This is a genomic window from Amycolatopsis sp. NPDC114503 (assembly GCF_055633655.1).
In genome coordinates, this window is record NZ_JBVKDT010000012.1 from 102263 (window position 1) to 158682 (window position 56420).

At 69.5% G+C, this 56420-nt stretch carries 50 protein-coding genes (2 of these 50 running past the window's edge); 16 read left to right on the forward strand and 34 right to left on the reverse strand.

The annotated features are described in order from the left end of the window. Nucleotides 1-713: the 5' portion of a S1 family peptidase gene (locus ACZ7OI_RS38455; RefSeq protein ID WP_470269037.1), read on the reverse strand. Its footprint begins 412 nt before the window's first position; 713 of the gene's 1125 nt are visible here — the first part of the coding sequence; it begins with the start codon at nucleotides 711-713; its stop codon lies beyond the left edge, outside the window. Nucleotides 714-1025: 312 nt separating this feature from the next. On the opposite strand from ACZ7OI_RS38455, the gene ACZ7OI_RS38460 reads away from it, so the two are divergent. Beyond that, complete coding sequence (locus ACZ7OI_RS38460) at nucleotides 1026-1697, forward strand: TMEM175 family protein (protein WP_470269038.1); 672 nt, start codon at nucleotides 1026-1028, stop codon at nucleotides 1695-1697. Between the two features lie 64 nt (nucleotides 1698-1761). Here the strand turns inward: ACZ7OI_RS38460 and ACZ7OI_RS38465 are convergent, their stop codons facing one another. From ACZ7OI_RS38465 to ACZ7OI_RS38495, 7 genes are all read right to left on the reverse strand, one after another. Continuing rightward, a complete protein-coding gene (locus tag ACZ7OI_RS38465; protein WP_470269039.1) occupies nucleotides 1762-3738 on the reverse strand; it encodes a glycoside hydrolase family 31 protein in 1977 nt (658 codons plus the stop codon). A 191-nt stretch (nucleotides 3739-3929) separates the two neighbouring features. Continuing rightward, a complete protein-coding gene (locus ACZ7OI_RS38470; protein WP_470269040.1) occupies nucleotides 3930-4706 on the reverse strand; it encodes a DeoR/GlpR family DNA-binding transcription regulator in 777 nt (258 codons plus the stop codon). Between the two features lie 81 nt (nucleotides 4707-4787). Continuing rightward, the gene (locus ACZ7OI_RS38475; protein WP_470269041.1) at nucleotides 4788-6668 is read right to left on the reverse strand and encodes a DUF5107 domain-containing protein; all 1881 of its coding nucleotides are present in this window, start codon (nucleotides 6666-6668) and stop codon (nucleotides 4788-4790) included. Then, entirely contained in the window at nucleotides 6665-7732 is a 1068-nt protein-coding gene (locus ACZ7OI_RS38480) for an ABC transporter ATP-binding protein (RefSeq protein WP_470269042.1), read from the reverse strand. Before ACZ7OI_RS38480 ends, ACZ7OI_RS38475 begins: the two co-directional genes overlap by 4 nt. Before the next feature lie 7 nt (nucleotides 7733-7739). Continuing rightward, entirely contained in the window at nucleotides 7740-8669 is a 930-nt protein-coding gene (locus ACZ7OI_RS38485; protein ID WP_470269043.1) for a carbohydrate ABC transporter permease, read from the reverse strand. Nucleotides 8670-8679: 10 nt separating this feature from the next. Further along, a complete protein-coding gene (locus ACZ7OI_RS38490; protein WP_452080251.1) occupies nucleotides 8680-9627 on the reverse strand; it encodes a carbohydrate ABC transporter permease in 948 nt (315 codons plus the stop codon). Continuing rightward, nucleotides 9627-11021 carry an ABC transporter substrate-binding protein gene (locus ACZ7OI_RS38495; protein WP_470269044.1) on the reverse strand — a complete coding sequence of 465 codons (1395 nt, stop codon included), beginning with the start codon at nucleotides 11019-11021 and terminating at the stop codon, nucleotides 9627-9629. Before ACZ7OI_RS38495 ends, ACZ7OI_RS38490 begins: the two co-directional genes overlap by 1 nt. Nucleotides 11022-11063: 42 nt before the next feature. Here ACZ7OI_RS38495 and ACZ7OI_RS38500 point away from each other — a divergent pair, with 42 nt between their 5' ends. After that, the gene (locus ACZ7OI_RS38500; RefSeq protein WP_470269045.1) at nucleotides 11064-11219 is read left to right on the forward strand and encodes a hypothetical protein; all 156 of its coding nucleotides are present in this window, start codon (nucleotides 11064-11066) and stop codon (nucleotides 11217-11219) included. A 53-nt stretch (nucleotides 11220-11272) separates the two neighbouring features. Next, on the forward strand, nucleotides 11273-13027 hold the full coding sequence (locus ACZ7OI_RS38505) for an RICIN domain-containing protein (RefSeq protein WP_470269046.1): 1755 nt from the start codon (nucleotides 11273-11275) through the stop codon (nucleotides 13025-13027). Nucleotides 13028-13100: 73 nt separating this feature from the next. Here ACZ7OI_RS38505 and ACZ7OI_RS38510 read toward each other — a convergent pair whose 3' ends face one another. The 5 genes from ACZ7OI_RS38510 to ACZ7OI_RS38530 form a co-directional block, all read right to left on the reverse strand. Then, nucleotides 13101-16238 (reverse strand): TIM-barrel domain-containing protein, encoded by a 3138-nt coding sequence (locus ACZ7OI_RS38510; RefSeq protein ID WP_470269047.1) that lies wholly within the window; start codon nucleotides 16236-16238, stop codon nucleotides 13101-13103. A 288-nt stretch (nucleotides 16239-16526) separates the two neighbouring features. Further along, nucleotides 16527-17363, reverse strand: a complete 837-nt coding sequence (locus ACZ7OI_RS38515; RefSeq protein WP_470269048.1) for a class II fructose-bisphosphate aldolase — start codon at nucleotides 17361-17363, stop codon at nucleotides 16527-16529. Then, entirely contained in the window at nucleotides 17360-18247 is an 888-nt protein-coding gene (locus ACZ7OI_RS38520; RefSeq protein ID WP_470269049.1) for a 1-phosphofructokinase family hexose kinase, read from the reverse strand. The genes ACZ7OI_RS38515 and ACZ7OI_RS38520 overlap by 4 nt, the downstream gene beginning before the upstream one ends. Then, nucleotides 18244-19065 (reverse strand): ROK family protein, encoded by an 822-nt coding sequence (locus ACZ7OI_RS38525; RefSeq protein WP_470269050.1) that lies wholly within the window; start codon nucleotides 19063-19065, stop codon nucleotides 18244-18246. Before ACZ7OI_RS38525 ends, ACZ7OI_RS38520 begins: the two co-directional genes overlap by 4 nt. After that, a complete protein-coding gene (locus ACZ7OI_RS38530; RefSeq protein WP_470269167.1) occupies nucleotides 19065-19898 on the reverse strand; it encodes an SIS domain-containing protein in 834 nt (277 codons plus the stop codon). Before ACZ7OI_RS38530 ends, ACZ7OI_RS38525 begins: the two co-directional genes overlap by 1 nt. A 503-nt stretch (nucleotides 19899-20401) precedes the next feature. Here ACZ7OI_RS38530 and ACZ7OI_RS38535 point away from each other — a divergent pair. Further along, nucleotides 20402-21034, forward strand: coding sequence for a VanZ family protein (locus tag ACZ7OI_RS38535; protein WP_470269051.1), 633 nt, complete (start codon nucleotides 20402-20404; stop codon nucleotides 21032-21034). 378 nt (nucleotides 21035-21412) lie between these two features. Here ACZ7OI_RS38535 and ACZ7OI_RS38540 read toward each other — a convergent pair whose 3' ends face one another. Then, nucleotides 21413-23590 (reverse strand): MGH1-like glycoside hydrolase domain-containing protein, encoded by a 2178-nt coding sequence (locus tag ACZ7OI_RS38540; RefSeq protein ID WP_470269052.1) that lies wholly within the window; start codon nucleotides 23588-23590, stop codon nucleotides 21413-21415. Between the two features lie 558 nt (nucleotides 23591-24148). On the opposite strand from ACZ7OI_RS38540, the gene ACZ7OI_RS38545 reads away from it, so the two are divergent. Further along, the gene (locus tag ACZ7OI_RS38545; RefSeq protein WP_470269053.1) at nucleotides 24149-25132 is read left to right on the forward strand and encodes a S1 family peptidase; all 984 of its coding nucleotides are present in this window, start codon (nucleotides 24149-24151) and stop codon (nucleotides 25130-25132) included. 259 nt (nucleotides 25133-25391) lie between these two features. Here the strand turns inward: ACZ7OI_RS38545 and ACZ7OI_RS38550 are convergent, their stop codons facing one another. The 6 genes from ACZ7OI_RS38550 to ACZ7OI_RS38575 form a co-directional block, all read right to left on the reverse strand. Beyond that, nucleotides 25392-25835 carry a hypothetical protein gene (locus ACZ7OI_RS38550; protein WP_470269054.1) on the reverse strand — a complete coding sequence of 148 codons (444 nt, stop codon included), beginning with the start codon at nucleotides 25833-25835 and terminating at the stop codon, nucleotides 25392-25394. 242 nt (nucleotides 25836-26077) lie between these two features. Continuing rightward, nucleotides 26078-26668: a 3,4-dihydroxy-2-butanone-4-phosphate synthase gene (locus ACZ7OI_RS38555; RefSeq protein WP_470269055.1), complete on the reverse strand. Its 591-nt coding sequence runs from the start codon at nucleotides 26666-26668 to the stop codon at nucleotides 26078-26080. A gap of 20 nt (nucleotides 26669-26688) precedes the next feature. Further along, a complete protein-coding gene (locus ACZ7OI_RS38560) occupies nucleotides 26689-27369 on the reverse strand; it encodes a GntR family transcriptional regulator (RefSeq protein ID WP_470269056.1) in 681 nt (226 codons plus the stop codon). Between the two features lie 42 nt (nucleotides 27370-27411). Next, nucleotides 27412-27903, reverse strand: a complete 492-nt coding sequence (locus tag ACZ7OI_RS38565; RefSeq protein WP_470269057.1) for a flavin reductase family protein — start codon at nucleotides 27901-27903, stop codon at nucleotides 27412-27414. Nucleotides 27904-27941: 38 nt separating this feature from the next. Next, the gene (locus tag ACZ7OI_RS38570; RefSeq protein ID WP_470269058.1) at nucleotides 27942-28370 is read right to left on the reverse strand and encodes an ester cyclase; all 429 of its coding nucleotides are present in this window, start codon (nucleotides 28368-28370) and stop codon (nucleotides 27942-27944) included. Nucleotides 28371-28401: 31 nt separating this feature from the next. Beyond that, complete coding sequence (locus tag ACZ7OI_RS38575) at nucleotides 28402-29877, reverse strand: purine-cytosine permease family protein (protein ID WP_470269059.1); 1476 nt, start codon at nucleotides 29875-29877, stop codon at nucleotides 28402-28404. Nucleotides 29878-30196: 319 nt separating this feature from the next. Here ACZ7OI_RS38575 and ACZ7OI_RS38580 point away from each other — a divergent pair, with 319 nt between their 5' ends. From ACZ7OI_RS38580 to ACZ7OI_RS38605, 6 genes are read left to right on the forward strand one after another with little or no spacing between them, the layout of a single operon-like run. Continuing rightward, nucleotides 30197-30817 (forward strand): amino acid synthesis family protein, encoded by a 621-nt coding sequence (locus ACZ7OI_RS38580; RefSeq protein WP_470269060.1) that lies wholly within the window; start codon nucleotides 30197-30199, stop codon nucleotides 30815-30817. Further along, nucleotides 30814-31365 carry an amino acid synthesis family protein gene (locus tag ACZ7OI_RS38585; RefSeq protein ID WP_470269061.1) on the forward strand — a complete coding sequence of 184 codons (552 nt, stop codon included), beginning with the start codon at nucleotides 30814-30816 and terminating at the stop codon, nucleotides 31363-31365. The genes ACZ7OI_RS38580 and ACZ7OI_RS38585 overlap by 4 nt, the downstream gene beginning before the upstream one ends. A gap of 6 nt (nucleotides 31366-31371) precedes the next feature. Then, a complete protein-coding gene (locus ACZ7OI_RS38590) occupies nucleotides 31372-32103 on the forward strand; it encodes an alpha/beta fold hydrolase (protein WP_470269062.1) in 732 nt (243 codons plus the stop codon). After that, the gene (locus ACZ7OI_RS38595) at nucleotides 32096-33583 is read left to right on the forward strand and encodes an aldehyde dehydrogenase (protein ID WP_470269063.1); all 1488 of its coding nucleotides are present in this window, start codon (nucleotides 32096-32098) and stop codon (nucleotides 33581-33583) included. Before ACZ7OI_RS38590 ends, ACZ7OI_RS38595 begins: the two co-directional genes overlap by 8 nt. A gap of 2 nt (nucleotides 33584-33585) precedes the next feature. Further along, nucleotides 33586-33798, forward strand: coding sequence for a tautomerase family protein (locus ACZ7OI_RS38600; protein WP_470269064.1), 213 nt, complete (start codon nucleotides 33586-33588; stop codon nucleotides 33796-33798). Further along, a complete protein-coding gene (locus ACZ7OI_RS38605) occupies nucleotides 33795-34838 on the forward strand; it encodes an LLM class flavin-dependent oxidoreductase (protein WP_470269065.1) in 1044 nt (347 codons plus the stop codon). The genes ACZ7OI_RS38600 and ACZ7OI_RS38605 overlap by 4 nt, the downstream gene beginning before the upstream one ends. A 10-nt stretch (nucleotides 34839-34848) precedes the next feature. On the opposite strand, the gene ACZ7OI_RS38610 is transcribed toward ACZ7OI_RS38605, so the two are convergent. The 7 genes from ACZ7OI_RS38610 to xsc form a co-directional block, all read right to left on the reverse strand. Further along, nucleotides 34849-35211, reverse strand: a complete 363-nt coding sequence (locus ACZ7OI_RS38610) for a hypothetical protein (protein WP_470269066.1) — start codon at nucleotides 35209-35211, stop codon at nucleotides 34849-34851. A gap of 361 nt (nucleotides 35212-35572) precedes the next feature. After that, nucleotides 35573-35902: a hypothetical protein gene (locus ACZ7OI_RS38615; protein WP_470269067.1), complete on the reverse strand. Its 330-nt coding sequence runs from the start codon at nucleotides 35900-35902 to the stop codon at nucleotides 35573-35575. A gap of 249 nt (nucleotides 35903-36151) precedes the next feature. Beyond that, on the reverse strand, nucleotides 36152-36871 hold the full coding sequence (locus ACZ7OI_RS38620; protein WP_470269068.1) for a sulfite exporter TauE/SafE family protein: 720 nt from the start codon (nucleotides 36869-36871) through the stop codon (nucleotides 36152-36154). 67 nt (nucleotides 36872-36938) lie between these two features. After that, the gene (locus ACZ7OI_RS38625; RefSeq protein ID WP_470269069.1) at nucleotides 36939-37685 is read right to left on the reverse strand and encodes a sulfite exporter TauE/SafE family protein; all 747 of its coding nucleotides are present in this window, start codon (nucleotides 37683-37685) and stop codon (nucleotides 36939-36941) included. Nucleotides 37686-38011: 326 nt separating this feature from the next. Next, on the reverse strand, nucleotides 38012-39376 hold the full coding sequence (locus tag ACZ7OI_RS38630; RefSeq protein WP_470269168.1) for an amino acid permease: 1365 nt from the start codon (nucleotides 39374-39376) through the stop codon (nucleotides 38012-38014). Between the two features lie 294 nt (nucleotides 39377-39670). Then, nucleotides 39671-41035, reverse strand: a complete 1365-nt coding sequence (locus ACZ7OI_RS38635; protein WP_470269070.1) for an aspartate aminotransferase family protein — start codon at nucleotides 41033-41035, stop codon at nucleotides 39671-39673. A 169-nt stretch (nucleotides 41036-41204) separates the two neighbouring features. After that, complete coding sequence (xsc, locus tag ACZ7OI_RS38640; protein WP_470269071.1) at nucleotides 41205-43013, reverse strand: sulfoacetaldehyde acetyltransferase; 1809 nt, start codon at nucleotides 43011-43013, stop codon at nucleotides 41205-41207. A 145-nt stretch (nucleotides 43014-43158) separates the two neighbouring features. On the opposite strand from xsc, the gene ACZ7OI_RS38645 reads away from it, so the two are divergent. Genes ACZ7OI_RS38645 through ACZ7OI_RS38655 form a run of 3 tightly spaced genes read left to right on the forward strand, consistent with a single transcriptional unit; the run spans nucleotide 43159 to nucleotide 46638 of the window. Then, on the forward strand, nucleotides 43159-44004 hold the full coding sequence (locus tag ACZ7OI_RS38645) for an IclR family transcriptional regulator (protein WP_116199134.1): 846 nt from the start codon (nucleotides 43159-43161) through the stop codon (nucleotides 44002-44004). Nucleotides 44005-44017: 13 nt separating this feature from the next. Next, nucleotides 44018-44962 carry an AAA family ATPase gene (locus tag ACZ7OI_RS38650; protein ID WP_470269072.1) on the forward strand — a complete coding sequence of 315 codons (945 nt, stop codon included), beginning with the start codon at nucleotides 44018-44020 and terminating at the stop codon, nucleotides 44960-44962. Next, the gene (locus ACZ7OI_RS38655) at nucleotides 44959-46638 is read left to right on the forward strand and encodes a cobaltochelatase CobT-related protein (RefSeq protein ID WP_470269073.1); all 1680 of its coding nucleotides are present in this window, start codon (nucleotides 44959-44961) and stop codon (nucleotides 46636-46638) included. The genes ACZ7OI_RS38650 and ACZ7OI_RS38655 overlap by 4 nt, the downstream gene beginning before the upstream one ends. Here the strand turns inward: ACZ7OI_RS38655 and ACZ7OI_RS38660 are convergent. From ACZ7OI_RS38660 to ald, 5 genes are all read right to left on the reverse strand, one after another. Continuing rightward, nucleotides 46635-48074, reverse strand: coding sequence for a sodium:solute symporter family protein (locus tag ACZ7OI_RS38660; protein WP_470269074.1), 1440 nt, complete (start codon nucleotides 48072-48074; stop codon nucleotides 46635-46637). The two genes, ACZ7OI_RS38655 and ACZ7OI_RS38660, sit on opposite strands and share 4 nt — an antisense overlap. Then, a complete protein-coding gene (locus tag ACZ7OI_RS38665; RefSeq protein ID WP_470269075.1) occupies nucleotides 48068-48307 on the reverse strand; it encodes a DUF3311 domain-containing protein in 240 nt (79 codons plus the stop codon). Before ACZ7OI_RS38665 ends, ACZ7OI_RS38660 begins: the two co-directional genes overlap by 7 nt. Beyond that, on the reverse strand, nucleotides 48304-49968 hold the full coding sequence (locus tag ACZ7OI_RS38670; RefSeq protein WP_470269076.1) for an amidohydrolase: 1665 nt from the start codon (nucleotides 49966-49968) through the stop codon (nucleotides 48304-48306). The genes ACZ7OI_RS38665 and ACZ7OI_RS38670 overlap by 4 nt, the downstream gene beginning before the upstream one ends. Nucleotides 49969-50064: 96 nt before the next feature. Beyond that, the gene (gene pdxR / locus ACZ7OI_RS38675; protein ID WP_470269077.1) at nucleotides 50065-51528 is read right to left on the reverse strand and encodes a MocR-like pyridoxine biosynthesis transcription factor PdxR; all 1464 of its coding nucleotides are present in this window, start codon (nucleotides 51526-51528) and stop codon (nucleotides 50065-50067) included. Nucleotides 51529-51621: 93 nt separating this feature from the next. Further along, on the reverse strand, nucleotides 51622-52737 hold the full coding sequence (ald, locus tag ACZ7OI_RS38680) for an alanine dehydrogenase (protein WP_470229810.1): 1116 nt from the start codon (nucleotides 52735-52737) through the stop codon (nucleotides 51622-51624). A gap of 205 nt (nucleotides 52738-52942) precedes the next feature. Here ald and ACZ7OI_RS38685 point away from each other — a divergent pair, with 205 nt between their 5' ends. Both ACZ7OI_RS38685 and ACZ7OI_RS38690 read left to right on the forward strand, forming a co-directional pair. Then, the gene (locus tag ACZ7OI_RS38685) at nucleotides 52943-53932 is read left to right on the forward strand and encodes a phosphotransacetylase (RefSeq protein WP_470269078.1); all 990 of its coding nucleotides are present in this window, start codon (nucleotides 52943-52945) and stop codon (nucleotides 53930-53932) included. Nucleotides 53933-53940: 8 nt separating this feature from the next. Beyond that, complete coding sequence (locus ACZ7OI_RS38690) at nucleotides 53941-54606, forward strand: phosphonatase-like hydrolase (protein WP_470269079.1); 666 nt, start codon at nucleotides 53941-53943, stop codon at nucleotides 54604-54606. Between the two features lie 8 nt (nucleotides 54607-54614). Here the strand turns inward: ACZ7OI_RS38690 and ACZ7OI_RS38695 are convergent, their stop codons facing one another. Together ACZ7OI_RS38695 and ACZ7OI_RS38700 are read right to left on the reverse strand one after the other, a co-directional pair. Further along, nucleotides 54615-56129 (reverse strand): ScoMcrA-related endonuclease, encoded by a 1515-nt coding sequence (locus ACZ7OI_RS38695; protein ID WP_470269080.1) that lies wholly within the window; start codon nucleotides 56127-56129, stop codon nucleotides 54615-54617. Between the two features lie 32 nt (nucleotides 56130-56161). Next, nucleotides 56162-56420 carry the 3' end of a TetR/AcrR family transcriptional regulator gene (locus ACZ7OI_RS38700; RefSeq protein WP_470269081.1) on the reverse strand. The gene runs 314 nt beyond the window's last position, so 259 of the gene's 573 nt are visible here — the last part of the coding sequence; its start codon lies beyond the right edge, outside the window; its stop codon occupies nucleotides 56162-56164.

Here is a 56420-nt window from a genome sequence, read left to right on the forward strand (position 1 = left end):
GCGAACGTGCCCATCGCGGAGTTGTCCCAGCCGACGACGGAACTGCCTGTGCCGCCGCAGTGCCCGGCGCTGACGAAGCCGCCCTGTACGGAGAAACCGATGGAGCAGCGGGTGTTTCCGTTGATGTAGTAGGGATCCCCGCCGACGGTGCCTGCCGAGAATGTCTGCGGCCGGGGGCCGGTCGTCACGGTCACCGGGCCTGCCGCGCGTGCTTGCGAGAGGAAGGCGTCGACGTCCGGGCCGTGCGCGCCGGGCTGGAGGGTCACGACCACGCTGCCGGTGCGGGGGTCCGCGTGCCAGCCGCTGACCGCGGCCGGGGCGCGTTTCGCTTTCGCGGCGATGTCGAGGGTCGTCTTCGCCGAGTCGAGCGCTGCGGCGGTGATGTGTGCCGGGACGGTTTCCGCGCCGGTGCGGTGCACCGAATCGGCTACGGCGGGGTCGGTCACGCTGACCACCAGCTTGCCTCGGGCCGGGTCGAACCAGGCTCCGCCGAACGCTGCTCCGGCCGCCTGCTGAGCGAGGGGCAGTTGCCGCGAGGCCGTCAGTTCTTGTCCGAGCCGGGCCTGCGCTTGTTCGGCGCTGAGGCCCAGATCCCGTTGCATGGCCGCGATCAGTCCGGGTGACGCTTGTGCGGCGGCGGGGGCGACCACGGCGGCGAGGCTCGCGGCGAGAACGGCCGCGCCGGTGAGGCTGAGGGTGATTCTTCGACGCATCGGAACTCCTCCAGGACCCGGGGGAAAGAAACCCACTGCCGGCCGAGTGTGGGGAGGCCGGTCGGCTCCGGTCCAGCGGCGGCCCGCGTTTTGTCCGAAACCTGTCGCTGTAGTTGCTCCGTTCGTCCACCTGGGAACGGACTTCCGGGCACCTGTCGCGCCGGTGTCGCTCAGGCGGGCGTGTCGCCGCCGGACGGTGCGGCCGCCTTGTGATCACCTTCGGGATGCGATCGGGCTCGAAGGGAACGCGGCAGTCGCTGCGGGCTCCGACAGCCAGGTTCGGCGGACCGGACAAGGAAAGGTGCACCACGCATGAGTGCCAGCGACGTCGCCGACGGAACCGGCGAGGGAGGGCCCGCTCCGGCCAAGCGGAAGCGGGGTGCTTCCGGGGAGCGCCTGGTGCTGTTCACCGACGCGGTGACCGCGATTTCCATCACCCTGCTGATCCTGCCGCTGGTCGACCTCGTCCCGGAGGCCGCGTCCGCCCGCGAGCACGCCAGCGAGGTGATCACCGGCCACTTCGACCAGATCTGGAGTTTTCTGCTGAGTTTCGCGGTCATCGCGAACGTCTGGCGGGAGCACCACCGGACGTTTTCCTCGGTCGCGACGGTCACCCGCTCCTTCACGGTGTGGAACATGGGGTGGCTGCTGTCCGTCGTCGTGCTTCCCCTCCCGACGGAGATGATCGGCGCCTACGGCCGCGACCGGTTCGTGGCGGTGTTCTACTACACGACGCTCCTGGCGAGCATGGTGTGCCGGTTCGCGATGCTGAGGATCCTGAAAACCGCGCCGGAGCTGATCGACGAGGACGATCAGGATCCGGGGGCGCTCCAGGAGTCCTACACGGAGAGCTACCTCAACGTCTTCGCTCTGGTGCTGGCTTTGGCTCTCGCCCTCGCGGTGCCCGCGTTGCAGTACTACAGCCTGCTGCTGCTCGTCCTGCCCGGCAGGTGGGTGCTCCTGCGCGGCCGGCGCGCCCGCTGACCGCTCGGGCCGGTGCGGGCACGGCGTCGCCGGGCCGGGCGATCGCCCGGCCCGGCTGCCGCGGTCAGCGGTTCGAGAGCTTCGATGCGAGATCCGCCCAGCCCGGAGCGCCGATCCGGACGAAGACGGGCGTCGTGTCCAACGGAGCCGCGTAGTCGCGCAGCGTCCGGCCGCCCCGTTCGACCCGTTTGGTGTGCGGGTCGAACCACAGTCCGGAGGGCAGCGCGATGTCCCGGGAGGTTCCCGCCGTGATCATCGGGGCCGCCAGCAGGGCCGGGCCGAGCATCCACTCGTCGTCGACGGTGTCGAAGCGGTGGTCGGCGGGGAAGTCGAAGTACACCGGACGCATGATCGGCGTGCCGTCCGCGACTGCTTGCTGTACTTGGGTTTTCAGGTAGCCCGCCAGCTTCGCGTGGGTGCGCACCGCGTCGGCGTACAGCTTCGCGGTGTCGGCCGGGTAGGCGACCGGCTTGCCCGTCGTGGTGTCGACCGTCGTCACCGGGGAGGTTGACGCGTACATCAGCGGCATCAGCGACGCTGCCTGCGCCCAGCGCACCAGCACCTCGCGCGACGGCGGCGGCATGCTGTTCGAGCCGCCGATCATGTCCGTCTCGACGAACGGGTAGCCGTTGGCCGAGATCGCCGACGCGCGGCGCAGCGAAGTGCGCAGGCCGTCCCACGTGGTGTCCGCGTCGACCGCCCGGATCACGAAGCCGTAGCGCTGGCTGCCCCAGTGCGTGCGGATGCCCGCTCCCTGCTGGTCGAACGCGTCGGTCATGTCCGCGCCGAGCTTCTGGTAGTCCTGCGGGGTCAGGTTCCCGGTGGTGGCGCAGCGGTCGTCGAAGAAGCGGGTGTCGAACTTGAAGCCGTCGACGCCGTAGTCCGCCATCAGCTTCCGCAGGTTGCCGGTGTACCAGTCACGCGCCTGCGGATTGCCGAGGTCGATGATGCCCGCGGTGCCGTTCCACCAGGTCACCGTGCACGGCTGGGCCGGGTTTCCCTTGGCGCGCACCAAATAGCCGTGGTCGCGGGCGTAGGCGTAGTTCGCCGAATCCAGGTTGATCCAGAAGGTGGTCCACAGGCCGAATTTCTGGCCCATGGCGTGGACGTCCGCGGCCAGCTTCTTCGGGTCCGGGAACGTCTTCGGGTCGAAAGTCAGGTTGCCGTAGTTGGATTCCCATTTGTCGTCGAGCTGCACGGTGTGCCCGGCGACGCCCGCCGCTTTCAGGTCGCGTGCCCACGAAAGCACCTTGTCCTGGTCGATGTTGCGGTAGTACTGCGCCCACGAATTCCACAGTGGACTCGTGTACTCGGCGTCGGTCGCGTCGCTCTTGGCCGGCTTGCCGACCTCGCCGACGTAGTCGTCATACACCGCCCGGCGGCTTGACTCCACGAACACCGTGCTCGCGTATTCGGCGGAGTTCGTCACGGTCAGGTCCGCGCGCCCGCTGGCCATCGCGACCTTCATCGGCTGCGCGGTGCGGACGAAGAGCCCGACCGATTTCGAGGTGAAGAAGTAGGGTTCCTGCATCATGTAGCTGGCGGGGGAGAACTCCGGCTCGTCCACTGTGCCTGCCGAAAGCGGGTACGGCTGGGTTTTGCCCTCGCTGGTTTCGCCGCCGCCGTACCAATGTCCGGACGTCGTCAGGTCGAAATGGGTCGCGCGCTGCCCGGCGGCGAGTCCGTCGACCGTCCACTTCAGATCGAACCGGTCCGGGCGCGGGGTGATCCGCAGGGTGACTGAGCGGCCCGCGGTGCTGTCGGCGCGGGCGATAACGGTGGTGCCTTCTCGGGAGATAGACCGCACGCGAGTCGCGACGCCGCCGTCGAAGGTGAAAGCGTCGGATGCGGTGCGCAGCAACTGTTCACCGCCGCGGCTGAGACTCAGTCCCAGGCGCGCGGTGTCGATGCGCAGGTGGTAGCCGGGGGAATCGGGACCGCGCGGCACTGAGATCGAAGAGAGCGGTTCGGCCGCGGCGGGAGTCGCGACGGAACCGGTGAGGATGAGCCCGGCCGCCGCGTACGCGAGTCGTCGAGGCACTGGAGCCTCCTATTCTGCGTGAATATGCTCAATGTGACGCTCGAACCTGCAGTAGTAAGCACATCACGCAGCGGCTTTGTCAAGGCTCGGCCCGCGGAAACGCTTCGCGGAACCGGAGAGTCCTGAATGGACGCGGGCACGACGGTTCCGCCGTCCGCGGAGAAACGGCGGACGGCTGGCCTGCAGGCCGTTCAGGCGATCTGCACCGGGATCCCGGCGGCCTTGAGGGCGGCGGTGACGTCGGGATCGGCGTCGGTGTCGGTCACGACTTCGTGGACGTCGGAGATGTCGCAGATGCGGGCGAAGGCGCGGCGGCCGAGCTTCGAGCTGTCCGCCACCGCCACCACGCGGGCGGCGTTGTGCACCATGAGCCGGTTGATGTCCGCCTCGCCCTCGTGGCAGGCGAACGCGCCGGCCGCGGGGTGCAGCGCGTCCACGCCGAGGAACAGCAGGTCCAGGCTGAGCTGGCTGAGCACCAGGGTGGCCAGCGGCCCGCTCAGCTCGAAGGACTGCGGGCGGGCGACCCCGCCGGTGACGACGATCTTCATGTTCGGCCGCACGGCCAGCTCGTGGGCGATGTTGAGCGCGTTGGTCACGATGGTGAGGCCGGGCGCGTCGGCCAGGTCCGCGCGCATGGCCAGTGCCCGGGCCACGCCCGCGGTCGTGGTGCCGCCGTTGAGGCCGACCACCATGCCGTTGGACACCAGCGCGGCCGCGGCCGCGCTGATCCGCTGTTTTTCCGGGGCGTGGCGGGCGGTTTTGTACCGCAGCGGCAGATCGTAGGCCAGGTCGTTGGCGACGGCGCCGCCGTGGGTGCGGGTGAGCAGCTGCTGTTCGGCGAGGTGGTCCAGGTCGCGGCGGATCGTGGCGGCGGAGACGTTCAGCTCCGCGGCGACCTCTTCGACGTCGAGTTTCTCCCGTTTCGCCAAGAGGTCCAACAGTGTGCTCAACCGTTCATGCCGAGCCATCGGCTTGTGCTCCCTTCGACCCATTCCCCGTGCCTGCGCGCCCGCCGTCGCGCCATTGTTCACCCAGCGGGCCCGTCGCGCTCATCCGGCCCCGCCGCCGGTTTTCATCCGGAAGTCGTATTCGGCGGGCAGCGGGCCGGGGGAGATCGCGTGCCACACATCGCTCAGCGACGTCTCGCCTTCCCGGATCCCGGGCACGGTGAATCCGTGCTCGTACACCTCGCGCGCTCCTTCGAGATCGCCGAGCGCGAGCGAGGTTCGCGCCCGGAGCAACGCGAACCGGCCCTCGACCGGCCACGGTTCGAGCATTTCCCGTGCGGTGCCGGGATCTCCGGCGGCGAGCTGCGCGGCGACGGCCTCCAGCGCCAGCGGAGCCAGCTTCGGCAGCAAGTCCAGCGCCCGCCGGTAGTGCTCCGCGGCGGTCACCGGATCGTCCTGGGCGATGGCGAGGTTTCGGCACGCCCAGCCGTTCGGTTCCGCCTCGAGCGACCGGAGCCACGCGGCCGTCGCGCCGTCGCGGTCGCCTCCCGCCCAGCGCGCGATTCCCCGGTGGTACCAGGTGAGCCAGCCATCGTCGGGCACCGCCTCCAGCAGTTCGGCCCAGTGGCGGTTGACCAGTGTGTCCGGTGGTTCGGCGGCGGGCTCGGCCCGGGGCGCCACGCCGTCGAGCAGATCCAGCCACGGCTGCTGGGCCGCGCCGAGACTGCTTTCGGGAAACGGCGTGCCGGGAAGTTCCGCCAGCATCCGGCGGGTTTCCAGCGCGCCCCAGCCGGATCCCGCCGCCAGGAGCTCCCCGGGAGCGGCGTCGGCGACCGCGCGCCATTCGCGCCACCGCCGGTCCAGCTCGTCCGCGGCGGGCAGCCCGGCGGCGACCGAGGCGAGCGCGGCGGGCCAGTCCGGTCCGTGCGCGATCTCCGGGTCGGCGGCGACCGGACCGTAGCTTTCGAGCCAGTCCCACGAGGCGCCCGCGGGCAGCCGAAGATGTTCGAGCTGCGTCCGGGCCAGTCCGGCCTGGATTTCCAGGTATCCGTCCATTCCCGGCGCGAGCCATTCCTGCCACCGCCGTCCGCCCGCGGATTCGCCCCACACGAAGAGTTTCCGCCCGCGCAGCCGCGCCGTGGACGCCTGGCCGAGCCCGTGCCCGTCCGCGTCGACGGCGGCGATCCACGGCGGCCCGTCGACCTCGAAGAAATAGTCGGCCGCCGCGTTCGCCCGTGCGGGATAAGTGAGGTCGCCCTCGACGTCGACGAGTTCGAGCCGCCCGGAGTAGCCGTAGTGCCAGGCCTTGCTCGCGGGGGCCAGCACGCGGGTTCCGGCCGTCTGCGCCACCGCGGTGTTGGACCACCAGTACACCGGCACGTCGCTGTCGTGCGGATTGCGGATCCGCACGCCGACGAACAGCTGCCGTGATCCGTCGGGGAGCCAGAAGTCCAGCTGGTACGGCAGATCGCGGGTGCGTTCCCATTCCCACAGCCGCAGCACCGGTTCGCCGCCGGGGCCGGGCGCCTCGGCGGCGAACATCGGCGCGCACGTCAGCGTGGTGTGCCCGGTGCTGCCGAGGTTCCATTCGACGCCGCCGGCGAACCACGCGTCGCGCAGCGCCAGGTTCGCCGGCTGGAACACCGGGTTGCGGTACACCAGGTCCCGGCCGGTTTCCTTGTCCAGCAAGGAATGCAGCCGCCCGCCGAGCCCGGGAAGGACGGTCGCGCGCAGCAGGTCGTTCTCCAGCACCAGCGCGGGCAGCCGCTGTTCGGTCCGGTCGCGGCCGTACCCGTCCTGCATCCGGCACGGCAGCACCGTGTCCAGCCTGCCGTAGGACAGGTTCGCCGCCAGGTCCCCGGGCAGTTCGTCCGCGTTGGACACCGACGCCGCCGGTTCGCTCCGGAGCAGCGGCGGCAACGGGTTCTCCGGCCCCAGCGCGGCGGCGGGGAGCACGAGTTCGGTGCGGGTGACCGTGCTCATGCGTCCGGCAGCCGTTCGCCGGAGGCGGCGTCGAACAGGTGCGCCGCACCGGTCCGCGGTGCCAGCGAGATCTCCTCGCCGCGCCGCCACGGTGCCATGCCCGGCGTCCGCACGGTCAGCACCCGGTCGCCGGTCCGGCAGTAGAGGTACTGGTCGCTGCCGAGTTCCTCCACCACCTCGACGACCGCGCGGTACCCCTCGCCGCCGATGTCCCAGCCTTCCGGCCGCACGCCGACGACGATGCCCGGCCCGGTCAGCGCGGACCGCTGCGCCGGGGTCAGCGGGAGCGTGCCGTCGCCCACCGCCGCGCCGGAACTGTCCACTGTGGTCTCGATGAGGTTCATCGCGGGGGAGCCGATGAAGCCCGCGACGAACACGTTGCGCGGACGCTCGAACAGCCCGACCGGGGTATCGCACTGCTGCAGCACGCCGTCGCGCAGCACGGCCACCCGGTCGCCCATGGTCATCGCTTCGATCTGGTCGTGCGTGACGTACAGCGTGGTAGTGCCGAGCCGCCGTTGCAGCGACGCGATCTGTGTGCGGGTCTGCACCCGCAGTTTGGCGTCCAGATTGGACAGCGGCTCGTCCATCAGGAACACGCTCGGCTCCCGCACGATCGCGCGGCCCATCGCCACCCGCTGCCGTTGCCCGCCGGACAGCTTCGCCGGGCGGCGGTCGAGGTATTCGGTCAGGTCCAGGGTGGTCGCGGCTTCGCGGACGCGGCGTTCGCGTTCGTCCTTCGGCATGCGCGCGAGCTTGAGGTGGAAGCCGATGTTCTCCGCGACGGTCATGTGCGGATAGAGCGCGTAGTTCTGGAACACCATCGCGATGTCCCGCTCCTTCGGCGGCAGTTCGGTGACGTCGCGGTCGCCGATGTGGATCGAGCCGCCGTCCACGCCCTCCAGCCCGGCGAGCATCCGCAGGGTGGTCGATTTGCCGCAGCCGGACGGGCCGACCAGCACCAGGAATTCGCCGTCGGCGACCTCCAGGTCGAGCCCGTCCACCGCGGGCCGCTCGACCCCGGCGTAGTAGCGGGTGGTGTCGGTGAAACTCACGGTGGCCATCAAAGTCCTACTTTCCGGCGCCGAGGGTCAGGCCGGTGATGATCCGGCGGGCGAGCACGACGTAGAGCAGCAGCATCGGGAGCACGACGATCGCCACCCCGGCGATCAGCCCGCCGTACTCGGACTGGTAGCTGGCCGCGCCGTAAAAGGTGAACAGCGCGCGCGACAGCGTGAAGTGGGCCTGGTCTTTGAGGAACACGATCGCCAGCAGGGTTTCGTTCCACAGCCCGATCGCGTTGAGCGTCAACGCGGTGATCACGCCGCCGCGGGCCATCGGCAGGACGACCGAGACGAAGACCCGCACCGGCGAAGCGCCGTCGAGCACGGCGGCCTCTTCGATCTCGTCGGGAAGCGAACGGAAGAACCCGGTCAGCAGGAACACCGTGAACGGGATGGACAGCGCCACGTAGAGCACGAACAGCCCGTATTGGTTGTCCAGGTGGATTTCGCTGAACGCGACGAACAGCGGGATGATCACGGTCTGGAACGGCACCCCCATGCCGATCGCGACGCCGTTGGTCAGCACGCCCGAACCGCGCACCCCGAGCCGGGTGAGCGCGTACGCGCAGGGCGCGGAGATCGCGACGGTGACGACCGTGGCCAGCCCGACGAGGACCACTGTGGACAGCACGGCGTCGCCGAATCCGGCGTTGTTCCAGGCGTAGACGAAGTTCCGGAACGGCTTGCCGACGTGGAACCATTGGTACGGCAGGGAGAACGGCTTGGTGAAGATCTCCACCGGGGTCTTGAACGACGCGGTGATCAGCCAGTACAGCACCAGCAGGTTGCCCGCGGTGAACAGCCACACGACCACTGAGCCGAGCAGCCGCAGCGGGCTGAGCCTGCGGCTGCCGGGAGCCGGGCGGGGACGGCGCGGCGGGGTGCGCCGGGGCTTGCCCGGTGCGGTGCCGCGCGGCGGCGCTTCCGTGACGGTCACAGGGTCTCCCTCAGAACTGGATGGCGTCACGGCGCATCAACCGGCGCAGGAGCACGACGAGGATCGAGACGAGCGCGATCATCGCGACCGCGCAGGCGCAGGCCGCGCCGAAGTCCGGCGTGCCGTTCGAGCCGAAAGTCCGGTCGAACACGTAGATGCCGAGCGTCCACGCCCGGTTCGGCGGCGCGTAGGTGCCGGGCCCGGCGAGCACGAAGACGAGTTCGAAGATCTTGAGCGCGTTGATCGTCCACAGCACCCCGGCCACGCCCACCACGTCCCAGGTGAGCGGCAGCGTGATGGAGCGGAACTTCTGCCACGGCGAGGCCCCGCCCAGGTCCGCGTCCTCGTAGAGGTACGGCGGGATCTGGTCCACCGCGGCCATCAGGATGGTGATGTAGAAGCCGGAGCTGGCCCAGATCAGCGACGCGGTGACGACCCCGGTCACGTTCTCCGGGGCGAGGAACTTCGCCGCGTCCGCGCCGAGGTGTTCCAGCACGTAGTTGGCGAGACCTTGTTTTCCCGGCTGGTACTTGAACACGAAGCCGAGGAACATGCCGAGCGCGACCGGGGCGACGATGTTCGGGAAGAACAGGATCGCCCGGACGATCTTCCCGCCGCGCATGTCCCGCAGCACCATGGTGAACAGGAACGCGAGCAGAAAGGTGCCGATGCCGCCGAGGAACACGTAGATCAGCGTGTTGCCGAAGGCATAGCGGAACGAATCGCTCTGCCACATCCGCACGTAGTTCCCGACCCCCTGCGGCCGCGGCGTGTCGCCCGCGCCGGACCAGCTGGTGAAGCTGAGCACCACGGTCGCGATCGTCGGCAGCACCAGGAAAGCCAGGTAGAGCGCCAGCGCGGGGGCGGCGAAGGGCCAGAACAGCTTGCGTTTGCGGCTCAGGTGCGGCCCGAGCGCGGGCCGCCGCCCGGCCCGGGCCGCCTCGGTGACTGTTGCCATCAGTGCTGGTTCTTCCAGAAAGCGGCGGACTTCTGCGCGAGCTGCGCCACGAACGCCTCCGGGGTCAGCTGTCCCTTGAGCAGCGCGGTGTCGGCGGGGTCGAACACGTCGGTCTGCCATTTGCCCCCGGCGATCGCGTCGATGCCGTCGTACTGCAGCACGTGCTCCTTCTTCTGGTCGTCCAGGACGGTCTTGACCGGCTTCAGGTCGTCCGGCACCGCCAGGTCGGGCCGGGGCACCAGGTTGTCGGCCACCGCGGGGATGCCGGCGAGGTTGCCCTTGTTGAGGAAGTAGGCGATGAACGCCTTGGCCGCGTCGGCGTTCTTGGCCTTCTTGGGCACGGCGAAGCCGATCGACATCTGCTCCACGGTGTCGTGCGTGGCGCCGGGCGGCATCGGGAACTGGAAAGAGCCGTAGTCGATCTTCGTGCCCGCGCCTTGTTTGTCGAGGTACTCCCGCGTTTCGCTGGGGGCCCAGGAGCCGACGTAGAGGAAGCGGGCGTCCCCGTCCGCCCAGCGCTGCTGGATCTGCGGGAACTTGGCCGCGTCCCAGCCGTCGATGAAGTACTTCGAGATCCGCGCGGTCTGCGCGGCCGCTTCGCGGAACCCGGGCACGTCGGTCCACGCGCGGCCGGTCGGGTCCTGCGCCGCCTTCGCCAGCCCGCCCGCGCCGACGTAGCGTTCGGCGAGCTGGGTGAAGTAGTACATGTTGTAGAACGGGATGTCGCCGTCCTGGCTGACCGCCGCCTTGCCGTCCGCCTTCGCCTTGTCGAACAGGCCGATCATCTCGTCCACGGTCTTCGGCTGGCCGAGCGCGCCGCCCGCGGCCTTGTTGTACCACCAGGCGCTGGACTGGATCTCGTACGGCACGAGGAAGCTGTGCCCCTCGCGGTCCTTGTTCTGCGGGAAATCGTACGAGGTGGGGGAGAGGACGTCCTTGACCGTCTTGTCGCCTTCGCCGATCTTCATGCCGAACACGTCGTCGAGGCTTTGCGTGCCGCCCGGGGTCATGATCGCCGCGCCGACCTTGCTGACGTCCTGGTCGAACAGATCGGGGACGGTGCCGGTGTTGAGCGCCGGGACCAGGTTCTGGGTGTAGGCCTTGCGGCCCAGCCACTGCACGTCGACCTTCACGCCGGTCTTGTCTCCGAAGCACTTCAGCGCTTTTTGCAGCACCTTGCCCTGCGGCTCGTCCGCGGTCCACATGGACCAGTAGACGAGCTGTCCGCCGTTCGCCGGTTTCGCGGCCGGTTCCGGACAGGGCGACGAGAGGAACTCTGCCGCGCCGGGGAGCGCGTTTTCCCCGGTGCCGCCGCCCGCCGCGTCCCCGCTGCCGCACCCGGCGAGCAGCAGCGTCGCCGCTAAGGTCGAGCCCACGAGCTTGTGAAACCGCATCAGCCACCACCTGATCGAGGTCGAAGACCACACACTGAGTGCGTGTTGCTGCGCATTTTTGGCGCTTACCAATCACTTGTCAACATTTTCCCCGAGGTTCGCGGTTGCATCGTGATCCGCGGGCGGATGGCCGCAGCCTGCGCGAAGGGGGTCGAATGGCGGGTTGACAGTGCAAAATCGATCACCAAGACTGTGTGAACTTGTTCGTTCTTGTCGGTTGTTGATGCCGATCGCCTGCGAGGAACCGAGCCATGTCACGCTTCCGCATTCCGTTGACCGCCGGTGCGGCCCTGGCCCTCACCGCCGGGACCTGCGCCGTGCCCCTGGCCGCGCACGCCGAACCCGGCTATTCCGTGTCGGTCGGGGCCGTCGCCGAGTACCCGTTCCCGACGGACACCCCGGCCGCCCCGTTCCTCGACCGGGACGGGACCTTCCATTTCCAGCAGTCCGCCGCCCTTTACGGCAAGGAAGGCCCGCGCGTCTGGGACTTCTACACCGGCAAGGACTTCGACTCGGCGAAGCGCGACGCCGGGCTGAGCGACGCGGTGAACCCGGCAGAACCGCGCGACCGCAACAACGACACGACGTGGCGGTGCAACACCGGCCCGACCGGCCGCGAGGCGACCGACCCGCCCGCCGGGTCGAGCTACACCCAGAAGAACTTCTGCGATCTCGTCGGCACCTGGGTCGATCCGGATACCGGTGACTGGTACGGCTTGGTGCACAACGAGTTCACGCCGGAACCCTTCGGCGCTTATTCGTTCTCCCACTACGACGCGATCGACTGGGCGGTGTCAGCCGACCAAGGCCGCACCTGGCGCATCGGCGGACACGCGATCACGTCGCCGTACTCGACGAAACGCGGCGACACGGCGGCGTTCCCGAACCAGACTTTCGACTACGGCGACGGTGATCCGCGGCTGTTCGCCGATCCGAAGTCCGGCTACTTCTACGTCTACTACGGCTCTCGCGTCGTGACGAAGGCCGGAGCGGGCGGGGGAGGGTTCAGCGGCCTCGCCCACGTGGCCCGCGCGCCGATGTCCGGGAAGATGGGCACCGGAACGTGGCAGAAGTGGTACGACGGGCGATGGTCGCAGCCGGGCGTCGGCGGCAAGGAAAGCAACCTGGTGCCCACCGACGTCGACCCCCTCGGCTACACCCCGCCGGAGAAGGACTACGACCCGGCGAACACCGGCACCGCCGCCCAGCAGGTGGCCGCGGGCACGCTGCCGCGCAAATCCGACCTGTTCGTCATGAACATCGCCTACGACGCGCACCTCGGGCTGTATATCGGCGAGCCGGAGGCGGTCGATTCGGTGGGCCCGCAGCGGTTCTACGCGACCGAGGACCTGGCGAACCCGAAGTGGCGGCTGATCGGCGACACCGGCTCCTACCGGGACCAGTCCTGGTATCGCTGGTTCGTCGACTCGGCGAGCCGGACCACCGGGACGATCGTGGGCAAGACCTTCCGGTCCTATTGCTCGATCTCGTGCGCGGACGGCCGTGACGGCGTCTACGCGGATGTGACCGTCACGTCCACCGCACCGGCACCGTCGCCGGTCGACCCGGGCCGCGTCTACCGGATCGGCTCCGGCCGTGTGCTCGCCCAGTCCGGCCGCACTGGCACCACGTCCGTGCCCTCGTGGCTGGCCGGCGATCGCGCGAACTGGCGGTTCACTCCGGCCGGAGACGGCTCTTACCGCATCACCAACGCCGCGAGCGGTCTGGCTCTGGGCGTTCCGGCGGTTCCCGCCGGCCGCGCCTGGGGGACCGCGCCGACCCTGGGCGCCGGATCCGGTGTTGCCCAGCAATGGTTCCTGGTCCCGGCGGACGGCGGGACGCGGCTGGTCAACCGCTACAGCGGACTGGTGCTGGCGCTTTCGGCCGAGCCGGGACGGCGGAGCGAGACCACGCCGGTGCGCGCCTGGACAGACCGCAGCGGCAGCCTGGTCGGCGACGGCCGCACCGCGGGCGAGCAGCTCCTGCAGCTGACGCCGCGCCGCTGAACTTCGGCAGGTCCGTGAAGGGCTCCTTGAGGGAATCAGATTCCCTCAAGGAGCCCTTCACGGACCAGAGCGGTCAGGCGATCGCGGCAGTGAAGAAGTGCAGCGCCGAGTTCGACGGCAGGGTGACCGCGACGACTCGTTTGCCCGGGTCGAGCGGGACGGAATTCGCGAACACCCGGTAGGCCACCGTCGGGTAGGCCGGACCGGACTTCGTGTTCTTGCCCTGCACCGAGGCGACCGTCGTCGCGCCGTACTGGGCCGGGTCGGAGCAGCACCAGTTCGGGAAGCCGAGTCCGGACTGGCCCGTGCTGCCGTCGGCGTACCGGACGACGACCGTGCCGTTCGCGGCCGACCCGGTCCCGGTGCCGGTCAGGACCAGCTTGGAACCGCTGCCCTGCACGGCGACAGTCTGGCCGCCCGCCACGACATTGTCCGGTTTCCCCGCACCGGCGTCGGGCCAGGTCGCCTGGGCGCCGTTCGCGGTGAACGGCGCTCCCGGTTTCAGGCCCGCTTCGGCGAGGCCGTCGGCACGGAAGCTGCTGCCGCCGCCGTCGAGGTCGCCGTCCGCGACGTGTGCCGCATCAGTGACCCCGACATTTCCGTATGCCGCGGCCACCGTCCCGTACGGCACCGTGACCATCGCCGACCCGGCCGCTTCGTGAATGCCCAGTCTGGCTTGGTATTTGGCGGTGGCGGTCAGTTCGTAGTCAGCCGGGTGCAGTCCCGCGTCCGGCGTGAGCCGCACCGGAACCTGCACCGTCTGGCCCGGCCAGACGAGCGCCGGGGCCTGCGACACCTCCGCGCGGAAACCGTTGGCCTGCACCGACAATGCCACATTCCGCAGAGGCAGCGGAGTGCTGTTGGTGAAGCTGACGGAGGCCGACGCGGCCTGGCCCGGAGTAGCCGTAGCCGGGACGGAAAGCCGCACCGAGGCGTTGTCGTCGGAGGGGAAGAACCCGCCGACCGCGCTCGTCCCGAGCAACCGGATGTCCTGGGCGGCACCGGAATCGATCGAGCCGGTCTTCACCCGCACGACGCCGCGCGCGGACGGGTCGTACCACCAGCCGGACTGGGCTTTGTCCAGCTCCGCCTTGCTGGCGTACTGCCGCAGCGTGCCGTGGCCGCCCAGCACCGCCGCCGGTTTCGTTCCCGTGTGGACGGACAGCTGGTAGTTCCGCGCCGCCGGTTTCCCGGGATAGGACCCGGCGCTCGCGCCGATCCCGACGGTCACCGTGCCCGGCCCGGACTGCGGCGCGTCCACCGTGAACGTCTGCCGGGCCTGTGCGCCGCGCTGGTAGCCGCGCGTGACGCCGTCGTCCTCGGCGAGGGTGAAGCTGCCCTTGCCCTGCGGGTAGACGTCGACGTCGAGCTGTCCCTTGTCCCGGGTCTGCCAGGACGTCGTGCCCTCCGCCCACATCGGCACCACGGCGCCGCCGCGGACGAACAGCGGCAGCTTGTCCAGCGGCGCGTCGTAGCCGTCCACAGTGGTCGGACCGGTGTAGGTCTTGCCGCTCCAGTAGTCCACCCAGGTGCCCTTGGGCAGGTAGATGCCGTTGCGCACGGACGAGCTGTCGTAGACCGGGGCGACCAGGAAGTCCGTGCCGGACAGGAACTCGTACTTCGCCTTGTCCGTCCACGCGTTCGGGTCGCCGGGGTACTCCAGCGCCAGCGGCCGGACCTGGCCGACACCGGTCTGGTGCGCCTGGACCGAGTAGCTATAGGTGTAGGGGAGCAGCCTTTCCTTCAGCAGCAGGTACTTGCGGTTGATCGAGGTGTAGGGCTCGCCCTGGCGCCAGGGCTGCTTGTCCGACTTCGCCCAGCCGTCCATGGTCATCGCGACCGGCAGGAAGGACTTCCACTGCAGGTCGCGGACGTAGGTTTGCGGGCTGCCGCCGAAGATGCCGTCGATGTCGCCGGTGTTGTAGGCGATCCCGGACAGCGTCGAGCCCGCGTAGGTCGGGATCTGCCATTTGATGTAGTCGTAGGAACCGGATTGGTCGCCGCTCCACAGCACGCCGCACCGCTGCGCGCCGGCCCAGCTCACCGGCTGCCAGACGAACCCGCGCGCGTCGCTGTTGTCCTCGATGCCCTTGTGCGCGGTGTCGCAGGCGTCGAGGGCGAACTGGTAGCCGGGACCGACCCAGGCGACGTCCAGTTTGCGCACTCGGACGCCCGCCTTGACCTCCTCGGCTTGGTTGGGCACGCCGTTCTCGGTCCACAGGCCGAGCTGCATTTTGTTGTCCCGCAAGCCTTCGCCGGTCTGCTGGAGGTTTTCGTAACCGCAGCCGTAGCCGTCGTTGACCAGCATCCAGCCGTTGGGCATGCCGTGTTCCGGATAGCCTTCGGCCACCTTCACCGCGTCCAGGGTGTGCCGTTCGCCGCGGTTGGCGTTGTGCAGGTAGCAGTCGGAATCGCCGGTCTCCAGGCCGTAAATGGGCGGGAGGAAGGGCTTGCCGACCAGATCGGTGTAGCCGGAGACGACGTCCTTGAGCCCGTCGCCGACGACGTAGGTGGCGTCGAAGCGGCGCTCGTCGTGGGTCGTGCGGACCGGACTGGTGAACGAGTAGCTGCCGGGCGCGAAAGTGTTGCGCAGCACGCCGTAACCGGCCGTTGAGGCGTAGAACGGCTGGGAGTTGGGCGCGCCGCCGTCGTTCCAGTTGTCGTCGGCGAAGATCTTGATGGTCTGGTCGCGGTGGCTGAAGCGGCCGTTCTGCTCGCCGCCGCCGACGTACTGCTCGGTCGCGCCGCGGGCGAGCGTCTGCGTGGTGGTGTCCCCGGTCCAGGACAGCGGAGCGGACTCGGCCCAGAGCTGCTTGCGGTCCGCGCCGTCGTAGAGGGCGAACTTCATCGGGTGTTTGTAGGCGCGGAGCGTGGCCTTGCCGGTGCCGATGGCCCAGTAGGAGCCTCGGTCGGTGCGCTTCGGCGTCGCAGGGGGATTTCCGTTCGGCAGCACGATCTTGCTGCCCGCCGGGTCGGTGAAGGTTCCGTCCGGCGCGAGCCAGACCCGGACCGCGGCCGCGGTGGGGAAACTGACCCGGACCGCCGCCTTGCCCGCGGTCAGGGTGGTCACCGGGCCGTCTTCGGAGATGCCGGTCAGGTCGCCGAGCTGCCCGGCGGGGGCGGTGGCGGCCTGTGCGGTGGCGGGGGCTGCGACGGCCAGCAGGACCAGCACTGCGGCCAGACAGCGAAGAGGTTGCAGATATTTGCTCATTGCATACCTTCCTTGCGCATTAAAATGCACATTGCGCTCTTGTATAGCGCACTCAGGCAGCGAAGTCACCGGCCGAAGCGGTGGAGCAGACTTCCGTCGGTAGTGGGATTCACAGGTGCGCACCGGTCGCTGGCGCGCTGAGTTCGCCGGGAGAGAAGCGGGTCACCGGCGCCCCTCGGAGCGGAAAGGCACGGACGTCCGCTGCGCGCCAGATCTGTTTGACGGCAGCACGATTCGCGCGGCGTCGCCTCCCTCCGCCTCAGCCTGTTCCCGACGCTCCCGGCCGCCTCAACCGGCCAGCAGTCGGAGCAGCCGGGCCGTCTCGGTCGCCACCGCGGACCGGCCGAGCCGCACGTACTTGCGCGGGTCGACCGCCTCGGGCTGTTCGTCCAGGAACTGCCGTACCGCGCCGGTGAACAGACCGTTGAGGTGCGTCGAGATGTTGATCTTCGCCATCCCGCCGGTCACCGCGCCGCGCAGTTCGTCGTCGGAAAGACCGGAAGACCCGTGCAGCACCAAGGGCACCGGGACGGCCTCCCGCAGCCGGGCCACCAGTCCGCGGTCGACCCGCGCGGTGCGCGACAGCATCGCGTGCGACGTGCCGACCGCCACGGCCAGCGCGTCGACCCCGGTAGCGGCGACGAACTCCGCGGCCTCGGCCGGGTCGGTGCGGGCGCCCGGCGCGTGCACGCCGTCCTTGCCGCCGACTTCGCCCAACTCGGCTTCCACGGCGATTCCCGCGGCGTTGCAAAGGTCCGCCATCGCGCGGGTGCTGCGCACATTGTCCGCATAGGACAGTCGCGAACCGTCGTACATGATGCTGTGCACGCCCAGTCCGACGCCTTCGCGGACCAGTTCGGTGTCCTCGATATGGTCGAGATGCACCAGCACCTCCACCGACGCCCGGCGCGCGATCTCCAGCGAAGCCGCGGTGATCGGAGCCAGCCCGCCGTGGTACTTCACGCAGTTCTCGCTGATCTGCAGGATCACCGGCAGCTGAGCCTGTTCGGCTCCCGCGACGATGGCCTCGGCGTGCTCCAGCAAAATCACGTTGAACGCGCCGACCGCGCCGCCGCGGTCCTGGGCCGAGGCGAGCAACCGGGTGAAGGCGGGGCGGGTGATCATGCGGATTCTCCGTTCAGGAATCTGCGGTAGGCGAGCACATCGATCTCTCCAGCGACGGGACGCAGCACGGCAGCCGCACCAGCTGCCGCCGCCTGGCACAGCGCCGCTTCCCACGACAGTCCGCGCACGAGCGCCGCGGCCAGGCCAGCGGTCGCCGCGTCTCCGGCACCGGTGGGGTTGCCGCGCACACCGGGCACGACGGGAACCGAGACGACCCCGGACGGGCCGTGCGCGGCGATGCCGTCCTCGCCCCGCGACACCACGACCATCCCGGCGCCAAGCCCGGACAACGTCGCGGCGCCCGCGGTTTCGTCGTCGGCACCGGTGGCCGCGAGAAGTTCCTCCCGGTTCGGTTTCACGTCGGCCCCGGCCCGGGCGGCGGCCAGCAAAGCGGGCCCCGACGAATCGACCAGCGTCCGGACCCCGGCTTCCCGGGCCAGCCGTACCCAGTCGCCGACCAGTCCCGGTGCGGCGTTTCGGGGCAGGGAACCGGAAATCACGAGCAGCTCCGCGTCCCGGAGCCGGGCGGCGAGCAGCGCCGAGAACGCCTCCCACTCCGCTGCGGACAGTTGGGGCCCCGGCTCGGCATACACCGTGGGATGGCCGTCGCCGGTGACCGTGACCGTCGACCGGGTCTCGGCTTCGCATGGAGCCAGGTCGAACGGAACCGCCAGCGCCGAGCCGAGCCAGCGGCCCGCGTCGCCGCCGAGCGGAAGCACAGCGTGCACCGGAATGTCCAGCGCGGCAAGGACATGGGCGACATTCACGCCTTTGCCGCCGGCTCGCCGCTGGACCTCGAGCACCCGGTTCGTGCCGCCGAGCGTGTGAGCGCCGACCCGGTAGGTGATGTCGACCGCGGGGTTGGGCGTGGCGACGACGATCATCGCAGCGCCATCAGCGTCGCACCCGCCACGGCGGCCCGATCCCCGTGGTGCGCCTGGACAATCGCGGGCGCCCGCAGCGCCCCGAGCCGATGCGCGACCGCGCGGGCGAGTGGGTCGAGCAGCAGTGGTCCCGCCTCGGCGAGGCCGCCGCCGACGACCACAGTGGAACACCCGGCCACAGCGGTGGCCCAGGCGATCGGCTCCGCGAGCGCGCGGACGCACTCGTCCCACGCCTCGACCGCGGCGGGGTCTCCGTCGCGAACCCGCACGGCGACGGCAACCGCGTCCGGGGCCCCGACGCGCCGCGCTAGCCCGGCCGCCGACGCGACCTCCTCGACGCGGCGGCCGTCGGGCAGCCGGACCTGGCCGACCTCGCCCGCCCACGGGCCCGCGTCGAACACCTCGCCGCGCACCACGAGCGCAGTCGCGAAACCGGTGCCGACCGGCGCGAACAGGACTGGTCCCGGAGCTCCGGCCGCCGCTCCGGTGCGGGCCTCGGCGAGCGCGCCCGCGCGGACGTCCTGCCCGAACACGAGCGGGATGTCGAGGCGCGCGGAGACGAGATCGCGGACGGGGACGTCCTCCCAGCCGAGGTTGACCGCCTTCACGCACCGCCCGGCGCGCTCGTCCACGATCCCCGGGACGACCAGCCCCGCCGCGTCGACCGGATAGCGCGCGACGGCACGCGCCACGAGATCGGCGAGCGCCGCGGGATCGCCGAACGGCGTCGGCTCGCGCCATTCGGCGAAAACGGAACGGCCGTCGGCCACGCGCATCTTGACCGTCGTGCCGCCGACGTCGATGCCGAGGACGGCCATCAGGCGAGGATGACCGAACGGGTCAGGGCGCGCGGGCGATCGGGATCGAGCCCGCGCCGCCGCGCCAGCGCGATCGCGAACCGCTGCGCCACGACCAGCCCGGCGAGCGGGTCGAGGTCGTGGTGCACGAACCGGGCTCCGGTGCGGGCGACCTCGCCGGCCAGCCCTTCCGGCGTCTCGCCGAACGACCACACGAGCCGGCCGGGCTGCGCGATCGCGATCGGGCCGTGCCGGTAGTCCATCGCGGGGTAGGACTCGGCCCAGAACTGCGCCGCTTCCCGGGTTTTCAGCGCGGCCTCGTAACTGATGCCGACCGCGGCACCGCGCCCGATGAAGGTGACCTGTTCGGCGTCAAGCAGCTCGTCGACCGGTTCCAGCAGAGCGCGCTCGGCTTGCCGTGCCAGCTCGTCGACGTCGTCGCCGAGGCCGGTGCGCAGCAGTGCGAGCGTGCTCGTGGCGAAGCGGGTCTGCACCACCGAACGCTCATCGGCGAACGGCAGCTCGACCACCTCGTCCGCGGCCGAGGCCGCCGGCCCGTCGCCCACCGCGGTGATCAGCGTGGTGCGCTGTCCGGCCATCGCGGACAGCAGCTCGATGATTTCGGTCGTGGTGCCGGACCGGGAGATCGCGACCACGCGGTCGTACTCGCGGCCGGCCGGGTATTCGGACCCGGCGAACGCGTCAGTGACGCCGAGGCCCCGCTGCTCCCGCGCGGCGGCATAGCTCATCGCGACGAACCAGCTGGTGCCGCACCCGACCACGGCCACCCGCTCGCCAGGCTGCGGCAGCACCGTGGCGGCCGCCACGGCACAGTCCGCCGCGGCGCGCCACATCTGCGGCTGGGAGGCCAGTTCGGCGGCCACGAAGGAACCAGGCCCCGGCGCGTCGGCCGCGTCGGGTGTGGGGGACTCCGGAGAGAACGACTCGGGGGAAGACGGCTCTGTCATGAAGGCCCTTCGATCCGTGAGCGGCAAAGTGAGCGCAGGCCTCAGTGTAGACGATCGTTTGTGCTTGAAGTAAGCGATTTACGTCATCTTCAATCATCACAGGTGGCCGTGATGGTCGCCCGGCGCTTCTGCCGGCGGAACTCGCCCGTCGCGAGCCCTCGCCGACTCCCAGCCCGGCGCGGGCCGGCTCCGGCGGCAGCTACACGACTGGCGTAACTGTGTGCCCCGGCCGACGAGTGAACGTCCGGTCGAACCCACTGCAAGACCCGGCATTCGGCGCTACAGCCGGTGCGCGGCCTCCACCAGGTCGGGTGATCGCGACGACAGGACACCCTCCCGGACCGATGCGAAGGTGATCTTGCGATGGGTGTGTTCAGGGAGAGGCGCGGATGGACACAGTGGTCGGACGGATCATCCCGATGACGGTCGTGGCGTTGCCGGTGTCGCAGGTCCTGTGGGTGGTGCTGGCGGTGCGCCGGAGCAGGCGTTCGCCGGCCTCGATCGCGACGTTCACCGCCGCGATCGACACGGCGATCCTGCTCTGCGCCGGGCTGGTCGTCGTCCTGGTGACGGCGCCCGCCGGGGACGGCGAAGGCAGCACCCTGCATCTGATTCCGGGTCAGGACATCGCCGAACTGGGAGGAGACGCGGGCTGGCAGATCGCGGGAAACCTGGTGCTGCTGGCACCGCTGGCGGCGCTGGTCCCGTTCCGCTTGCGCTGGCTGCAGTCGCTCGTCCGAGTGGCAGCGGCCGCGGCGCTCGTCTCGATCGGGATCGAAACCGTGCAGTATCTGCTGGACGCCGGCCGGGTCAGCGCCACCGACGATGTACTGCTGAACACCATCGGCGCCACCGCCAGCGCGAGCCTGACTCGCGGTCTCTGGGGTGTTCTTTCCCCGACGATCCCTCGCCCTCGCGAAAGCATCGAGACCGCAGCCTCAAGCCCCGCCGCCGGGCTGCCGGATTTTCGCGGTGCTGCTCGCTCGGGGGACCCGGACTCGCCCGCCCCTGATCTGGTTTAGCGCGCAGGCACGGCCTGTCCGTGTTTTCGCGAACGGCTGACGGCGGAGGCAATCCGCACTAGCCGCATCGGCAACAGCGCCGCCGGGCCTGCCGAGCGGTCCACTGTGGAGCATCAGCGTGGCGTTGCCGCACTCCCGTCCCGGGACGGCACACACAAGGGCCTTCGCCCGAACCGCCGCGTCGAGGTGCCGTTGCGTCCTCCTGCGCTACCGCGAACTTGCCGAGTTGGGCCGACCACGGCGGAGGTGACGATGCTGGACGAGACAGATGCCGCGGGACGCTGATGCGACCAGCCAGCTGAACGCGCCGTGCGTGTGGCCGAATCTCGAGACCGGGGGCCGACAACGGTCGGCCCCCGGTGGCTGACGGTCCCCGCGTCAGCCTCGCTGCGGATGGTCGAGCGCCAGCAGCATCGCCGCCGACCAGCTGAAGCCGCGTGAGTTCATCGGCGCGCCGTCGGTGGGGTTGTAGTTCTCCATCAGCGGCCCGTTGCCCGACATGCCGGCCGCGTTCGCGCGCAGCTGGTCGGCCAATGCCGCTGAGTCGGCGCCGTATCCGTAGCGCTGCAGGCCCGTCAACGCGAAGTACGCGTGGTCCAGCCAGACCGCGCCGCGCCAGTAGCCGGTCGGCTGGTAGTACGGCGAGCTGGCCGAGGTGGTCGGGAACGGCATGCGGGTGTCGAATTCGGTGGGGGACAGGAGGTTCTTCCGCACGGCTGCCGCCTGGCCGGGAGTGGCGACGCCGGCCCACAGGGGGATGACGCCTTCGATTCCCTTGCCGCGTGCGGTCAGCCGCCGGCCGGTGCCCAGTTCCGTGTCGTAGAACCAGCCGGTGGCCGGGTCGAACATGGTGCGCTGGACGGTGGCCGCGACGACGGCCGCCGAGGCGCGGTAGGACTGGGCGGCGCGGCGGTCGCCGAGCCGGTCGGCGATCAGCGCCAGGGTCTTCTTGTCCATCACCAGGTAGGAGTTGAGGTCCACGGACTCCTGGGCGAGTGACGAACCGACGACCTGTCCGGACGGCGAGGTGTTGTCCACGACGGTGGTGCCGAGCTTCGCGTCGAAGCGCGGCGCGTTGTCCATTCCGCTTTCCCACGCCGCCGCCAGCCGCTTGTCCTCGGCGGTCGCGTTGGCCGGATCGACGGTGGCGCCGTACTCGGCGAGGCCGTTGCGATCGTGGTCGCGGTCGCGGTACCACCAGGCGTGGTAGGCGGCCAGCTTCGGGTACATCTCGCGCAGGAACCCGAGATCGCCGTTGCGCTGGTAGACCGACCAGACCGCCCAGGCCGCGAGCGGCGGTTTGGAATTGCGCTCGTTCCAGTTGCCGCCGCCGCGGGCGGGGTCGTTGTAGAAGACGGCGTCCGGGATCATCCCGGCGTCCTGCGGCCGGGTCGCCGACGCCGCGGTCACCTGGTAGTCGAACATGGAGCGGATCTGGGATTCCGCCAGTGCCGGATCGAACACCGCGGTGCCGACCGCCTGCTTCCAGGTGTCCCACGCCCACAGGCCGTTGAACCACTTGTTGGAGATCGCGGGCGTGATGCCGTCGTGCTTCAATGCGCCGGCTGCACTGCGCCAATTGGTGATCAGCGTTTCGGTCGCCTTCACCGCCAGCCTCCGCCGGTTCGGCGGCACTCCGCGAGTGGCCGCCGCGACGTAGCCGTGCCAGCGAGCGTCGTTCTCGGCGGCGGTGCGCCAGGGCTCAGCCAGTGCGCGTTTCGCCGCCGGCGCGTCGGCGGCGGCCTCGGCGGGGGTGAAGGTGTAGGACTCGGTCCAGGTCAGCGTTCGCCGGCCGTGCGGGCCGAGCTGCAGGGGTGCGTCGCGGGTGGTGGTGTACGTGTCGCCGGTGACCGTGGTGGTCACCGGGTCGGCGTGAGCGACCTGGAACCGTTCGGTGCCGTCAGTCAGGTAGTCGTTGGTTTCGCGCACCTTGGCGAAGCCGACAGCGACGCCGTCCTTGGTCGCGGAGAGCCGGGGAGCGTCGTGTTCGGGTCCGGCGTCCGGCCGAGGCAGTGTGCCGCTCCATCCTGCGCCGACCGACCGCCGCCGGTGCTCCGTGTTCTCCACAGTGGCCTGGACCAGTGCGGTGCGGTTGCTGGCGTAGCGCAGTTCCATGACGACGCGCAGGCCGTCGACTTCGAAGCTCTGCCGCAGCGCGCCGGGCAGCGAGCTGAATGCCGGACGGCGAGCGTCGGCGAGGTTGATCCGGTGCCCGGCTTCGTTCAGGCTGAGCCGGCTGAAACCGGCGCTCAACCACCACGGGTACTCCTGCGCGAGGTACAGCGGCCCGGTGAACGCACCGTAGGACGCGTTGTCGCCGACCTTGGGCAGCGCGTAGGCGTGCCACGCGCCGCGGTCGGCGAATACGTTGATGTCGCTGACGTCGCCGCCAGCCGCGCCGGGCAGCGCCGATGCGGGCACGCCCTGCAGATCGAGCACGTCCGCGTAGGACGAGGCGGCCTCCTCCCCGGAGTACTCGGACGCGACCGCAGGGGGCGGGAGAAGGAGAGCGGCACCGACGGTGATTGCCGCGAGAGCTGTGCGCGAACGGAACATGACCACCTTCCTGAGCGAGGGAATCGACTCGCCCGGAACACCGCGGAGCCAGCGGGATCGCCAGCAGCCGCAACGGTTCGGGGTGTCGCTTCTCCACATCAACGGGGCACGATATCGCCAGGCTGCCAGCGTGCCCAGACCCGACGCGATCTTGGTCGGTTCGAAGGTTTCCGCGTGCTTTCGTTGGTCTGCAACGGGCAAGACGCGGCCGCACCCCGCCGGCTTGAGCACGGCGGCATCGGCCGGATCGGGCGCGCCGCGTTCGCTACCGTCGCTGCGCCGTTCGGGCGCGGGATTGCGACAAACGTGAACATACCTTCGTCGGTGTCGCGCTTGCCCGGAACTGTTCGAGAATCACGAACCTCAGGTTGATCACGTTCCGTTTCCACGACGAGACCGCCCGGACGGGAGGCTCATGGTCCTGATCCGGTCGCCCGACGCCCCAGGGAGGAGATCCCTCCGCACCTAGCCGAGCCCGGCACCGAATCCGGAGGCCCGGATGCGGGCTCCCCATTCGGTGCACGTCCTTTCTCTCCCGTTCCGCACAGGAGGAAACACATGCGATCGACACGTTTCAGGCTGAGCGTCCTCGCCGTCGGCTCGTTCGGCACGCTGGCCCTCGCCATGACCACCGTGCCCGCCGCGTCCGCGGCGGCGACACCGGCCTCAGTCATGAGCAGCCTCGGCTCCGCCACCGGCGGGCACTACCTCGACGCCAGCGGCGCTTCAGTCGTCACTGTGCTGAACGACGCCGACGCGGCCAAGGTGCGCGCTTCCGGCCTGAACGCGAAGGTGGTGAAGTACAGCCTGGGCCAGCTCGGCACGCTGAAACAGCAACTGGACGCCACCGGCGGCGTGCCCAGCGCCGGTTGGGGCCTCGACCTCGCCCGCAACCAGGTTGTCGTCGACGTCTACGACGCCACCCCGAAGGCACAGAAGGACGCGCTGCTCGAGACCGCCCGCCAGCACGGCGACATGGTCCGCGTCGAACACCATCCCGGTGCCATGTCGTTGTTCATCAAGGGCGGCGACAAGATCAGCAACGGCCAAGCGTCCTGCTCCAACGGGTTCAACGTGGAGAAGGACGGCAAGAAGCTGCTCCTCTCCGCCGGCCACTGCGAGAAACTCGGCGGCGGCGGTCCGTGGAACGACGGCCAGACCGTCGACGCGGTGTTCCCCGACGAGGACAACATGCTCGTGGAGAACGCTTCGGGCGAGGGACCGAGCGAGATCAACGACGGCACCAAGATCACCGAGTTCGCCGACGCGACAGTGGGCGAGCAGATCAAGCGCGCCGGGATCACCTCCGGCGTGACCTCAGGCGAGGTCACCAAGGTCGACTACACCTTCGAAGCGGAGGGCTACACGGTCTACCACGAGTTCTGCACGACCGCGCACTCCGACCACGGCGACTCCGGCGGTCCGGCCTACGACGGGGGCAAGGGCCTCGGCACCCTCTCCGGCGGAGACACCCAGACCTCGTGCTTCTTCCCGGCGACGCTGTCGGCCAAGCGGTACGGCGTGACGCTGCCCCAGTCCTGACCCGAAGGTGCCGTCGGGAGGCGCTGGTCCTTCCGGCGGCACGTCCAGCGTGCTGATTCATTCCTGGCTGGACGGCCGGTTGTCGGCGGGTGACGGGGTCGCGCGCCGACAACCGGTATTTCTGCGGGTGAAGGGGCAATAGAGGTGCTGCGAGCCCCTGACCTCTTCGGTCGCGGGCCGGAACGAACCGCGCAATGCTTCTTCTAGTGGCGCCGACGAAAATTCCGCCGGGGCAATGCTGAATGCGGATCGACGGCGATTACTTCCGTTGTTCGATCCGGTAGCTGCCATTGTTGCCGAGCACGAATCGTTCGAGGGGGTAGTAGGTGCGGTAGCAGCCGATTTTGAAGACGCAGAGCGCGATCTTCGCCTGCTTCACCAAGGTCGCTTCGTAGTGCGTGGATCCGGGGTAGCTGAGCTGGTTCTGGATGAGGCCCTGGTAGTCGGCGACACCGCCGCCGTCCTCCTTGAGGTAGTCGTAGTGGCGGATGTTGCTGACGGTCTTGCCGTCGTAGCACCAGTCGACTCGCACGGCCCATTTCACCGCAGTGGCGTGGGTGGTGCTCGGGTAGCTGATGTAGCGATCCGCGAACGTGCAGCTGGTTTTGGCCAGCGCGGCGGACGCGGGCTGACCGGCGGATGCCGTGGCTGCCAACGCCACCGTCGCGGACGCCGCGAGGACTGCCTTTCGAAGCACCTGCACGACCGGCCTCATTCCTCTGTGGACACCGTGGGCGGTTGATCGACTTCACATAGTAAGAACCCGGTTGTGGAGGCGCAACGGACACGAACGGGTGGACAGGCCGCGTCTCGTCCGCGAATCGGGTTGCCCGAAGCTGCCGGAATTCATTTCCTCGAGGAAATGATTCTGGTGTGCCGACCACTGGAGTTCGTGCTGCGAAAATACGAGATCGCTTACCACTCGGCTCGCCAGAATCCCGCCCGTCAAAGACTGAGCTGTACGGGCTCCCAGGTCGCCATAGGAAGTCCGTGCTCAGCAGCGAATTGGGCGGCCGAGAAGTCGTCGAGCAGCTCGCCCCGGTCGTCGACCAGGCGGCACGCCATCGCGACGGGATGGTGACCGGCAGCGGAGACGAGGCCGACCGCTCGTTCCCACACCCGTGGGCGGCCCGTGTCAGCGCAGCGGATCGGCAGCACGTGTCCGGGCCGGATCAGATCTGCGGGGACAGCGTGCGGGTCGGCGAGCACCTGCATGGTCCGGGCGCGGTCGCGGGCGGAGATGCCGGTCCCGGTGCCGACGGCGTCGACGGCGACCGTGAACGACGTGCCGCTGTCTTCGGAGCCGAGTACCGGCTGGTCGGGGATCCGCAGACGGTCGAGCCAGGCGGACGGGGCGGCGGCGTGGAGGAGGCCGCTCGAATACCGCACGGCGAAGTGCAGGAGTTCGGGTGTCGAGGACTGGGCGGGCAGGACGAGCACTGCTCCGTCGTCGTCAGGAAGCACCGCGGGGCGGCCGGAGGCGAGGGCTGCACGAACAGCGTCGGTCGGTGCCGGAAGGGTGCAGAGGTCGGTCATCGTGGGTTTCCTTGCGGTCGTCAGGGTGCGCTGTCGCCGGTGCGCAGGCCCGCGAGCAAGGCGCGCCGGCTGGCGCGGACGTGTTCTCGCATGACCTGTTCGGCGCTGTCGCCGTCTTTGGACAGGATCAGTTCGAGGACGTGGTGGTGTTCGCGGTCGGACTGGTGCGGCCGTCCCGGTTGTTTGAGCGAGGTGGTGACGAGGCGGGAGTAGGCGAGCTGGTTCATCAGGGTGCGGTAGTGCGCTTCGAGTTTGCGGTTGTCCGCGCCGACGATGATCAGGTCGTGGAATTCTTCGACGAGCTGGGCGTAGCGCGCCCGGTCGTCGGCGTCGACGGCGAGGTCGGCTTGGCGCAGATTCTCTTTGAGCTGGTCGATCTCGGGCACTTGGCCGCGCTGGGCGAGCAGGCGCGCCGCGGCTCCTTCGAGGAGTTCCTTCATTTCGAACAGTTCGGTGATTTCCCGGCGGGACGGTGCGGTGACGAAGGTGCCGACGCGCGGGCGGATCTCGACCAGGCCTTCGGTCTGCAGCTGTTTGAACGTTTCCCGCACCGGGGTCCGGCTGACGCCGAACTCCTCGGCGAGCGCGAGTTCGGACAGGCTCGTCCCGGGCGAGACCTCGCCGGCGATGATGCGCCGCCGGATCTCGGCGATCAGCCTGCCCTGGATGGAGCCGGTGCTCGTCCCGTTGACGCCAGCCATGGTGCCTGTCTCCCTTCGCCTGTCCCGCGTTCCGCTGCCTGCCTAGGCCAGCGGGTCGAGGGCGCTTCCGTCGAAGAACCTACCTGCGCTGTACACCATCGACGGGATGTCGGCGGCCTCCGCGTGGACGACCCGGCAGATGAACACGGTGTGCGTGCTGGCCAGCAGCCGCTCGCGGATCTCGACCTCCATCCGCGCGGCGCTGCCCTCAAGGAGCGGGCTGCCGTGCGGGCCCGGCGTCCAGTCCAGGCCGGCGAACTTGTCGGCGGATTTCGTCGCGAAAGTCTTGACGACGTCGAGCTGCCCGGCGGACAGGATGTTGATCGCGAGGTGCCCGGTCCGGTACAGGCAGTCGTGCGTGGAGGACGTGTGCTGGACGGCGACCATCACCGTCGGCGGGTCGAGGGAAATGCTGGAGAACGCGTTGACGGCGAGCCCTCGCGGGGTGTCCTCGTCGAGGGCGGTCACGACGGTGACGCCGCTGACGAACCGGCTGTTGACCTGCTTCATCAGGTCCGGGTCGGGGAAGGTCATCGGGGTGTTCCGCAAAGGCGGAGCCGAAGTCATGGCGGTCACCGGTCCTGTCCGACGGCGACGATGCCGAGTGCGGTGAGCAGGGCACGCGGGTCCCAGGTGACTGTCTCCTCGACGATGCGGTCGTCGCTGAACCGCGCGAAGGTGGCCCCGTTGACGGCGACGGACCGGTTCGTCGCGGGAACGCCGAGGAACGATTGGGTGTGGGAGCCGGTGCTGTGCCAGCGAATGGCCGCGCGGTCGCCTTCGACGACGATTTCGTCCACGACGGTCGTCAGGTCCGGGAACGCGGAGCGGGTCGAGACGATGGAGGCTTTGAACTGGTCGCGGTCGTGTTCGGCGCCGCCGCTTTCGATCCGGCGGTAGCCGGGGCTGAGCAGGTCGTCGAGAGCGTCGACCTCGCCGCGGTCCCAGGCGCTCTCCCATGCGTCGCGGATGCGGTCGCGCCGGGAGTCGTTGTCGCGCATGACGATGTGTCCCTTCTCTTGGTGCGGGCGGTCAGGATGTCCGGGCTTTGCTCTTGACCTCGGCGGCACTGACGGCGGAGTCCTCGAAAACCGGTTTCTCGCGGTGCCACAACGGAGGCAGCCGGTAGGTCAGGACGAAGACGATCGCTGCGACGCCGAAGCCGACGAAGTACGACAGGTCGCCCCACTCGGGATGCGCTTTCGCCATGGGGCCGACGTAGAACGACAGGTTCCAGAAGAGCGCGGAGACCGCCGCGCCGACCACCCAGGCGACGAAGCCCCATTCGAGGATCCGGCGGGAGTCGTAGAGTTCGTCGATGCGCGACCGGTCGCGCCGGTGCCCGAGTGCGTAGTCGAGGAGCAGGACCGCGCCGAACGGGGCGATCAGGTATGCGCCGAGGAACAGGAAGGTCTTGAACTTCGCTTCGAAACCCTCGTCCGCCCACAGGCTGATGGCGTAGGCGACTGCGCAGATGGCGGTGACCGCGGTGCGGCGGCTGATCGGGATCCGCAGCGTCTGCACCGAGATCGCGCCGCCGTAGACGTTCAGGAAGTTCTGCGAGAACGACGAGATCAGGATGACCAGCAGCGCGGGGATGTGGAACGGGCCGGTCAGCCGGTCGAGCGCCTCGATGGGGCTCTCGCCGGACGCGGCCGAGTTGCCCAGCAGCGCGCCGGCGATGCCCAGCCAGGACAGCGACAGGAAGTTGCCGGCGAAGGTCCAGACGCCGGTGGCGCGGTTGACGCGGTTGCTGTCGGGCAGGTAGCGGGAGTAGTCCGAGGCGAACGGCCACCAGGCGATCAGGAACGACAGGAAGTACCCGGCGAAGGTGATCCAGCCGCCCGTGCCGCCGATCCAGCCGGACGCGTGCGGGTTGGCCTGGAAGCTGCCGGTCCCGCCGCGGCTGACGGAGACGACGGTGATCATCACGAAGCCGAAGAACAGCACGACCGCGAGGATCCGTTCGAGGTAGTGGATCATGTTGTAGCCGAACACGGCCACGACGAGCTGCAGCACGACCAGGACCAGGGTGCCCAGCCAGTAGGGGACGGCCGGGGCGAGCGCCTTGAGCGCCTGCCCGCCGAGGATGACGGTGACCGCGGCCCAGCCGATGCCGGCGAAGACGTTGACGTAGGCGACCGGGATGAAGTTCCCGAAGAACCCGAGCGGCCCGCGGGCCTGGATCTGCTGGGCGACGCCCAGGCGCCCGCCCATCCGGGAGAAGACGCCCATCAGCACCGCGCCGAGCAGCGAACCGCCGATGATCGCGGTGACCGCGGACGTGAGCGACAGCCCGAAGCCGGACGCGACGAACCCGAGCACCATGATCGGGAAGTTCATGCCGGCGGCGAACCAGATGAAGAACTGCGAGACGGGCTTGCCGTGCCGTTCGGAGTCGGGGATCGCGTCCACCCCGTACGGCTCGACCACCGCGATCCGGTCGCGGTAGTGCAGGTCCGGTGCTTCCCCGGCCGGTACCGGGGATGCAGCGTCGTTGCTGGGCATCGGATCACCTTTCGCAGGGGGATCGAAGCGGGGGAGACGGGGCGGACGGCTTGTGTCCGGAGCGGCCGGTACCGCGGCCGCGGCCACCTCCCTGGCATGCAAGAGAAGGTAGGCGTGGCCGCGCTTGCATGTCAATGGGCTGCGACGGCCCGTGCGGAAAAGGACCCGCGGCACGGCTGGCAGCTATGCAATCAGATCGCCTTTGAGCTGCGTTTACATGCGATTCTGCTCGTCGAAGCGGCACCTTTGGCGGGCCGCGGGGGTGCGGTCTGCGGCCGATCCCTTGACGTCTGACGCGCTCAGACTTACGGTCTGTGGCATGCAAGAGGAAGCGAGCGCTGACGAGATCGGCCTGCGCAAGGTCGTGGTCTACCGCGAAGAGGTGGTCACCGAGGCCGGTGCGCGGCCCGCGCGGCCCGCGGTGCAGGCGAGCGTCGCCGCGGTGCTGCGGAATCCGTGGCTGGGCACGAGTCCTTCGCGGGACCTGTCGCCGGAGGTCGTGTCGATCGCGCCGGTCCTGGCCCGGGTCCTGACCGGCCGGCTGCTGGGCGCACTGGGCGGGGTCGACGCCATCGAGGCGTTCGGGAAAGCCGCGGTGGTCGGCAACGCCGGCGAGATCGAGCACGGCGGCGCGCTGATCCACACCCCGTACTTCGGCAACCTGATGCGCGAATTCCTCGACGGCGAATCGATCATCTGCTTCGCCGACACCCGCGCGGAGGCCGGTACGACGCTGGTGGTTCCGTTGTGGCACAAGACCCACGCCGCGACCCGAAGCCACTACCAGACGGTCACCACGCGGATCTCCGACGCGCCCCGGCCCGGCGAGATCGTCGTCGTCGCCGCGGCCTCCACCGGCCCTCGTCCGCATCCCCGCATCGGGGACCGCACCACCGATCCCGCTGTCACCTCGAAGAAACTGGAGAGCGTTCCGTCATGAAGCTGCGCAAGATCGTCACTGTCGTCGAGGAGACCCTGACCGAGGGCGGCCGCCCGGTGGAGCCGGCCGCGCGGGTCGCCGTGGTCGCCGCGATCATCGAAAACCCTTGGCACGGAAAGGGATTCGTCGACGACCTGGCTCCCGGGATCGAGGCGACGGCCTCGGACGTCGGAGCCCTGCTCGCCCCCCGGGTGATGGAGGCGCTGGGCGGCCCCGCGGAGGCGTACGGCAAGGCTGCCATCGTCGGGTTGGACGGCGAGATCGAGCACGGCTCGGCGCTCATCCACACCCTGAAGTTCGGCGACCACTTCCGCAAGGCGGCCAACGCCACCACGCTGCTGCCAGCCGTCGAAAAGCGCGCACCGGCGGGGATCGTCTTCGACATCCCGCTCAAGCACATCACCGACGCCACGATCCGCTCGCACCACCAGACGGTCGAGGCCCGCATCGCCGACGCGCCGCACGCCGGCGAGATCGTCGTGGCTCTCGCCGCCGCCGCGCAGGGACGCCCGCAGCAGCGGCTCGCTCCGCTCACGACCGAGCAGTAACCGCCGATGACCGCGCAGACGCTGGTTCTCCTGCACGGCGTGGGCCTCGACCGCACCGTGTGGGAGCCGGTGACCGAACTGCTCGGCGGCCGGTTCCGGATCGTCGCGCCCGATCTGCCCGGCCACGGTTCGCGTCCGCCGGTACCCGAGGGCACGACACTGGGCGATCTCGCGGCCGGCGTCGCCGGAGAGATCCCGCCCGGCGCGCACGTGGTGGGATTCTCGCTCGGCGCGCTCGTGGCGCAGCACTTGGCGGTGCACCGTCCGGAGCTCGTGGCGACGCTGACCTCGGTCAGTTCGGTCTGCCGTCGTACCGAGGCCGAGCGGGCGGCGGTGCTGAAGCGCTTGGCCACGGCGGAGGCCGACCCGCAAGCGAGTACGGCCGCGTCGTTGCGCCGGTGGTTCGACGGGACGGAGGTGTCCGCGGACCGGATCCGCGCCACCGAAGCCACGTTGGAAGCCAATGACCCGGACAGTTTCGCCCGCTGCTACCGGGTTTTCGCGACGGCCGACGCGGAGATCGGGCCGCGGCTCGGGGAAATCCGGGCTCCGGCGCTCGCGGTCACCGGCGAACTTGACCCGGGCTCCACCCCGGAGATGACCCGTCGGCTCGCCCGGGCCGTCCCGGACTGCGCGGCGGAGGTGATCCCGGATGCCCGGCACATGCTTCCCGTCCAGAAACCCCGCGAACTCGTCACCTGTTTGACCGCATTCATCGGAAGGTGCTCCCATGTCTGAGCCGCGACGGCTGTACCACTTCATCGGCGGCAAGCCGACGCCGCCGGATTCGGGCGAGTATTTCCCGAGCGCCAACCCGGCCACCGGCGAGATTCTGTACGAGGCGGCGCGCGGCAACCACCGAGACATCGCCGCTGCCGTGGAAGCCGCCCGCAAGGCGTTCGACGACTCGCAATGGCAGGCGCTGAGCCAGACGCGGCGCGGTCATCTGCTGCGCCGCCTCGGCGACCTCATCGCCGAGAACGCCGAAGAGCTCGCTCGCTCGGAAAGCCTCGACAACGGGAAACTGTTGCGCGAAATGCGCGGCCAACTCGCCACTTTGCCGGAGTACTACCACTATTACGCCGGGCTTGCCGACAAGATCCAGGGCGACGTGATCCCCACGTCCGACCGGCGGGTCCTCAACTACACGGTCCGGGAGCCTCTGGGCGTCGTCGGCGCCATCACGCCCTGGAACTCGCCGCTCACCCTGACCAGCAGCAAACTCGCACCGGCTCTGTGCGCGGGCAACACGGTCGTGATCAAGCCGTCCGAGCACACGTCCGCGACGGTGCTGCGCCTCGCCGAACTCGCTGTCGAGGCGGGCTTCCCGCCCGGAGCGGTCAACGTCGTCACCGGGTTCGGCAGTGAGGCGGGGCAGCCGCTGGTCGACCACCCCGGGCTCGCGAAGATCTCGTTCACCGGCAGCACCGCGACCGGGTCGCGGATTGCCGCCGCCGCGGCGGGCCGGTTCGTCGGCTCGACGCTCGAACTCGGCGGGAAATCGCCGAACATCGTCTTCGAGGACGCGGACGTCGCGAACGCGGCAACCGGTGTGGTGGCGGGCATCTTCGCCGCCGCCGGGCAGACCTGCATCGCGGGCAGCCGGGTGTTCGCCCACCGCGCGGTGTACGACGAACTGCTCGAACGCGTCAGCGAGCGAGCCCGCAGCATCCGCATCGGCGACCCGCTCGCCGACGACACCGAACTGGGCCCGCTCGCGTTCCCGGACCAGCGCGACAAGGTCGCGTCCTATGTGGACCTCGCCCGCGGCGAGGGCGCCCGGGTGCTGACCGGCGGCCGCGCCACCGACGGCGGGCTCGGCGGCTGCTTCTACGAACCTACGGTGCTGGTGGATGTCCACAATGGAATGCGCGCCGTGCGCGAGGAAATCTTCGGTCCGGTCGCCGCGATCATGCCGTTCGACACCGAAGACGAGGTCGTGGCGCTCGCGAACGACACCGACTACGGGCTTGCCGCGGGCGTGTGGACGACGAATCTCGCCCGCGCGCACCGGATGGCGGCTCGGCTCGACGCCGGCACGGTGTGGGTGAACACCTACCGCGCCATGTCGCCGATGTCGCCCCGGCAAGGTTTCAAGGCCAGCGGTGCCGGCGTCGAGCACGGAACCGAGACCATCAAGGAGTACACCCGCCTCAAGAGCGTCTGGATCAACACCGACGAAGGCCCGGTGCCCGATCCCTTCGTGATGCGGGGCTGACCGTGCCGAACGTCGACATCAGCCTCGCCGAGGGCCGGACCGAACAGCAGATCCGCGACCTGATCGCGGCCGTGCACGAAGCGGTGCTCAGCACCGTCGGCACCCGGCCCGAACACATCCGCGTCCTCGTCCGCGAAATCCCCCGGACCCATTGGGCCACCGGGAACCAGACCATCGCCGAGATGAACGACGGCCGACCGAAGGAGTTTCAATGAGGTTCTCCCTCTTCGTCCACATGGAACGCTGGGACGAGCAGACCACCCACCGCGAGCAGTTCGAGAACCTGGCCGAACTGGCGCTCATGGCCGAGGCCGGCGGGTTCGGCACCGTGTGGGTCGGCGAGCACCACGCGATGGAGTACACGATCGCACCCAGCCCGATGCCCGTCCTCGCCTACCTCGCCGCCAAAACCAGCACCGTCCGGCTCGGCGCGGGGACCATCATCGCCCCGTTCTGGAACCCCGTCCGCGCCGCCGGCGAAACCGCGCTGCTGGACGTGATCAGCAACGGCCGCATGGAAGTCGGCATCGCCCGCGGCGCCTACCAGATCGAATTCGACCGGCTCGCCCCCGGCCTGAAGGCCACCGACGGCGGCAAGCACCTGCGGGAACTGGTGCCCGCGGTCCGCGCGCTCTGGCAGGGCGACTACGCCCACGACGGCGAAATCTGGCAGTTCCCGACCGCGACCAGCGTCCCCAAACCGGTCCAGCAGCCGACGCCGCCGATGTGGGTCGCCGCCCGCGACCCCGCCTCGCACGATTTCGCGGTCGAACAGGGCTGCAACGTCATGGTGACGCCGCTGATGAAGGGCGACGAGGAGGTGGCCGCCCTCAAGGAGAAGTTCGACACCGCGGTCGGCAACCACCCCGAAGTCCCGCGGCCCGAGATCATGGTGCTGCGCCACACCTACGCCCACTCGCCCGACGACCCCGACGGCTGGCGCCCGGCGGCCGCGGCGATTTCCCGGTTCTACCGCACCTTCGACGCCTGGTTCGGCAACAAGACCGCGCCGGAGAACGGTTTCCTCGAACCGAGCCCGGAAGCGAAGTTCGCCGACCGCCCGGAATTCGCGCTCGATTCCTTGCACCGGACCGCGATGATCGGCACCCCGGAGGAGATCATCGCGCGGCTCAAGGAGTACGAAGCCTTGGGCATCGACGAATTCAGCTACTGGACCGACAACAGCATGACGCACGAAGAGAAGAAGGAATCCCTCGCCCGCTTCATCTCCGACGTCGTGCCGGTGTTCTCCTGACTGACCGCCGTCACGCGCCGTCGGGGTCGTCGCGCTTCTGGCGCAGCGATCGGCGTACCAGCATCGCCGTCTGAGACGGCGCCGAACACGCGCTGTACCGCTTGCTGCGCCTCGAATGCTCTTCAACACCAATCGCAGCGCCGACGGCCGCGATGAAGAGCAGCCCGGAAACGAGCGACGTCGACTGGGTGCGCAGCGGGCCGACCCGCGGCTCGCGGCCGCGCAACCAGCGTCGCGACGACAGGCGCAGGTGGTCCCGCAACAGGGCCAGCGCGAACAGCGGCGCTGCCATCCCGACGGCGTAGACGGCCATTAGCAAGGCACCGTAGGCCGGGTGCGCGCCGAGCGCGGCGACAGTCAGGATGCCGCCCAAGCAGAGGGCCGGAGCAGAATCCGGCGAGGCCGTATACCGTGTCGAGCGCGAAAACCGGTACCAGGCTGGAGATTCGCCATTTCCCGGCGAACCGCCCGGCCGCGGTTCTGCCGAATCCCAGGCCGGCGATCGTCATCAGCCTGAGCAGCAGCAGTGCGCCGGCTTCGCGAGCCTGGCGGATCATGGTGACCGGCAGCAGCGCGACGTCGTCGAGCCCGCTCCGGCCGGGACGCCGGGGCGACCTGCCCCGGAACGTGGTCGCCGACTTCGCGGATCTGGTGCTGCCGTTCGCAAGGCTCTGGCACGGCAGCGGGTGTCGCTCAGCGGTTCGGGCCTCCAGGACGGCCCGGCGGACGCCGGATCACGGCGCCGCCGGGGCCCGGCTGAGGAATCCCGCATAGATGATCTTCAACAGCACCGCGTAAGCGTGCTGCTGGTCCGCGCTGATCTGCTGTTCCTCGGTCAGCCCGCTATTCAGCGCTTCGATCCGGCCGATGATGCGCTCCAGGTCCGCCAGGACGTCGACCGGCGCGGGAATGAAGATGCCTCGTTCCACGAAGCGGATCACCGTGCTCACGTACTCGTCGGCGCTTGCCAGGTCCGCCTTGGTGTTGCCCAGGTCGTGGTTCAGCACGCCGCGAGGGAAAGGAAGCCATCGCCACAGCGTGTACGCGTCCTGGAAACTCAGCATTCCGCTCCTCTTCCGGTTCCGCTTGCGCCGCAACGACACGATCCGGCCGTCCGGTCTGATGATCCCGCCCATGCCTTCGCGCCCGCGAGGTACTGCCCAGGCGTGATCGGACCGCCTGTCTCTCCCCAGTGCTTGCCGAAATCGTACTGGAAGCTGTGCTGCGGACAGGGAACGTGTTGTGCACCCGCAGCGGAATGTTGCCCGCACCCGGCCATCGATCGCGCCCAGTTGGCGTTACGCAGCCCGGGGTCAAGCGCTGATCATCGTCACCACGCCGGACGTCACGATCAGGCCGACGATCGCCCGGTCGAACACCGTGCGCGGGATCCGTCCGATGAGGCGGCCGCCGAGGATGTTTCCGGCCAGGGCGGCCAGGACCAGGGTCGGGAGTCGGGCGCCCAGGTCGGTGGTGTCGAACTGGCCTGCGGTGACCAGGAGGAGCAGGGACAGGCAGTTGGTCACCACGAAATAGCCCGCCAGGTCGCCGACGAAGGTTCTTGGCGGGACTTTTGCGGAGGCGAGCAGGACGGCTGGTGGTGCGCCGTTCAAAGAAGTGGTGGTGGAGAGGTAGCCGCCTAGCAGGCCGGCGACGGTTTGCTTGATCGTGGTTGCGGGGTGGGCTTCGCGGGTCGGGCGGAGCAGCAGGCGGAGGCCGGAGAGGACGACCACGGTGCCGGCCAGGATGCGGAGGGCGTGCGGCTGGAGCAGGTGCAGGGTGAGTGCGCCGGCGGCGGCGCCGGGGAGGCTTGCGGCGCCGAGGACGGCTACGCGGCGCCAGGCGATGTGGTTTCGTTCGCGGTGAAGCACCGCGAGCCTGGTGATCATGGTGGTGATCAGGTTGATCACGACGACCTGCGGCAGCGGAAGTCCGATGAGCAGCAGCAGGGGAGTGCCGACCAGAGACGCGCCGAAACCGGTCAGGCCGCCGATGAAGCCTGCGAAGGCGACGGCCAGGGCGCCGAGGATCATGTGGCCGCCTGGTGGGTGGGGGAGCATAGGACAGCGCGGTGCGGGCCGAGAGACGTGCCGGAGAGGGTCACGTGACCACCGCTTGGCCTACCAAAGCCAGGGACAGCACGGCGAGGATGCCGAGAACGATCCGGCGGACATCGCCGCCGCCGTGGCGGTACAGCCAGGTTCCGGCGGCGACTCCGGCCAGGGCGATGGGGAGGAAGAGGGCGGTTTGCCGGAGGACGTCGCCGGTGAGCAGGCCGCCGGCGCCGGCGGTGGTGACTGTCATCAGGTCGGCGGCCAGGAAGAAGACGACCAGGCTCGCGCGGTTCACTGCCATCGGGAGCGGGGACGCCAGGTACATCAGGACGACTGGCGGGCCGCCCATTCCGCACGCTCCGTTGAGGACTCCGAAGGCGGTGCCCATGCCTGCGCACGCGGCGCGGCCGGGCAGGCGCCGGGTTCGGTGGCTGAAGGCCAGGGCCAGCGCCGAAAGTCCGACTACCAATCCGACGGTCAGTCTTGTCGCGCGTTCGGGCAGCGCGGCCAGGAACCAGATGCCCGTCGGCAGTCCGAGGAGTGCTCCGGCGAGGAGCCAGCGTATTGACGGGCGGTGGGCGTCGGGCCAGGCCTTCGGCAGCAGGGTCACGCTGGAGGCTACTTCCAGCAGGAGCGTGCTCGGGACGACTGCCGGCGGCGGCAGGACCAGGCAGAGGCAGCTCACCCAGACCAAGGACGCGCCGAAGCCGGAGTAGCCGCGGATCAGGCCTCCGGCCAGCAAAGCGGCGATGGCGAAGGCCATCGCCGCCGGGGGCAGCTGCCAGAAGGTCATCGGCGGGCCGGGGGAGCGAGGGCCCTGGACGGGTGCGGCATCAGACCTCCGGGGCGCGGGCGGACCGGTTCACTGTGCGGTACTTCTGGTCGTGGCGGTAGGTCCAGAATCGTGGCATCGCGGGGTGCCAGCCGGGACGGGCGGGCCTGACCAGGCGAGGAACTAAGCCGCGCGGTTCGGGCCTGGCGGCGAGGCCGGGGGAACCTGGCCGGACCAGGCGAGGACTGCTCCGAACTGACTCCGCGCGGGGTCGGCGGCACCAGCCGGGCGGAAGGTCTGGCCGAGAACCGGCAGACCGACGCGCCCGGCTGGGCCGAAGGGCCGGGTCAGGGAGAAGCCACCCCGGCCTCGCCCCTCGAGGAGTCCGTCTCGGCCGCGACCGCGGGACCGGCCGGACGCCGCTTCCGGACCTGGTACGCGATCAGGATCAGCACCAGGGTCACCGCGCTGAGCCAGAATTGCGACCGGGTCGTCGGGAGGAACGCCATGGCCAGGATGACCGCCGCCATCAGGGCGATCGTCGCGTAGCTGAGCCACGGGAACAGCCACATCTTCAGGCTCAGCGCGCCCGGATCGGTGTTCTGCAGCCGTTTCCGCAGCCGCACCTGGGCCAGCGCGATGGCGAGGTACACGAACAGCGCGACCGCGCCGTAAGAGTTCACCAGGAACTGGAAGATCAGGTTCGGCGAGGTGTAGGCCGCGATAACCGAGACGTAGCCGATGACAGTCCCGGCGATGATGGCTCGGCGGGGGACGCCGCTGCGGGACAGCTTCGTGAACATCTTCGGGGCGTCGCCGTTGCGGGTCAGGGCGAACAGCATCCGCGACGACGTGTACAACGCGGAGTTGAGGCACGACAGCACAGCGGTGAGGACGATCGCGTTCATGATCGTCGAGACCGCGGGAATGCCGAGCACGTCCAGGACCGCGGCGTACGGGCTGACGGCGGTGTCCGGCGAGTTCCAGGCCTTGACCGCGACCACGACGAAGACCGATCCGACGTAGAACAGCACCACGCGGAAGACGATGGAGCGCATGGCCTTGGCGATCGCGCGGCGCGGTTCAGCGGACTCGGCCGCGGCGATGGTGACGATCTCCGCGCCGGTGTAGAAGCCGACGCAGGGGACGACCGCCGCCAGGACCGCGCCGATGCCCATGGGGGCGAAGCCGCCATGGGAGACCAGGTTGCTGACGCCTCCGTGGGAGCCCGGCCAGACGCCGAACAGGTACAGGGCGCCGACCACCAGGAAGACCAGGATCGCGATGACCTTGATCGAGGAGAACCAGTACTCGAACTCGCCGTAGGACCGCGCGGAGACCAGGTTCGTGGCGGTCAGCAGCACGAGCAGGCCGAGGCTGAGCACCCACAGGGGCACGTTCGGCAGCCACAGCTGCAGGATCCGGCCGCCGGCCACCGCTTCCACGGCTACGACGATCACGAAGAAGTACCAGTACATCCAACCGACGGTGAAGCCCGCCCGGTTGCCCATCGCCTCCCTGGCGTAGACGTAGAACGAGCCGAGCGCGGGCCTCGCGACGGTCATTTCGGCCAGCATCCGCATGATGAGCACGGTGATCAGGCCGGCGATGAAGAACGAGACCACCGCCGCGGGCCCGGCGGACTGGATGACCACGCCGCTTCCGACGAACAGGCCGGCGCCGATCACGCCGCCCAGTGCGATCAGATTCATGTGGCGTTGCTTGAGACCCGGTTTGAGGCCGCTCTCGGCGGCTGTTTCCGGTGCAGAACCCACGTCTCCTCCTTCCGGCGGCGCCGGGGGACCTCGATGTCCCCGCGCCGACTGCCGCCGCGATGTCGCTGAGAGCTGCTGTGTGGTTCCCGTCACCGTAAGAAGGAACAGGCCCCGCCGCGAGAGCCAGATGCTAGCCATGCTCCGGTACCAGAACGGCCTGATTCCGGACAGCAGGACGGGCGCCGGGCCCCTTGGAACAAAGGGGTACCCAGCGCCCGTCCTGGCTATCCGTCAGGGCTGGATCGCCTTCTCCACGTCGGTGAGCATGCCGTCGACGCCGTGCAGCAGCTCGTCCAGCACGTCCGTGTCGGCCACCAGCGGCGGCGAGATCATCAGCATGGTCGCGCCCCGGTCGTCGCCGCGGAGGATGACTCCGGTGCGGCGGAACGACTCCGGCAGGACCTCGCGCAGGACCGTCAGGGACTCCTGGTCGGTCAGCTCGCGGCCGCCGTCGCGGTCGGCCATCAGCTCGATCGCGTAGAAGAACCCCGTGCCGCGGACGTCCTTGACGCAGCGGTGCGCGTCCTTCAGCGACTCCAAAGCGGCCTGCAGCTTCGGGCCCTCGGAGAGGACGTGCTCGGGCACCTTCTCGTCGCGCATCGCGCTGATGTTGGCGACCGCGATGGCCGTCGACACCGGGTGGCCGCCCCACGTCGCGCCGTGGGTGAAGACGCCGCCCTTCGGGGAGTCGTACAGCTCGGTGACCAGTTGCTCGCGCACGATCACGCCGCCGAGCGGGGCGTAGCCCGAGGTGGAGCCCTTGGCGAAGGTGATCAGGTCCGGTACGACACCGGTCAGGCCGTGGCCGAAGAAGTGGCCGAGGCGGCCGAACGAGCAGATGACCTCGTCGGACACCAGCAGGATGCCGTACTTGTCGCACAGCGCCCGCAGCGCCGGCCAGTAGCCCTCCGGCGGGACCAGCGCGCCCCGGCCGTTCTGGACCGGCTCGGCGAAGACCGCGGCGACCGTCTCGGGGCCTTCCTCGAGGATGACCGCCTCGATGGCGCGGACGCAGTCGAGCTGGTCGGCCGGGCCGCAGTCGCCGGTGAAGCCGAGGGTGTTCGGGACGTGCCGGATGCCCGGCAGCAGCGGGCCGAACGGCTCCTTGATCTTGGGCAGGCCGGTGACCGACAGCGCGCCCATTGTCGTTCCGTGGTAAGCCATTTCGCGGCTGATGATCTTCGTCCGCTCCGGGGCGCCCTGGCTGCGGTGGTACTGCCGGACGAACTTCAGCGCGGTCTCGACCGCCTCCGAACCGGAGTTCACGAAGAACGTGGTGCCGAGGTCGCCGGGGGCGAGGTCGGCGATGATCCGGGCGGCCTCGATCGACGGCGGGTGCGCCGAACCCCAGTTGCTGGCGTAGGCGAGGGTGCCGACCTGCTCGGCCGCGGCCGCAGCGATGTCCGCGCGGCCGTGGCCCATGTTGACGCAGAACAGCCCGGCGAGACCGTCGAGGTGGCGGCGGCCCTCGGTGTCGATCAGATAGCTGCCCTCGCCGCGGACGAACACCGGGAAGTCGCTCTGCCAGGTGTCCTTGCGCGTGAAGTGCGGCCCGAGGTGTCGGCGGGCAGTGGCCCGCAGCTCCGTGACGTTCACCTGGCGACCTCCTGTGTGTGCGAGAACGGGAATGTGTCGACGATCGCAATCTTTCTGGCCCCCGCCCAGAGCCAGAAAGCGGCCGATCACCGGTGCCAGATCGGGAGCCGGACGCGAAAGAACCGGCCGGGCGCGTTGCCCGGCCGGTTCTCGGCTCGCGAGGAGGCGATTACACGTAGTCCTGGTACTTCTCCAGGAACCGCACCGGCTTCGACAGCGCGTCGCGGCGGAACGGGTCGCCCAGCTCGCGGGTGCACATGATCTCGACGACCGTGGTGCGGCCCTCGTTCATCTGCGCGTCCACGGCCTTCTTCAGCGCCGGGCCGACGTCCTCGAGCTTGTCCACGACGATGCCGTCCGCGCCCATCGCCTGCGCGATTCCGGCGAAGCTCTCGCTTTCCAGTTCGCCCGCGACGAAACGGCGGTCGTAGAAGTCGACCTGGTTCTTCTTTTCCGCGCCCCACTGGCGGTTGTGGAACACGACGGCGGTGACCGGGATGTCGTGCCGGACCGCGGTCATGATCTCGCCCATGCTCATGCCCCACGCGCCGTCACCGGCGTACGCGATCGCCGGGCGGTCCATCGCGGCGGCCTTGGCGCCGATGATGGTCGGCAGCGCGTAGCCGCAGTTGCCGAAGGACATCGGCGCGAAGAACGACCTGGGCTCCTCGAAGCGCAAGTAGCTGTGCGCCACGGAGTTGATGTTGCCGATGTCAGTGGACACCATCACCCGGGCGGGCATGGCCTTTTCCAGTTCGCGCAGGACCTGGCGCGGGTGCAGCCAGTTGCCCTCCTCGCCCTCCTGCTCGGCGATCATGTCGAGGGAGTAAGGGTCCTTCTCGTGGGTCCACTCGGTGAGTTCCTCCTCCCACGCGTCCTTCTCGGCCTTGATGCGCCCGGCGCGTTCGTCGCGGGTGGCGTCGCTGGCGAGCGTGCGGTCGGCGAGGCGCTCGGTCAGCGCCGCGGCGGCGGCCTTCGCGTCGCCGCAGATGCCGACGGTGATCTTCTTGACCAGGCCGAGCATCTTGTGGTCGGCGTCGATCTGGATGATCTTCGCGTTCTTGGGCCAGTAGTCCATGCCGTGCTGCGGCAGGGTGCCGAACGGGCCGAGCCGGGTGCCGAGCGCGATCACCACGTCCGCCTGCGAGATCAGCTTCATCGCGGCCTTGGAGCCCTGGTAGCCGAGCGGGCCGCACCACTGCGGGTGGCTGGCCGGGAAGCTGTCGTTGTGCTGGTAGCTGTTGACGACCGGCGCGCCGAGGCGCTCGGCGAGGGCCTTGCACTCCTCGACGCCGTCGGACATGACGACCCCGCCGCCGGAGATGATGACCGGGAATTCCGCGGTGGCCAGCAGTTCGGCGGCCTGGGCGAGGGTCCGCTCGCCACCGGGGCCGCGGTCGAGCCGCTGCGGCTCGGGGATCTCGGTCTCGATCTCTCCGTAGAAGTAGTCGCGCGGGATGTTCAGCTGCGTCGGGCCGAGTTCCGCGTGCGCCCGGTCGAAGGCCCGCGCGGTGTACTCGGCCATCCGCTTCGGGTTGTTGACGTGCGCCTGGTACTTGGTGAACTCCTGGAACATCGGCAGCTGGTTGGCTTCCTGGAAGCCGCCGAGGCCGGTGCCCATCGTGCCCGCCTCGGGCGTGATCATCACGACCGGGCTGTGCGCCCAGAACGCCGCGGCGATCGCGGTGACGCAGTTGCTGATGCCGGGGCCGTTCTGCCCGATGACGACGCCGTGGCGCCCGCTTACCCGGGCGTAGCCGTCGGCCATGTGCGCGGCGCCCTGTTCGTGCACGACCGGGACGAGCCGGATGCCGGCCGGCGCGAAGATGTCCATCGCGTCCATGAACGCCGAGCCCATGATGCCGAAGATGTCGGTGACGCCGTTGGCCACCATCGTCTCGACGAAGGCCTCCGACGGGGTCATCTTCGCCGGCCCGCTGACGACGGTGCGGCCGTCGCCCGTCTTCCTCTCCGCCATGGTTGAACTCCTTCGACGCTGAAAGTCTTGGTTTTCGGTACGTGAGGTTCGTAAAAGCTGAACGCGATGGACGATAGGACGCCACGCGCGGGAGGTCAACCGGCAATTGATGGAAAACGAGACAGGATGTGCTAGTTTTCGGAACGTGAGTGAGTTGCGGAAGACCAGCGCCGTGGAACTCGTGCGCGAGCCGGACGGCGCGGGCCTCGACGGAGACACCCCGACCATGCGGCTGTTCTCGTTGCTCGAGCTGATCGCGGCGAAGGACCAGCTGGTGACGCTGCAGGGCCTGGTCGAGGAGACCGGCCTGCCGAAGCCGACCCTGCACCGCATGCTGCAGCAGCTGGAAGGCGCGGGACTGCTCGTGCGCCAGGCCGACGGGCGGCATTACGGCACCGGCGACCGGCTGCGCCGCCTCGCGGAGAACCTGCTGCTCAACGCCACGCATCACGGCGCCCGCCGCGCGGTGCTCAACCACCTGGTCGACGAGCTGGGGGAGAGCTGCAACATCACCGCGCTGTCCGGCAGCGAGATCGTCTACCTCGACCGCGTCGAAACGCCCGAGCCGCTGCGGTTCTACCTGCGGCCCGGTTCGCGCGTGCCGATCCACTGCTCGGCCAGCGGCAAGATCATCCTCTCCCAGATGAGCCCGGCGCAGCGGCGCAAGCTGCTGGCGCACGCTCCGCTCAAGCAGTACACGGCCAAGACGGTCACCGATCTCGACGCGCTGGAGGAGGAGTTCGCCCGCATCCGGCGCGACGGATTCGCCCTCGACGACGAGGAATTCCTGCCCGGGCTCGTGTGCGTGGCGGTGCTGGTGCCCAGCCGCACCGGGCGGTCCAACCTGGCGGTGGCCGTGCAGGCCCCGGTCATGCGGCTCACCGCCGACAAGGCTTTGCAGGCGCTCCCCGCGTTGCAGCGGGCCGCCGAAGCGATCAAGGAGGTCGAGGCCGAGGGGTCGGCCGACGACGCCGACAGCATCCCGTCCTGACGGAGGTCCCCCGATGAACCCGTTGTCCGGCAACGGTCCCGACGCCCGGATCGCCGTGCGCGACGCGTTCGGCCTCGATTCGAGCCTGGTAGTCCCGTGCTTTTCCGAAGCCGACGAGCACGTGCCCGAGATCGACCCGGCCTACCGGTTCAACCCGGACGTGACGCTCGCGTTGCTGGCCGGGTTCGCGCACAACCGGCGCGTGCTCGTGCAGGGATTGCACGGCACCGGCAAGTCCACCCACGTCGAACAGGTCGCGGCGCGGCTGAACTGGCCGTGCCTGCGCGTGAACCTCGACGGTCATCTCAGCCGTCTCGACCTCGTCGGCAAGGACGCGGTGGTGCTGCGCGAAGGCAAGCAGGTCACCGAATTCCGCGACGGAATCCTGCCGTGGTCGCTGCGGCGGCCGACGGCGCTGATCCTCGACGAGTACGACGCGGGACGGCCCGACGTCATGTTCGTCATCCAGCGACTGCTCGAACGGGACGGCAAATTCACCCTGATCGACAGCAACACCGTGCTGCGCCCGCATCCCGGTTTCCGGCTTTTCGCCACCGCCAACACCGTGGGGCTGGGCAATCTCAACGGGCTTTACCACGGGGTTCAGCGGCTGAACCACGCGCAGATCGACCGATGGAACATCGTCGCGGCGCTGGATTATCTGGCCCCCGAAGAGGAAGCCGCGATCGTGCGGGCGCGCGTGCCGGGGCTGTCCGGGCAGCTCGTCGAGGCGATGGTGGCGGTGGCCGGGCTGACCCGCGAGGGGTTCCGGGCGGGTGATCTGTCGGCGCTGATGTCGCCGCGCACGGTCATCACGTGGGCGGAGAACTGCGAGATCTTCACCGACCCGGCGCTCGCGTTCCGGCTGACGTTCCTGAACAAATGCGACGAGGCCGAACGCCCGGTCGTCGCCGAGTACTTCCAGCGGTGCTTCGACCGGGAGCTGGCCGCGGCGTGAGCACGCCCGAGACCCGGCGGCGCCAGCAGGTCGAGGAGCTGTCCGCGGCGGCGATCCGGGCGGTCGGCGGGGTGCCGGACGCGCATTTCCGGGGCGGGCGCTTGCATCGCGGCACCCGTCCGGCGCCGATGCCCGCGCCGCATTTGCGTGCCGAGGACGAGGATCTGCGGTCCTTTCGCGGGGCGGCGGACGGGATGGCGCTCCACCTGAGCCGCTCCGATCGGGACCTGCACAAGCAGTTGCGGCCGGACGGCGGCGTCGAGCGGCTGTTGTTCGAGCTGCTGGAGCAGTTCCGGGTGGAGTCCTTGGTTCCGGCCGGTTTTCCCGGTGTGACAGCGAATGTGCGGCGGCGGCACGAACGGTGGTCGCTGTCGGCGCACCACAATGGACTGACCGAGACGGCGCGTGGCGTGTTGCTTTACACCGTCGCGCAGGTCGCGCGGGCGCGGATCACGGGCGAGCCGGTCGTGGAAGAGACCGAGGATCTGATCGAGGCGACCCGGGCGGCGATCGCGCCGATGGTTGGTGCGCAGTTGGCTGGGCTTCGGCGGCATCGCGCTGATCAGGCGGCGTTTGCCGAGCATGCGCGGGCGCTGGCCGAAGCGGTGGCCGCGTTGCTGGAACCGGAGAAGGCCGAAGACGCCGAGGACGAAGAAGACACTGCGGCGTACGCGTTGCTGCTGGATTTCGACGACGACACCGGCAGCGAGGAAGGCGGTGTCGCGGGCCTCGCTGACCACAAAGGACCGGTGGCCGCTGGGCAGTATCGGGTTTTCACCACCGCTTACGACCGCGAGGACCGGGCGGGGCCGTTGGTGCGGCCGGAATTGTTGCGTGAGTTGCGCCAAAGGCTTGATGCCCAGGTCGCGAAGCAGGGCGTCAACGTGGCTCGGCTCGCGCGGGAACTCACGGCGGTGCTCGCCGAGCCCGAGCGGTCCGGGTGGGACGGCGCGCAGGAGGAAGGCCAGATCGACGGCCGGGCTCTCGCGCGCCTGATCGCGACGCCCGCGGACCACCGGGTGTTCCGGGTCGAGCGGACGGAGCCGGTCGCGGACGTCCTGGTGACGTTCCTGATCGACTGCTCCGGGTCGATGAAGGCGCACCGGGAAACCGTTGCGGTGCTTGTCGATCTCTTCGCTCGCGCGCTCGATCTCGCCGGCGCCAGCTGTGAAATCCTCGGTTTCACCACGGGTGCCTGGCACGGCGGACGGGCGCGTCGGGACTGGATGCGCGCCGGGCGGCCGAAACAGCCGGGGCGGCTCAACGAGCGCCGGCATCTGGTGTTCAAGGATGCGGCCACTCCCTGGCGGCGGGCTCGGCGGGACGTCGCGGCGTTGCTCAAATCCGATCTGTTCCGCGAGGGCATCGACGGCGAGGCGCTGGCGTGGGCGGCCGAACGGGCGCGGGCGTGCGAGGCGCGGCGGCGGCTGGTTTTCGTGCTGTCGGACGGAAGTCCGATGGACGGCGCGACTGTGCTGGCCAACGAGGAGCGTTATCTCGACCGTCATCTCGTGCAGGTGGCCGATGGGCTGGAGCGGAGCGAGACGGAGGTGTACGGCATTGGCGTCGGGCTCGATCTCAGTGCGTATTACCGCCGCAGTGTGGCGCTGGACGCCGCGGAAGGCACGGGATTCCGTGCCTTCCGCGAGATCCTCGATCTGATGGCGCGCCGCTAGCCGGCCGGTTGAGCGACCGGCGAGACCGCGGCGGGTTCGTTGCGCTCCAAGGCAATCGGCGAACGCTTCTTGCCGGGGGCGAGCAGGCTCCAGCCGAACACGATCACCAGGTTCACGCCCATCGACACCAGGCCGGTGTTGAGGCCGCCGAGCGTGACACCGGTGGCGTACAGGACGACCGCGGTCACCACGCCGACCACCATGCCGGTCGCGATCGCGGCCGTGCGCACCCGCCGGGCGAACAGGATCGCCAGCCAACCTGGCACGACCTGGGCCAGCAGGTTGTAGGTCAGGTTCAGCACGGTGAGCATGAGCGTCGAGGCGGTCAGCGTGAGCACGGCGGCGAGCACCAGGAACACCGCCACAGCCACGACCGTCCAGCGCCGTTGTGCCGCGGGCCGGACGTTCGGGGCCAGATTTCGGCTGACCATGCCGCCGATCGCCAACGCCGTCGCGGACAGCACCAGGACGCCGGACAACGCGGCACCGGCGGCCACGAGACCCAGAACCGGTTCTGGCAGAAGGCCTTTCGCGGTCACCATGAAGACGGTGTTCGGGTTCTTCAGCCCGGGGCGCTGTTTCAGCCCGTAGTAGGCGGCGAAGACGAGGAACGGGTAGATCAGCATATACAGCGGCATCCACACCGTCGAACTCTTCACCGCCCGCTCAGAACGCGCCGGGAACACGTACGCGCCGCCGAAACCGAGGTAGAAGACCACGCTCTGGAACAGGATCGTGGTCATCGCGAACCACAGATCCTGTCCGCCCATCGTGGTTTGCGCCCTGGCCAGCGCCTCCGGTCCGGTCACGCCGGACGTCCCGCCGGCGACCAGCACCGCGGCGAGGCCGACGAGCACCACGCCGAGCAGCATGAACGCGTCCTTGAGGATCGACACGAACGCGGGGGAGCGGATGCCGGACACGGCGATGTAGGCGAACGCGATGATCCCGGCCAGCAGGACGCACTGCACGGGCGTGAGTTTCAGCCCGAGGTTGCTCAGCACCACCTGCAGGCCGATGAACTGGTACTGGCCCCACGGCACGAGCGCGATCAGCATCGTCACGCACGTGATCAGTTCCAGCGTCCGGCTGCCGTAATGGCGGCCGAAGACGTCCGGGACAGTCATCGCGTCGTGTTTGCGCGCCGCGCGCCAGACGAGCGGGGCGAGGAAGTAGCCCAGCGAGTAGGCGAGCAGGATGTAGCCGAGGAACCAGATTCCGTAGCTCGCGCCGTGGGCGTAGATCCCGCTCGGGAAGCCGATCATCGTGCCGATGCTGTACACCTCGCCGACGGCCAGGAAGTACAGCAGCCACGGCGGGAACGAGCGGCCGCCGACCAGGAACTCGGAGATCCCGCCGCCGCGCGAGGAACGGCCTGCCCACAGCGCCAGCAGGATCGACAGGCCCATCACGACCGCGACAATGAGAATCAGCATTTCTGGTCCTCCTTCGCTGTGGGCTTGTCGGCCGGGTAGTGCTGGCGGTCGAAGAAGCGCCAGCTGATCCACAGGCAGAGAGTGGTCAGCGGGAAGCAGAGGAACATCCAGAAGAACACCAGCGGGAACCCGGCGACGGTCGCGGGCGAGCCCGCCACCAGCGGGATTCCGCCGAGGATCGCGACCGCGGGGATGCCGAGCCCGATGCACAGGCTCGGCCAGCTGCGGATCATCGGACACCTCCGGCGGGGACGGGGTCGCGTTGCCAGACCAGCCGTCCGCCGATGACCGTGGCGTCGACGGTCAGGTCCCGGATCCGGCTCGGGTCCACTGCGGTCGGATCCTCGGGCAGCACGATGAGGTCCGCGAGCTTGCCGATTTCGAGGCTGCCCTTGAGCTCTTCCTCTCCGGCCAGGTAGGCGGCGTCGATCGTGTAGCCGCGCAGAGCGGCTTCGACGTCGATCGCCTGTTCCGGGCCGAGCAGCTGGCCGCTGCTGGTTTGCCGGGCGACGGCGCACCAGATGCCTTCCAGCGGCGGCACCGGGGTGACCGGGGTGTCGGAGTGGAGTCCGAAGTGGATTCCGCGGGAGCGCGCCGACGCGAGCGGGCTGATCCGGCGAGCCCGTTCGGGGCCGAGGAAAACGTCCCGGTGCCGGTCGCCCCAGTAGTAGACGTGCTTGATGAAGAACGACGCGGCGATGTCGTTTTCGGCCATCCGGTCGAGCTGGTCCTCGCGGGCCGTCTGGCAGTGCTCGATGCGGTGGCGGCGGCCGGTGCCTTCGGGCGCGCCCAAGCGGGCGTAACCGTCGATGATGGCGTCGATCGCCGCGTCGCCATTGCCGTGCACGGCGACCTGCCAGCCCGCGGCGTCGAGCGCGGCGATGCGGCGGGAGAGTTCGTCCGGTTCGAGCAGCATCATGCCGTGGTCGTCGGGGTCGCAGGTGTAGCCCTCGGCCAGACAGCCGGTGCGGCCCTGGATCGAGCCGTCGGCGACGATCTTGATGCCGTTCATGGTGAAACCGTCCGGATTGGACGGATCCGGCGACTCGGGGGTGCCCTCGGCGAGGCCGGGCAAGAGGGTGTGGAAGAGATAGCCGTGGATGCGGGTGCGCAGTTTTCCGGCGCGGGTCAGCATCCGGTACGCGGCGAGTTCCTGCTCGCCGCCGATCAAGCCGATTCCGGTGTCGTGCACCGAAGTGACGCCGTTGCGCAGGTACTCGGCGTCGGCCAGCTGGAGCGCGTTGGCCAGTTCGTCGGGGCCTTGCGAGGGCATCGCGGAGTTGACGAGGAAGGCCGCGGTCTCGATGAGGAGGCCGGTCGGCTCGCCGCGTTCGTCGCGGGCGATGACGCCGCCGGGCGGGTCGGGAGTGGCGGCGGTGATGCCGACGGCTCGCAGCGCGGCGGAATTCGCCACGGAGAAGTGGCCGGTCACGTGGGTGAGCAGGACCGGGTTGTGCGGCGAGGCCGGGTCCAGGTCGTGCCGGGTGGGGTGCCGGTTGTCGGCGAGAAGCGTGTCGTCGTAACGGAAACCCTTGATCCATTCGCCGGGGCCGAAATCGCGCGCCGCCTGCCGGACGCGGCCGGCGATGTCGCTGATCCGGTCGTTGGGCGGGCTGCCGGCGTCGACCGGGGCGGCCAGCGCCATCCCGAAGAACGACGGATGGTTGTGCGACTCCACGAAACCCGGGACGACCGTGCGCCCGGCCAGGTCGAGCACTGTCGTTTCGGGACCGGCGAGGGCGGCGATCGCGCGGTCGTCGCCGACCGCGGTGATCCGGCCGTCGCGGGCGGCGAGCGCGGACGCCCGCGTCCCGCCTCGGTCCAGGGTCAGCACCGTGCCCCCGAGCACCACCAGGTCGGGAGCCGGACGAGCGGATACCGCGGGTTCGCCCACGATGGGACCTCCTTGTCCACGTGTCCTGCCCCCAAGACAGTGCCGGGGGAGCTGGCCCGCGAACAGGTCCAGAAAGCGACGCGCGCGTGGTGCCAGTCAGCTGTCCAGCAGCTCCCGGCAGAGGTCGCCGAGCAGCCGGATCCCGGGGTCGATCGCGGACGGCGGGGTGGCGGAGAAGCCGATGCGGAAGTGGTTGCGCGGCGGGTCGTCGCCGAGGAAGAAGATGTCGCCGGGTTCGATGAGGATTCCCAGTTCTTCCGCGCGTTCCACCAGGAGGCGGCAGTCCAGTTCGGACGGTCCGGTCATCCAGAGGCTGACGCCGCCGGGCGGGTACGGGCCCTGCGCCCACGGCAGGTATTCGGTGACCGCGGCGCAGGTGGCGGTCCACTTGCGCATCAGTTTCGTGCGGTAGCGGCGGAGCGATCGGTGGTACTCGCCGCTTTCGATCAGCAGCGCCAGCGCCCGTTGCAGCTGGCCGGGCGGGTGGCGGAGGACGTACCGGCGGGCCTCGCGCAGCGCGCGCACCAGTTCGCGCGGTCCGACCAAGTAGCCGAGGCGGAGTCCGGGGGAGAGGAATTTGGAGAACGTGCCGAGATAGACCGCGTCGCCGGTGTTGTCGAGTGCCTTCAACGCCGGGGTGGGGCTGCCTTGGTAGCGGAATTCGCTGTCGTAGTCGTCTTCGACCACCACTGTGCCGGACGCGGCGGCTTGGGCGAGGAGCTGGCGGCGTCTGCCGATGCTGAGTGTGGCGTTGGTGGGGTGCTGATGGCTCGGGGTGAGGTAAAGGAGGTCGACGCCGTCGAGCGACTCGGGCGGCTGCAGGCCGCGGGAGTCGACGTCGATTCCGGTCACGCGGGCGCCGGTGCGGAGGAAGATGTGCCGGGCGTCGAGGTAGCCGGGGTTTTCGATGGCGACGACCTGATCCGGGCCCAGCAGCACGCGGCCGAGCAGGTCGAGGCCCTGCTGCGAGCCGACGGTGATCAGCACTTCGTCCGGGTCGGCCTCGATGCCCCGCGTGGTCAGCAGCTGGCGGCACACCATTTCGACCAGCATCGGGTCGTCGGAGCCGACGCTGTCTTGCAGGCTGTGGAAGACGTGCGGCCGGTAGAGCGCATCGCGGAGGCAGCGCGTCCAGGACCGGGCCGGGAACGCGGTGATGTCGACCTGCCCGGCGAGGAACGGGTACGGATAGCTCGCCCAGTCGGTGCGTTTCTCGATGTGGGCCACGCCGGCGTCCGGGAACCGGCGCACCCGGTTCGCCCAGTCGATCCGCGATTCGGTGTCCCGTGCTTCCACCGCGCAGTGCGGGCGCATCTCGCCGTTGACGAACAGTCCGCTGCGCTCGCGGCTTTCCACGTAGCCCTCGGCGACCAGCTCCTGGTAGGCGAGGTTGATCGTGTTCCGGGAAACGCCCAGTTCGACGGCCAGTTCCCGCGAGCTCGGCAGCCGGCGGGCCGGGTCGAACGTGCCGATGGCGATCCCGTGCTCGATCGCCCGCCGGACCTGGCGGTACAGCGGTTCGTCCGACGAGCGGTCGATCTCGATCAACGTGCGTGGCAAGTGCGGTCTCCCAAGTGGCCGGCGTGCAGCGGGGTGGGCTGAAACGTAACTCGCAGTGGCCGGTTTTCCCACCCCGCGCCACGCCGACGAAGCTCAGGCCAGCGCGTCGGCGACGTCGGTGACCGGGAGGCCGTGCGCCGTGGCGACCGGCTCGTAGGTCAGCTTGCCGTCGACCGTGTTCACGCCGCCCCGGAGTTCGGGCGTGTCCTGCACCGCGGTCCGCAGGCCCTTGTTCGCGATCTCCAGCGCGTAGGGGAGCGTGACGTTGGTGAGCGCGTGCGTGGAGGTGTGAGGGACCGCGCCGGGCATGTTGGCCACGCAGTAGAACACCGATTCGTGCACCCGGAAGGTCGGGTCGGCGTGGGTCGTCGGGCGCGAGTCCTCGAAGCAGCCGCCCTGGTCGATCGAGATGTCCACCAGCACGCTGCCCGGCTTCATCCGCGAGACCGTCTCATTGGACACCAGGCTCGGGGCCTTCGCTCCCGGGACGAGCACCGCGCCGATCACCAGGTCGGCTTCCAGCACTGCCTGCTCGATCGCGTACGAGTTCGCGGCGGCGGTGCGGATGCGGCCCTGGTACATCCGGTCGGCGGCGCGCAGCTTGTCGACGTTCTTGTCGAACAGCACGACGTCGCCCCAGGTCCCGGCCGCGACGGCGACCGCGTTCATCCCGGCGACGCCCGCGCCCAGCACGACCACGCGGGCCGGCGGAACCCCGGAGACGCCGCCGATCAGCACGCCGCGCCCGCCGTTGACGCGCATCAGCGTCTGCGCGCCGACCTGCGGGGCGAGCCGTCCCGCTACCTCGCTCATCGGGAACAGCAGCGGAAGGGAGCCGTTCGGCAGCTGGACGGTTTCGTAGGCCACCGACGTCGTGCCCGCGTCGAGCAGGGCCTTGGTGCAGGGCTCGCTCGCGGCGAGGTGCAGGTAGGTGAAGAGCAGCTGGTCCGAACGCAGCCGGTGGTACTCCTCGGCGACCGGCTCCTTGACCTTCAGCACCATGTCCGCGGTGCCCCAGACGTCGTCCGCGTGGTCGAGCAGCTTCGCGCCGGCCGCGGCGTAGTCCTCGTCGCGGATCGACGAGCCCTCGCCCGCGCCGCGCTCCACGAAGACCTCGTGGCCGGCCGAGGTGAACTCGTGCACTCCGGCCGGCGTCGCCGCCACCCGGTATTCGTGGTTCTTGACCTCGCGAGGCACACCGATCTTCATCGCCCTGCTCCCATCTGCCGTGTGTGGTCCGACCGAGAGTGCGGGAGGACTGGCCACCGCGAAAGTGCCAGAAACCGCTCGGTCGGCGGGTCCAGACGGTGCGTCGTCTGGACCCGTCAACGGGGACTGTTCTGGCTCTGTCCCTTAGGGCCAGGGGCCGAGATCCTGCTCGGGGAGCACTGCCGTCCGCGAGGGAGTTTGCGAGATGACCATGGCCCCTCTGGCCGAGACCTGGCGGGAACGCGTCGGCGACGCCCGCCCGCGGATCGCGCTTGCCGACGGCGCCGACCCGCGCGCCGTCACCGCGGCTTCGCACCTGGCCGACCGCGGCGAGATCGAGCCGGTGCTGGTGGGACCTTCGGCGGAGATCGCTGCTGTCGCGGCTGAGCTCGGCTTTTCGGTGCCGCCTTTTCTGGACGCTGCTGCCCTGGCTGCCGACGAGGCTGTTCTCGCGCGCCTGGCTACGGCCTTTCCCGACCGGGTGGAGACGGTCCGCAACGATCCTGTTGCCCTCTCCGCTGCGCTTCTGGCGCTGGGCCGGGTGGACGCATGCCTCGCCGGTGCGACGCGGCCGACGTCCGATGTGCTCCGGGCTGGGCTGCGGATTGTCGGCCTCGCGCCTGGGGTGCGGACTCTGAGCAGTTGCTTCCTGATGCTGTTGCAGGACGGCCGATCGCTCACTTTCGCCGACTGTGCCGTGGTTCCGGAGCCGGATGCGGAGGCTTTGGCGGATATCGCTGTCGGCGCGGCGTCGACGCACCGCGCGTTGACCGGAACCGAGCCTGTTGTGGCGATGTTGTCGTTCAGCACCCAAGGCAGTGCGAAGCATTCGGCGGTGGACAAGGTGCGTCAGGCGACTTCGCTGGTGCGTGAACGGTTGCCGGGCGTGGATGTGGACGGCGAACTGCAATTCGATGCCGCTGTCGTGGATGCGGTCGGGGTGGCCAAGGCGCCGCGGTCGACTGTCGCCGGGCGGGCGAATGTGTTGGTGTTCCCCAATCTCGACGCGGGGAACATTGCTTACAAGATCGCGGAACGGCTTGGCGGAGCGACTGCGCTCGGGCCGATTCTGCAAGGCGTCGCAGCGCCGCTGCACGACCTTTCGCGCGGCTGCAGCGCGGCCGACATCGAGACGATGGCCCTGATCAGCGCGGTGCACGCGGTGACCGGGCGGGAAGTGGAGGGGGTTCGATGACGCGAGGTGTGGAGCTGGTCGTGCTGGACATGGCCGGCACGACGGTCCGGGATGACGGCGCTGTCGAGGCTGCTTTTTCCGCCGCGCTGGAGGCCGTCGGGGTTCCTGCGGACTCGCCGGAGCGGGAGGACGTGGACGCCTACGTTCGCGACACTATGGGGCAGTCGAAGATCGAGGTTTTTCGGGCGCTGTTCCCTGATTCGGGGGTTGCGGAGAAGGCTAATCAGGTTTTCGAGAGCGCGTTTGCTTCGCAGGCGGTTGAGGTTGCTGCGCCGCTTCCTGGTGCGGAGGAAGCGATCGACAAGTTGCGGGCTCAGGGGCGTCGGGTGTGTTTGAGCACGGGGTTTTCGGCTCGGACCCGAGATGCGTTGCTGCGGCGGCTGGGGTGGACGGAGTTGGCGGATCTGGTGGTGTGCCCGGCGGATGCGGGCGGTCGGGGGCGGCCGTTCCCGGACATGGTGCTGACTGCGGTGCTGCGGTTGGGGATCACGGACGTGCGCGCTGTCGCGGTGGCGGGGGATACCGGGTTCGACATGCTGACCGGACGCCGAGCCGGCGCCTCGGTGGCGGCGGGGGTGTTGACGGGGGCGCATGACGAGGCGACGTTGCGGGCGCATGGGGCTACGCATGTGCTGGGGTCGGTGGCGGAGTTGCCTGCGGTTCTTGAAGGCTAGGGACTCGGCTACGCTTTTTTCCACTCGGCGGTGACAGCGAGATAGATTTCGCGGATCGCGTCGCGGTCGAGGCCATCCGGAATCGCCAGGCCTTCGAAAGCGGCGTAATAGGCGTAGTCGCCCAGCGAGGGAGCGACTTCCACTCGCAGAGTGTCGGGGTGGACCGCCAGCAGCCCGCGGTCGAGAAGCTTGTGCACATCAGCGCGCAACAGCATGCCGTTCGCGTGCGATTCGTGTTCAGCGAACGAACCCAGGTGGGCGGCCTCGAGTGCCTCCTTCGGACACGGCCCGGTGATCGCGCACCGCGAACCATGCTGCGCGAGCAGGTTGTTCCGGAAAGAGGCCTGTCCGATGCGGAATTTGGTCCGTCCTTCGCGGCGTCCGCCTGCCGGGATTTTCGGCGGGCTGCTCCTGCGTCGTGGCACGGAGACGGTCGAGTCTTCGAGCAGCGTCAGCATCGCGGCGTGGTCGAGGCGGCGGATCGCATTCTGGTCCGCTTTGTCGAGCAGTCGCTCGTGCACCTGGTCTCGGGAGACAGTTCCGTCGGCTGGACGGTAGCCAGTGCTGTAAGTCGCGACGAACTGGGTGACCGACCTCGTCTCCCGGCGCGGCTCGTCGAACTCGTGACGGCAGTTTTTGTGCCGGCACCGGTATCGCGGGCGCAGGGTTTTGCGCGGCTCGAAGAAGCTCCGGCCGCAGTTCGGGCAGGCTTGTTTCGGCTTGAGGACGTCGGGCTGGGAATCGATCCGCTCGATCCGGCTGATGCCGTGCACCCGGTGGGCGTCCCACAGCACGATGAGGTCTCCGACGCGGAGCCGGAGCGAGTTGGAGACGAGGTTGTCGTAGACGTACTGGTCGCCGAGCACGTCGGGGTAGCCGCCGTTGCCGTCGTACTTCCGCTTGCCCTCCGCGGAGAACAACGCCCACGCCCCGCGATCCATCCCGGACCGGATTTCCTTTGCTTTGGCCCGCATCGCCTTCTGGTCCCGTTCGAACTCGCGCAGCACCTCGTCGGCCAGTTCGCTGCCCCGGGCCGGCGTGCCAGCGCGCTTCTGCAGGTCGCGCAGTTTGTCCTGGACACTGCGGGCTGAACGGAACTTGTCGCTGTACTGTCCCGGAGCGACAGCGGACCGGAGAAGGTGCGACAGCTCGCGAACTCGCGAGTCGCTGGCGCTCGCTGCCTCCCTGTTGTTCGCGAACAACAGGGCGCACGCCAGGATCAGCTCGTCCCGAGACCACTCCGGCAGCCGTGGCGTCCGCACAGTGAATCCGAGTTCCGTGAGCTGGTCTTTCACCGCGCCGACATCGGCGACTTCGGCTGGAGTGAGCGGCCTGTGCCCGGGCAAGAAGGCGTGCGCGGCGGCGGCCAGGGCTTGGATTCCGTACTTGTGCTCGTCGTTGACGACGACGTATTCGCACCAGACCTCGAACCCGTATTCGGCGCAGAAAGCCTCCGCGCCGTACTCGTCGTGCTCCATCATCGCCGCGTGGACCACGGCACGGGTCAAGTCCGAAATGCTCACTGAGCAAGGTTATCCGATGCAGACAAAGCCTTTCACGTTTGCGGCGCGGGTGGCGCGACCGCCGCAGCGATCAGCGCCCCGGCCGCGATCTCGATCCGTTCGTCGTCCCCCGTCACGATGCGGTCCAGGCACAGCCCCCTCAGGCCGGAGATCAGCAGGCTCGCCCGCGCCCCTGCCTCGGTTTCGGGGTAGCCCAGTTTCCGGTACACCGGCATCAGCGGGTCCACCATCGCGGTGATCGTCTCCCGGGCGGTTTCCAGGTACCGCTCCGGTTGCGTCGGGGCCAGGGCC

What these genes read in the sequence shown, in the direction of transcription:
- ACZ7OI_RS38460 (WP_470269038.1), top strand. Translation starts at nt 1,026, where the DNA reads ATGAGTGCCAGCGACGTCGCCGACGGAACCGGCGAGGGAGGGCCCGCT.
- ACZ7OI_RS38470 (WP_470269040.1), bottom strand. Translation starts at nt 4,706, where the DNA reads ATGGCTCGGCATGAACGGTTGAGCACACTGTTGGACCTCTTGGCGAAA.
- ACZ7OI_RS38475 (WP_470269041.1), bottom strand. Translation starts at nt 6,668, where the DNA reads ATGAGCACGGTCACCCGCACCGAACTCGTGCTCCCCGCCGCCGCGCTG.
- ACZ7OI_RS38480 (WP_470269042.1), bottom strand. Translation starts at nt 7,732, where the DNA reads ATGGCCACCGTGAGTTTCACCGACACCACCCGCTACTACGCCGGGGTC.
- ACZ7OI_RS38490 (WP_452080251.1), bottom strand. Translation starts at nt 9,627, where the DNA reads ATGGCAACAGTCACCGAGGCGGCCCGGGCCGGGCGGCGGCCCGCGCTC.
- ACZ7OI_RS38495 (WP_470269044.1), bottom strand. Translation starts at nt 11,021, where the DNA reads ATGCGGTTTCACAAGCTCGTGGGCTCGACCTTAGCGGCGACGCTGCTG.
- ACZ7OI_RS38505 (WP_470269046.1), top strand. Translation starts at nt 11,273, where the DNA reads ATGTCACGCTTCCGCATTCCGTTGACCGCCGGTGCGGCCCTGGCCCTC.
- ACZ7OI_RS38510 (WP_470269047.1), bottom strand. Translation starts at nt 16,238, where the DNA reads ATGAGCAAATATCTGCAACCTCTTCGCTGTCTGGCCGCAGTGCTGGTC.
- ACZ7OI_RS38515 (WP_470269048.1), bottom strand. Translation starts at nt 17,363, where the DNA reads ATGATCACCCGCCCCGCCTTCACCCGGTTGCTCGCCTCGGCCCAGGAC.
- ACZ7OI_RS38520 (WP_470269049.1), bottom strand. Translation starts at nt 18,247, where the DNA reads ATGATCGTCGTCGCCACGCCCAACCCCGCGGTCGACATCACCTACCGG.
- ACZ7OI_RS38525 (WP_470269050.1), bottom strand. Translation starts at nt 19,065, where the DNA reads ATGGCCGTCCTCGGCATCGACGTCGGCGGCACGACGGTCAAGATGCGC.
- ACZ7OI_RS38530 (WP_470269167.1), bottom strand. Translation starts at nt 19,898, where the DNA reads ATGTGGCGCGCCGCGGCGGACTGTGCCGTGGCGGCCGCCACGGTGCTG.
- ACZ7OI_RS38535 (WP_470269051.1), top strand. Translation starts at nt 20,402, where the DNA reads ATGGACACAGTGGTCGGACGGATCATCCCGATGACGGTCGTGGCGTTG.
- ACZ7OI_RS38540 (WP_470269052.1), bottom strand. Translation starts at nt 23,590, where the DNA reads ATGTTCCGTTCGCGCACAGCTCTCGCGGCAATCACCGTCGGTGCCGCT.
- ACZ7OI_RS38545 (WP_470269053.1), top strand. Translation starts at nt 24,149, where the DNA reads ATGCGATCGACACGTTTCAGGCTGAGCGTCCTCGCCGTCGGCTCGTTC.
- ACZ7OI_RS38555 (WP_470269055.1), bottom strand. Translation starts at nt 26,668, where the DNA reads ATGACCGACCTCTGCACCCTTCCGGCACCGACCGACGCTGTTCGTGCA.
- ACZ7OI_RS38560 (WP_470269056.1), bottom strand. Translation starts at nt 27,369, where the DNA reads ATGGCTGGCGTCAACGGGACGAGCACCGGCTCCATCCAGGGCAGGCTG.
- ACZ7OI_RS38565 (WP_470269057.1), bottom strand. Translation starts at nt 27,903, where the DNA reads ATGACCTTCCCCGACCCGGACCTGATGAAGCAGGTCAACAGCCGGTTC.
- ACZ7OI_RS38570 (WP_470269058.1), bottom strand. Translation starts at nt 28,370, where the DNA reads ATGCGCGACAACGACTCCCGGCGCGACCGCATCCGCGACGCATGGGAG.
- ACZ7OI_RS38575 (WP_470269059.1), bottom strand. Translation starts at nt 29,877, where the DNA reads ATGCCCAGCAACGACGCTGCATCCCCGGTACCGGCCGGGGAAGCACCG.
- ACZ7OI_RS38580 (WP_470269060.1), top strand. Translation starts at nt 30,197, where the DNA reads ATGCAAGAGGAAGCGAGCGCTGACGAGATCGGCCTGCGCAAGGTCGTG.
- ACZ7OI_RS38585 (WP_470269061.1), top strand. Translation starts at nt 30,814, where the DNA reads ATGAAGCTGCGCAAGATCGTCACTGTCGTCGAGGAGACCCTGACCGAG.
- ACZ7OI_RS38590 (WP_470269062.1), top strand. Translation starts at nt 31,372, where the DNA reads ATGACCGCGCAGACGCTGGTTCTCCTGCACGGCGTGGGCCTCGACCGC.
- ACZ7OI_RS38595 (WP_470269063.1), top strand. Translation starts at nt 32,096, where the DNA reads ATGTCTGAGCCGCGACGGCTGTACCACTTCATCGGCGGCAAGCCGACG.
- ACZ7OI_RS38605 (WP_470269065.1), top strand. Translation starts at nt 33,795, where the DNA reads ATGAGGTTCTCCCTCTTCGTCCACATGGAACGCTGGGACGAGCAGACC.
- ACZ7OI_RS38615 (WP_470269067.1), bottom strand. Translation starts at nt 35,902, where the DNA reads ATGCTGAGTTTCCAGGACGCGTACACGCTGTGGCGATGGCTTCCTTTC.
- ACZ7OI_RS38620 (WP_470269068.1), bottom strand. Translation starts at nt 36,871, where the DNA reads ATGATCCTCGGCGCCCTGGCCGTCGCCTTCGCAGGCTTCATCGGCGGC.
- ACZ7OI_RS38625 (WP_470269069.1), bottom strand. Translation starts at nt 37,685, where the DNA reads ATGACCTTCTGGCAGCTGCCCCCGGCGGCGATGGCCTTCGCCATCGCC.
- ACZ7OI_RS38630 (WP_470269168.1), bottom strand. Translation starts at nt 39,376, where the DNA reads ATGAATCTGATCGCACTGGGCGGCGTGATCGGCGCCGGCCTGTTCGTC.
- xsc (WP_470269071.1), bottom strand. Translation starts at nt 43,013, where the DNA reads ATGGCGGAGAGGAAGACGGGCGACGGCCGCACCGTCGTCAGCGGGCCG.
- ACZ7OI_RS38650 (WP_470269072.1), top strand. Translation starts at nt 44,018, where the DNA reads ATGAACCCGTTGTCCGGCAACGGTCCCGACGCCCGGATCGCCGTGCGC.
- ACZ7OI_RS38660 (WP_470269074.1), bottom strand. Translation starts at nt 48,074, where the DNA reads ATGCTGATTCTCATTGTCGCGGTCGTGATGGGCCTGTCGATCCTGCTG.
- ACZ7OI_RS38665 (WP_470269075.1), bottom strand. Translation starts at nt 48,307, where the DNA reads ATGATCCGCAGCTGGCCGAGCCTGTGCATCGGGCTCGGCATCCCCGCG.
- ald (WP_470229810.1), bottom strand. Translation starts at nt 52,737, where the DNA reads ATGAAGATCGGTGTGCCTCGCGAGGTCAAGAACCACGAATACCGGGTG.
- ACZ7OI_RS38685 (WP_470269078.1), top strand. Translation starts at nt 52,943, where the DNA reads ATGACCATGGCCCCTCTGGCCGAGACCTGGCGGGAACGCGTCGGCGAC.